The sequence below is a fragment of the Shewanella sp. BJSY2023SW007 genome (assembly GCF_047314525.1).
GTDB classification, from domain to species: Bacteria; Pseudomonadota; Gammaproteobacteria; order Enterobacterales; family Shewanellaceae; genus Shewanella; species Shewanella chilikensis.
The window spans coordinates 1-53,354 of sequence record NZ_JBKORL010000025.1 but is presented as its reverse complement, the minus strand read 5'-3'; the positions used below and the strand labels follow the sequence as shown (position 1 = coordinate 53,354).

Here is a 53,354-nt window from a genome sequence, read left to right as displayed (position 1 = left end):
GTCGCTCGCTAACGTGGTTTGAGAGAACACAACAGCTGAAACCAATGCCATTGCCACACTTATATTTTTCATATCAACTCCTTATGATTAACCAAAGTGCAATATCATGCTATCTATTGTGTGTTTTTTGTCCATGCCACTAAAGTCTTATCCCCGTAACACTTTGTATTAGCCTGCTGATGTTTAAGCCCTTTAGTGGATAGCTTCAGTGCCGAATTAAGGTGATATTCTGATTGGAATAGGTACAAAAAAGGAGTACAATCTTAGAAAATAAAGGTGCGTAACACTATGATTCAAAAGAGTTTATTTTTGGAGTGATGAATTGGCGGTTCAAATTGCTTTGGTCTTAACATCCTGAGCCCCTGTGCCACCTTAAATCCCCAGGGGGGCGCCGTTTCCGTGCCAGACTCAGTAAAGGGGGTAACTGGTTTTAGCTTTATCCGAAAGTGGCCAGTTTGGCTGGCAGTTGCTTAAATTACAGAGTGCTTAATCAGGGCTATTTTCGCAGGTTAACATGTTGCGGTATTTAATAAATTACGCGAGGTAGCTTAATTTAGCGAATGGTGCACTTCGGAGTTTAATTCGCGATAAATTTCAGTTGAAAATATTTTATTCAACAAAGCCTATTCGACATCGAGAACCGTTGGGATTGGTAATTGTTTAACGACTAAATAATAGCTCTCCAATCGTTTTACTTTCCTGTCCGCGCTAATCTGAGATTAACCTAAAAAACCGGATGACATGGGGTCATCCGGTTTTTAGTCTTTCGGTTAGCATGTTAAGTTATTTGTCTTAATTGATTGGCATTAGAAGACTATAGTTCTTTCTAAATTATCGAACTATCCAGATCAACTATTGCTTCATACTGACTAATATAAAATTTTCCTTTGAAGTGTTCAAAAAAGTCCGACTTTTGAATATCATCCATGACCGGGCCTTTAACTTCTGATAAGTGTAGTTGAATATTGGAGTTTTTCAGGCGGTCGTGAATTAACGTTAAGCTTTCCAGAGCACTAGTATCGACTGTGTTCACCCCGGATAACATCAATACCAGATGTTGGGTTTTAGGATACTGTTGCAAATGTTCCATTATCTGATCTTCTAGATAACGAGCATTGGCGAAATATAAGCTTTCGTCAATCCGCAGGCTGAGTACCGTTTTACTTTGGATGACATTAAAACGAAGAATGTTACGAAAATGCTGGCTTCCCTCAATTAAACCAACCACTGCAATATGTGGCCGACTGGTGCGCCATAGAAATAGCGCTAGAGATGTAGCCAGCCCCGTTAATACGCCAGTCTCAACATTAAATGCCAATACACCGATAATGGTAAGAAACATGGCGATAGCATCACTCTTTGCACTTTTCCAGGTATGGATAATGGCTCTCACATCAATCAGTGCCGATACAGCAACGATAATGGTTGCCGCTAACACCGCATGTGGCAAATAGGTAAACAGCGGGGTGAAATAAAGCACGGTAATGCCGATTCCAATTGCGGTAAATGTTCCCGCCATTGGCGTTTCAGCGCCAGCATCATAATTGACTACTGAGCGCGACAGACCACCTGTAACCGGGAATCCCCCATTAATAGCTGATGCGATGTTGGCACCACTTAAGGCAATCAGCTCCTGATTTGGCTCAATTCTCTGGCGACGTTTCGCCGCTAATGTTTGCCCAACTGAAGCTGACTCGACGAAACCGATAATACTCAGCAGAATCGAAGCCGGAAGCAGGTCTTCGATTAGTGCGAGATCGAGCGATGGCAGTGAAAAACTAGGCAAACCGCTTGGGATCTGGCCGACTACGCTGACGCCTTTTTTGTCCAGATCAAACAGGGCCACTAACACAATACTCAATATCATCACCATCACTGGAGCCAGTTTGATTGCATGACTTGCCAGTTCTGATGAAAGTCCTAGTTTGATCAAATTGGGTTTGAGGCTTTTGCGTGCATAGATAAGGGCAATCAAACTGAACGCCCCAATCATCAGGGTATAGAGATTAGTTTGGGGTAACGCAAGAATAAGATTGGTCAAGCGCTGCAGCACATTTTCCCCATGCAGTGACACGCCAAAAATATGTTTAAGCTGACCAATAGAGATAAGAATACCAGAAGCAGTCATAAAGCCAGAAAGCACCGGATGGCTTAAAAATGTGGTCAGAAATCCCAGTCTTAGTACCGACATTAGCAATAGCACTATACCGGAAAGAAATGCCAAGGTTGCAGCGGCGGTGATATAACCCTGGCTACCAGTTTCAAACAGCGGAGCAATGGCTTCTGCGGTCATTAGCGAGATCACCGCTACCGGGCCCACGGCCAGTGTTTTACTGGTGCCAAGCATTGTATAAATGATCAGCGGCAGGATACTGGCGTACAGACCAACAATGGGGGGCAGACCAGCAACCATCGCGTATGCAAGGCTTTGTGGGATAAGCATCAAAGTCACGATAATAGCAGCTAAGCTATCTTTTGTGGCGTCATGACGCGAATAATCAGGCAACCAAGATGATATCGGCAACCATTTCAACCAGGAATTTTTCATGCTTTGGCTATCCTAAGCAATGTGTGAATTCGGTTAATCGGGTTGCTTAACCCAACTAAGATCAAAACCCATTTCGGTAGCTTGGGCAATACGCCGATCAAATGAACCCAGTTCCGTGCAGCTCATCGACCAGAGTGCGCTGCAACGTGTTCCTGTGCGACAGAAAGCAAAAATAGGTTTAGGGGCGTGTACAAAGAACTGACTAAACTGCTTCCCCTGATCCTGAGTAATATTTCCGGAAATAACCGGTAAGTGAAAATAGGTCATACCATGTTCTTTAGCCAGTCGTTCAATTTCTCTATTCAAGGGCTGATTATTTTCTTCTCCGTCTGGACGGTTATTGATGATCGACTTAAACCCCATTGATGCCAGACGTGGTATGTCACTGGGAAAAATTTGTGGTGAAACGGTAATTGATTCCGTTAAATAGATTGGTGTCAGCATAACAGCAACTCCGTTTCAGACTTTATTCAATGGTATTTTCAGATAGTGCACACCATTATCTTCTTCCGGTGGTAACTCTCCGGCACGCATATTGACCTGAACCGAAGGTAAAATCAGGGTTGGCATATTCAGTGTGGAATCACGTGCTCTGCGCATCTCAACAAATTGCTGCTCAGAAATATTCTGTTTGACGTGAATATTGTATAGGCGCTCCTCACCAATCGTAGTTTCAAACAGATACTCTTCGCGATTTGGTGTTTTGTAGTCATGGCACATAAAGACACGCGTTTCATCAGGCAGAGCGAATAATTTCTGAATTGAGCGATAGAGGGTTGCTGCATCTCCTCCGGGGAAATCGCAACGGGCGGTGCCGTAATCGGGCATAAATAAGGTGTCGCCAACAAATACGCAGTTACCAATCACATAAGCCATACAGGCAGGAGTGTGGCCCGGAGTATGAATTGCGTGTGCTTCAATACTACCAAGAGTAAAAGTCTCTTGATCGGCAAACAAATGATCAAACTGACTGCCATCCATCGCGAAATCACTACCGGCATTAAATAGCTTGCCGAATGTATCTTGTACCACAGTGATTTTGTCACCAATACCCAGTTCGCCCCCAAGTTTCTGCTTGATATAGGGGGCTGCGCTGAGATGATCAGCATGAATATGAGTTTCAAGAATCCACTCAACCTTTAAGCCACTTTTCGTTACAAACTCAATCAGCTTATCTGCTGTTTCGTATGAAGTCCTGCCTGAAGCGGGGTCGTAGTCTAGTACCGAATCGATAACGGCACATTGCTGGCTGTTTGGATCTACGACTACATAGCTGTAGGTAAAGGTTTTCGGATCGAAAAATTCGTAAACGCCGGGAGTCATATTTCCTCCTTGATTCCATAAAAGATGATTAACGTCACGTGGGCCGGATAGCTCCTGTTTACATAGCAACAGGCATGGTTTGCGGATTACAGTTTTTTTACTGAAGTACCAGTCAACCTAGTTATAACCTTGAACTTTAAGTACTTCGGCTTCTTGAGCGGTTGCTGGTGGTGGAACAATCACTTCATTGCCTGGGAGCCAGCTTTCTGGAGTTGCACATACGTTTGCATCGCTAGTTTGTAGCGCTTCAACTAGACGTAGAATTTCTGCTACTGAACGGCCATTACTCATTGGGTAGTAAAGCATTGCGCGTAGCACGCCTTCAGGGGCGATAACAAAAGTGGCATGAACCGCAGAAGTATTACTCGCACCTGGCTGAACCATGCCGTAAGCACCAGCAATTTTCATATTTAGGTCAGCAATAATCGGGAAGTTAATTTCAACACCGAAGTTATCTTTAACGCTACGAGCCCATGCGATGTGCGCATGAACACCATCGATAGACAGCCCCATCAGTTCACAATTAAGCGCTGTAAAATCTGCACTTGCCTGAGCAAACGCCATAAATTCAGTGGTATATACCGGGGTAAAGTCTGCCGGATGAGAGAAAAGAACCAACCATTTACCTTTGTAGTCTTCCAGGCTAAGCGTACCCTGGGTGGTTTTTGCGGTGAAAGGCGGAGCTGCTTCATTTAGACCTGGCATCGCAGCTACAGTTGTCTGTTCAGTCATATAGCGTTTTTCCCACTTGCATCAGAATTTCATCAATAAGATTTTTCTAATGGATATACTATAATAGCATTCGCTACTAAGTACAAATAGAAATTCTCAATTAGTCCGAGAGGGTATAGCGATTAGGGAAGTGGGGATTCAGATAATAAACATCGGAACAAAAGTGCGTTAAACAGCTCGGCTTCAAACCAAGAACTATGGCTCCGGAGTTACCATAGGGAAGCATAAGAAGGATTATTTGCAGCCTAAAGCTGACTTGGCTAAAATTACTGTAATTTTATCCAGTAATACTGTCCAGTGACAGTCAAAGGACGCAGTGGATGATCCTCTATATCGCCGAAAAGCCCAGCCTTGGGCGCGCCATCGCCGAGGTGCTCCCTAAACCCCATCGCAAACATGAGGGCTATATCGAGCTTGGCAACGGTGATTGTGTTTCCTGGTGTATCGGTCATCTGCTGGAGCAAGCTGAGCCGGATGCTTACGATCCCGCCTACAAGTCCTGGCAGTTGGAACATCTGCCTATTGTCCCGTCCGATTGGCAGATTAAACCCAAAGCCAGCAGTCGCGGCCAACTCAGTGTCTTGCGTAAATTGGTCAAGCAGGCCAGTGAGTTGGTCAATGCCGGCGATCCGGACCGGGAAGGGCAGTTGTTGGTGGATGAAGTGATTGCCCATCTTGGGGTCAAGGGCGATAAGTTGGCGGCGGTCAAACGCTTGTTGATAAGCGATCTCAACCCGCAGGCGGTAAAGCGCGCCCTGGGGCAGATGCGCAGCAACCGCGAGTTTGTGCCATTGTCGACTTCGGCACTGGCGCGCAGTCGAGCCGATTGGCTCTACGGCATGAATATGACCCGTGCCTATACCCTGCAGGGGCGCAAGGTGGGCTATCAGGGGGTGCTGTCGGTCGGTCGGGTGCAAACCCCTGTGCTTGGTTTGGTTGTCCGGCGCGACCTGGAAATCGCTGCCTTTGTGCCCAAACCTTTTTATGAAGTACTGGCCCATCTTAGCACCCAAGAGGGGAGCTGTTTCAGCGCCCGCTGGCAGCCCAGTGAGGCTTGTCAACCTTGGATGGACGAAGAGGGGCGGGTGCTTTCGCGCGGTTTGGCGATGAATGTGGTCGGCAGGATCACCGGCCAACCCGGCCGGGTTGATGAGCTGGAGCGCAAGCAAAGACACCAGGCACCGCCTTTGCTCTATAGTCTGTCGGCGCTGCAGATTGATTGCGCCAAACGCTTCGGTATGAGCGCCAAAGAGGTGCTGGATACGGCGCAGTCTCTGTACGAACGGCATAAATTGATAACCTATCCGCGCTCCGATAGCCGTCACCTGCCCAAGGCGCAGTTCCAGCTGGCCCCGGCAGTCTTGAATGCCATTACCCAAGGGGCAGCGGAGCTGCTGCAAGGCTGTGAAGCGCCCAATCCCGCCCTTAAGTCCAAGGCCTGGAATGATGCCAAGGTGGACGCCCATCACGCGATAGTGCCTACGGAAAAGACGGCTAACCTTGGTGTTTTATCACAGCGTGAGCGTCAGGTGTATTTGCAGATCGCCCGTCAGTATTTGGCGCAGTTTTACCCTAATTATGAGTACCTTGAAACCCGCGTTGTGATCGACATTGTTGGAGGTTGTTTCGTGGCCAAGGCCAAACAGCCATTGAAACAGGGGTGGAAGCAATTGTTTGGCAAACAAAAAGCCGACGATGAAGCGGAAGATATTCAAACTGCTTTGCCTGAGCTGACTCAGGGGCAGATGCTGGATTGCCTCAAGGGGGAACTAGTGGAAAAGATGACCCAGGCCCCCAAGCATTTTACCGATGCCACACTGCTGGCGGCGATGACAGGTATAAGCCGCTATGTGAAAGACCCAGAGATCCGCAAAATTCTCAAGGAAACCGATGGTCTGGGCACAGAAGCGACCCGCGCCGGGATCATTGAACTCTTGTTTAAACGTGGCTTTTTGAAACGTCAGGGCAAGAGTATTTTGGCTACCGAGGCCGGTAGCGGGCTTATTCAAAGCCTGCCTGAAGTGGCCACCACGCCGGATATGACGGCGCTGTGGGAAAGTAGCCTAGATGCGATTTGTCGCCGTGAGCTTAAATATCAGGCCTTTATGCAGCCCTTGACGGCTAAACTGGGCGAGCTTATTGAGCAGGCCAAGGCACAACTGCCTACGGCCTTGAGTGGCGTGAAAAGTACAGGCTTCAAAGGACGTAAACGCCGCAGCGGCGCTTATGCCAGCTAAGGCTGGTGCCTCCAAGGGCACAAGCACCAAAAAGAGCACTGGCAACAAGACGGGCAGCGGCAAGCGCAACTATCGCTCAGCGACCAAGAGCAAAACCAAAGCCCTGTTCGCAACTTCTTGAGGACGGGCGGTTATTTCAAGCGTCGGTATTGGTTGGACAGGGCATGATACTCGTATCCCAGCGCACTGAGCTTATGCTCGAGCAGGGTAGGCGACAGGTCAAGCTCGTAATAAAGTGCATCTCTATCCGGGCAGCGGAGTCTTAGTTTCTCATTGACTATGCCCAGCAGTATTTCGGCGGGCAGATGTTGCAGGCTTTCCATATTCCCTCCAGGTGTCAGCGGTTGACTGCCCCATAATGCAATAGAGTTGGCTTGGGTTGCAAATCTTGGCTGAATATATTTAAAGTTTTACAAAATCAATATCTTAATAAAGTAATTTTATTTTCTGTTCAAGGCGGTTTTATTGATCATTTTTATCGGTTCCTGTTACATCAAGCATTCGCGATCACTTTAACCAATCTTAACTTAAGTGTTTAAAAATCAATCTGTTAATCTTTGTTGTCAAGGTGATTGATTCAGCCCTTGTCGATACGCATGCATCCCTTTTGCTGCAGAAACAGTTCGCTTGTTACAACGATATTTAATTCTTCCCACGGCATTTAACGCTTTCCAATCACGATATTTCACGGTTTGTCGATCCAGCGCAGGAAACCAGGGGCTGGAATTGGCTTTTTTACAGCTGGCACGCAAACTGCAGCCCTCGAGTAACACATAGAAATATGTCTAATAAATCAGCGTATTAAACGCGTTTTACTTATAAAAGGGTAATGAATATGAACAAGAAGATCCTGGCACTTGTGATCCCGGCTATGCTGGCGAGTGGCGCTTCTCAAGCTGTAGAACTGTATAAAGATCAGACCAATAGTGTAAACATGATAGGTTGGCTGGGTTTTGCCGCCTTTAATGATGGTCATGAAACATCTGTTATCGATAATTTCTCTCGCGTAGGTTTCCGTTTTGATCGCCAGGAACGCAACGGCTGGCGCGCCTTTGCCCACACTGAGTGGGGCATTAACATGGTGACCAGTGATGACGGCCTGATCTACACCCAAGGCCAGGGCGGTGGTCAGATGCGTGCCGAGAAGAACAGTGACTTCTTGTTCAACCGCTTGGGTTATGTGGGTATGGCTCACGACAAGTGGGGTACTCTGACTTTCGGTAAGCAGTGGGGGGCATACTATGATGTGGCTTATACCACAGATATCCTGGATGCCTTCACTGGCTGGTCTGTAGGTGCATACACCTTTGGTGACGGCGGCCTGACAGGTGCTGGTCGTGCAGATGCTGCCTTCCAGTATCGCAACACCTTCTTCGGCAAGCTGCATATCGCCCTTCAGTATGCTTCCAAGCAAAATGACGACGTTGCCCTGTTTGACGAAAACGGCGCGGCGCTAAATGATGGCTCTGAGCTGAGCTTTGACTCCAGCTATGGTGCCAGCGTGACTTACTATGTAACCGATAAGTTCAAGGTATTGGCCGGTTTCAACCGTGGTGACTTTGAAGGCAACCTGGCCGGTGTCGCCGTTGATGATACTAACCAGATCGTCGGTATCGGTGCCCAGTACGGCAGCTTCTACCAGTATGCTCCAGGCCGCGAAGCAGATGGTCTGTACGTTGGCTTCAACGCTCACAAGAGTAAGCAAAACGAACTGGTTGGTGGCAACTTGTACGATTCTACCGGTGGTGAATTCATCGTCGCTTACCAGTATGACAACGGCTTTGTTCCTTCATTCCTGCTGAGCTATCAGGATCTGGATACTGATGCCAACACCGCCATCCAAGGTGACTGGACCCGCCAATTTGCAGTTCTGGGTCTGCACTACCGTTACAGCCGTGACACTGTGATGTATGCCGAAGCCAAGATTGACTTCAGCAGCATGGATGACAAGTCCTGGGAAGATCTGCAGGACAACAACTATGCGGTAGGTATCCGTTACTTCTTCTAAGGGGCTCCCTGTATTTCCCTGCATAGGCCACCTTAGGGTGGCCTTTTTTTACTTTATTCAATAGCTTATCCATTGCATTGGACAAGGGAAACTAGATGCCATCAAGGACATGAGTCCAGGGTGTGAAGGAAACACTGATTGAACAAGGAAAAGATGAAACTCAATAGTAAAATAATCGGGTTGGCCGTTACTTTGCTTGGCGGTTTTGGCATGGCTGATGCCGGCGCATCGACTCAAATAGAAGCCGGTTATTTGGGGTTTACAAGCGCCACCCGTGACGATAATCCCGGGGCTTTCAACCAAAGCTTTGTGGCGCTCAGTCATTTCAGTCGTGACGAGCGCAATACTTTTTACCAGCTGCTCAAGGTGGAAAACCCCGGTAAATGGGTGGCGGATAAACGGGTCGCCTTCAAGTCATTGACGGTTTGGCATTATCGGCTCAACGAAGAGCGTACCGCACTGTGGCTGCAAAACTTTCTCGGCACCCATAAGCACCTGACCGAGGACAATTTTTATCTCGGCTTGAAGCAGCATTTTGATTGCGGTGCGCTGCGTTTCAACCTGGGGTTGGCGGGGCACTATACTGTGAGTCAGTCCAATCTGACCGATAAAGATTACTCAGGGTTATCCGGCGTAGTGTTCAATGGCAACAGTTATTACGATTTGCCCGTGTTCCCCAAAGGTTGGAAACTAAACTTGGATTACACCGCCGCTTTGGGGCGTGACCACGAGCATGCGGCTGTTTTTGGTTATGACGACGATTATGGTCATCAATTGTTTGCCGCTGTTTCCGGCCCATTGGCACAAGACTTGAGTCTCAAGCTGCAACTGACACACTACAAGAGTTGGGGCACTGCACCCAACGATGGCCTGGAGTACAGCTTCTCTCTTCGCTACGCTTTTTAACGCCACGGGTATATGCGGTTTTAAGCCTGTCGATGCAATAAGATGCAACAGCAAGACCCGGCAGCAAGGCGCAATAAAAAGGCCGAAAGTGATGACTGTCGGCCTTTTATGTTATTTTTCCCCGTCGGAATGAGCTTGCTCCTTTCCAGAGTCGTTTGCTATGTCCTGTTTCTAAACGATCCCCAGTTTTTTCATCTTGCTGCGTAGAGTATTGGGGTTAATATCCAACAGCTCGGCAGCACCGCCGGGGCCGTATAGCTTGCCGCCGGTCACTTTAAGGGCGTGCTCTATGTATTTACGGGTCATGGTTTCCAGCGGTACCAGTTGATTGCCCGCATGGCTGGGGTCGACCACTATGGTCTGGCCGCTGGCAGTGGCCACGGCTTCGGTTTGCGGCGCCAGGAAACTGAAGTCCAGTGGTCCGGCCGGGTTTTGAATGATGGCCCGCTCCAGCACATTAATCAGCTCCCTGACATTGCCGGGCCAATTGTACTGACTGAGAATGGCCAACTGCTCAGGGCGGATACAGGGTAGTTTGAGTAACTGGAATCGGGCGCTCAGCTGTTCAATAAAATGTTGCACCAACAGAGGGATATCTGTACGCCGCTGGCGTAAAGAGGGGATGTCTATCGGGAATACCGCCAGCCGATACCAGAGATCCTCACGAAAATCCCCCTGATGCACCATGGCTTGCAGGTGCCTGTGGGTTGCCGCTATCACTCTGATGTTCAGGTGTACCTGTTCATGGCCACCGACCCGGGTAATGGTGCTGTTTTGCAGTACCCGCAGCAGTCTCACCTGAGCCGAGAGTGGCAGTTCACCAATCTCATCTAAGAAGATGGTGCCGCCGTTGGCCTGTTCAAAATAACCGGCCTTGCGCGACTCTGCGCCGGTAAAGGCGCCTTTCTCATAACCGAACAGCTCTGAGTCGATAAGGGTCTCGGGAATGGCGCCGCAGTTGACTTTGACAAAGGGTTTGCCGGCCCTGGCCGAGAGTTCATGAATGGCGTTGGCGATCACCTCTTTACCGCAACCGGTTTCCCCCAGCATCAGTACTGTGGTGTTGAGATGGGCGATGGATTGCACTTGTTGCATCACCTGTTTCAGCCCCGAGTTGGCACCGACCACACCGTTTTGCACATCCAGCGTGCGTTTGAGGCTAACGTTTTGTTTGGCCAGCGCCTGATTTTCCAGCAGCAGATTACGACCTCTGAGGTTGAGGGCTGTGATCAGGGCAAAGGTACTCATCTGTGGCGCCAACATATCTGCGTGTCGGGGGCGGAAGGAGCCGGCACTCTTGGAATAAAAGCCTACTATGCCCAAATGGGTATCTTCCATCGACATACGTAAAATGATCAGTGAGCGGATCCCGGGGATCACCTTAGGGGCAACCTGGGATGTCACGGGATCATGATCAATGTCGTTAACAATCCTCACCCTGGGTCTATCGGGATCTTCCAGCGTTTTGGCCAGTCCCTCAGGGAGGGAAACCTGGACATCAAGCGTGCTTGCCTGCGTTTCGCTGGCCTGGGCGATAAATTGTATGTCGTTGAATTCTTTTCGATAAATGTTAATGAATAGGCCGTCGAGAGGCACTGAGTCACGTACATAGTCGAAGTAGTGTTTAAGCGAGGTTTCCAACTGCAGGCTACTGCAGAGCCGCCTGGTACACTCGTAATAAAAGTGTTTTTCCATTGATATTTCAAATAAACCGCGAAGTTTCGTGATTGTAGATCTTTATATTTCGTGATTCTGTGGCCGTAATCATAAATCTCCCCCTGAGCACCTCTTTTTGGTTAGTTGGCATGGCCAGTGCAACTGGTTGACTGAAGTTCTTTCCCTGCATGAAAGGAAAATAAGTACATGACAGAAAAACAGAAAATAGACAGTAGTCGTCGTCAGTTGCTCAAAGGCGGCGCCGCTCTGGCAGTGACCGGGGTGGGGATGGCTGTCAGCAATGGTGCCATGGCCCAGTGTCGCGAACAGGCGCCGGAATCCTTTGATGAACTGGTAGACGTATTGGTGGTCGGCAGTGGCTTTGCCGGTATGGCAGCGGCCCTGCAGGCCCGTGAAGCCGGCGTCAGCGTAATGGTTATCGATAAGATGCCGGTTTTTGGCGGCAACTCAACCATTAATGGTGGTGCTATGGCGGTTGCCGGTTCTCCGTTGCAAAAGCAGGCAGGTATTGAAGATTCAGTTGATGCCATGGTGGCCGACATGTTGCGCGCAGGTCGTGGCATGAATGATGTTGAGATGCTCAAGCTGGTATGTAACGGCACGGCGGAATCATGCCAGTGGCTGATTGACTACGGCGTCAAGTGGAAGCCTTTCGTACAGCATTTCGGTGGTCACAGTGTGCAGCGGGTACTGCAGACAGTTGAAAGCTCCGGTGCCGGTATCATACGTCCGCTGGTCAAGGCGGCCCGCGCCAAAGGCGTGATCATGAAAAATCAAACCAAGCTCGAATCTTTTATCCGAGATGACGAAGGCCGCGTGATCGGGGTCGAGGTTCGTGAAGGTTATTATTTCCCACGGGAGCGGACAGGTAAGATACGCACCATAGGTGCCCGCAAAGGGGTGATCATGGCGACCGGTGGCTTTGGCCGGGATATTGAATATCGCATGATGCAGCTGCCTGAGCTGAACAATGATCTGGACTCAACCAACCATCCGGGTGCGACATCTGAAGCACTGAAGCAGATGATGCTTCTGGGTGCCAACCCTATCCATCTGGATCAAATTCAACTGGGCCCATGGGCATCACCTGATGAGAAAGGTTTTGGAACTGCATCCCAGTTCAATACCATCGCCACTTATCCTCACGGCATAGTGGTGGATGTGCGCACCGGTGAGCGTTTCTTCAATGAGCTGGCCGATCGTAAGGCGCGTGCCGATGCCATCATGACCCGCAGAGATGAGCACAACAACCCTGTGTACCCCATTGGCTTTACCAATGCCGAAGGCGCCAAGAATGCCCAAACTCTGGATTGGGGCATCAAGTATAAGGTGATCACCAAGGCTGACACCCTGGATGAGCTGGCCAAGGCTTATGGTATGCCGGCCGACAAGCTCAAGGCGCAGGTGGCCCGTTGGAACGAAGCGGTCAAGAGCGGTGATGACAAAGAGTTTGGTCGTCCAATGCAGGAAGCCATAGTCCTGGACAAGGGCCCATGGTACGCAGTGCGTATGTGGCCAAAAGTTCACTACTGCATGGGTGGTGTCAAGGTTAATACCAATTCTGAAGTCCTGCATCTGGTCAGTAACCAGCCGATTGCAGGCTTGTATGCGGCCGGCGAATCCACCGGCGGTATTCACGGTGCCAGCCGCCTAGGTGCCTGTGCTGTGGCTGAAGGTATTGTTACCGGCCGTAACGCCGGCCGCAATTGTGCTGCTGCCAAGCCGGTTGCACTGAAACAAGCGTAACAAATTCAATAATAAGGAGTAAGATGATGAACAAATCTTTAATGCTGGCGTCGCTGACGCTGGGTCTGATGTCAGGCAGTGCTCTGGCAATGGAACAAGTGGTTCTGGATGGCAAGCATATGACTCAGGAACAAGCCTGGGCCATTGCCGATGGTGCCAAAGTCAAAGTAGCCTCTCAGGCCCGTACCAAACTGGTTAAGGCGCACGAGTTGTTGATGGAAGCTGCGCGTCTGGGTAAGCCGGTTTATGGTCTGACTGTAGGTGTGGGCCTGAACAAAGACCACAAGCTGTTTGATGCCAATGGTAAGCTGAGTGCTGCCGTTATGGATGCTTCCCGTAGCTTCAACTACAGCACGCTGCGCGCTCACAGCGCCGGTGTCGGTGAGCCTATGCCTGTGCGTCTGACCCGTGTTGCTCTGGCTGTGCGTCTCAATACCATTCTGGCCGGTCAAACCGGGGTTCAGCCTGTGGTTGCCGACCTTTACGAAGCCTACCTGAACAAGGGGATTACTCCTGTCATTCCTTCACAGGGTACTGTGGGTGAAGCCGACATCCTGCTGGCCTCTCATGTAGGTCTGGCGATGATTGGTGAGTGGGAAGTGTTCTACAAGGGCAAGCGTGTCAGCAGCCGTGAAGCCATGGCCGATGCCGGAGTTCCTTTGCTGGAGCCTATGGGTAAAGATGCTCTGTCCATCCTGTCCAACAACGCGGTGGCTGTAGCCTATGCGATGAAGGGCTATCAGGATGCCAAGCACTTGCTGGAAGTGTCCCCAACCGTATTCGGTCTGAGCCTTGAAGGTTTGAACGGTAACGTGGCACCTTTCCTGCCACAAACCAATGATATTCGTCCTTTCCCTTATATTCAGGCAACTACCAAGGATATTCTGGCGCAGCTGGATGGAAGCTATCTGTGGCAACTGAATGATGAGCGTCCGCTGCAGGATCCTCTTAGCTACCGTACCACAGCCTACACACTGGCCAGCGCCAAGAAAGCTCTGGTGGATCTGGGCGAAGTGATCGATATTCAGATCAACCACTCAGACGATAACCCTGCCGTGGTACTGGGTGCTTCCAAGGACTACAGCCAGTTCCCTCAAGTAGCCAAGTACATGGTTGAAGGCAAGGGCGGTGTGTTCCCAACCACCAACTTCGAGCCACTACCTGTTGCCCTGGCGGTACAGAACCTGAGCACTGCCCTGACTCACGTGTCTCACAACAGTGTAATGCGCACTATCCACCTGTCTGATGCCCACTTTACCCGTCTGAGCCGCTTCCTGGCCGGTCCGGAAAACAATGGTCATGCTTTCGGTGCTATCCAGAAAGCCTTCGTTGACATGCAGGTGCGTAACAAGCAACTGGCTAGCCCGGTTTCATTCGATGGTGTTCAGATTGCCGGTAATATCGAAGACACTTTCACCAACCTGAAACTGGCTTCTGACAATCTGGTCCAGATTGTTGACAACACCAACACCATCTATGGTCTGGAGCTGCTGCACTCTACTCAAGCTATCGATCTGCGCAAGATGCACGATAAGAGCTTGAAACAGGGTAAAGCCACAGGCGCTATGTATGAAGCTTATCGTCAAAAAGTGCCTTTCGTAAGCAAGGATCGCCCTTTCACTCCTGATATTCAGGCGTCACACGACTTTATTGCCAACTACTGATAGAAGAGCGGGGCAGGCAACTGCCCCGCAACAGGAAGCCCAAGATGTTGAAGATGATATCCACTGTTCTTGTAGCCTGCGCCTTGTTGCTGCCTGGAGCGGCCAACGCAATGAAGATCAAGGACTACCACAAAGAAATCATGACGACTGAAAATGGTCGTATTGATTGCGCCGCCTGCCATGGTGATGCCAAGCGCAAGACCATTCCCGATGCGACAGCCTGTGAAGCCTGCCACGGTACTCCTGAAGATGTTGCCAAGCAGACAGCACGTCCGGCCAACGCCGGTCATGATGTTGAACCCAACCCCCATGACAGTTTGCACTATGGCACGGACTTGCCATGTACTTACTGCCATCAGGAGCACAAAGAGAGCAAGGTTTATTGCAATCAGTGCCATGAGTTCACCTATCCAGCAATGAAGCGCTAAGTCGGCGGTTCGAGTCTCCCTGTATTTTTTGGATTGGACCCAGTCCGTTTTTTCCACCGCAGCTTAGGCTGCGGTTTTTTTTGGGGGATAAAAAAGGCCTGCCAAAAGGGCAGGCCGGGACGATACTAAAACAAGTGTTTAAGCAAAGCGTCAATGGATGTGGAACCAAGTTCAGTGTGCGCTTTTTAAATTAACCCAAGCTGAATTCATCTGAGTGCCTGGCCGCGATTGAGCGCAATCAGCTTATCGAGGATCCGCTCACCATCCATGCGTATGCCATTGTGCTCATACTCAGAGGTCAACCAATACTTGAGGTTGCCCACTTTGGTGGCGGTTTCCAGGCTGTAGGCTTGCTCGACATACATATCTTCGCTGTAGATGGCTGCGGCGACAGGTACACGGTTATTGGCGAGAATGTTCGAGTCATAGAGTGAAGGCCAATCGGCTTTGGCGGCCAGCAATTCGGCGCAGGCTTTCAGCGGCTTGAGGTTGGCAAACTGTTCGAACATCCAGGGGTAAATCATTTCACCGCTGAAGAGTAGCTCTTTGGCGTCCGGGGCAAAAGCCGGATATTCGGCCCGCACCCTATGGGCGGCCCAGTTTGCCGCTTGCTGTTGGCAGTAGATGGACTCGTGCATGATGGCAAACAGCGGGTTGGTATTGTAATCCAGCATTTGGCAGAACTGCCCCTCAAACAAGGGATTGAGCGCCTTGCCGCTTGGGGTATCTATTAAGGCTTGCTCCAGCAAATAGTAGACTGCCTCTGGCCCCTGCTCCATACCTAAGTTAACCCCCAAAAGTTGCAGCATTTCCTGGGTCAGCCGCTCTCCTGTAGCCAGGCGCGCATCATGGTTATTGATAAAGTCTCTGAGCTCGGCCAGCAAGGCTTTGGCATCCTTGAAACGGGCAAAGAAATCCTGGTTTTTGGCCAGCAGGCGTTGATAAGTTGCCCGGTAAACTTCGGCTGCGGGGCGCTCAAGGGAAGGGATACCGCCGGTAATAAAGGCTTCCTTGAGCCCTTGCGGTGCGGCGCTCAGGTATCTGAGTACGCAAAAGCCACCGAAACTCTGACCGAGAATGCTCCAGGGAGTATCAGGGCTCAGTTGTGCCCGAATCGCCTCGGCATCGCGGATGATATTGTCGGCGCGAAAATGGCTCAGGTGCTCAGCCTGCTCGTCAGGCGTCATGCCGTCCAGTGTCTTGAAGCTGAGCGGGCTTGAAAGACCTGTACCGCGCTGATCCAGTAAGAGTACCCTATACTCCTTGAGTGCTCTTTTAATCCAGCCGCCATTGGCAAGGGGGCGGGCGGCACCAAAGCCTGGGCCACCTTGAAAAAACACCAAGAGTGGCAAGGTCGCGGCGTTATCCTGGGTGCCGATAAGCTCCCGGGCAAAAATTTGCAGTTGTTCCCTGGTGGGATGCTGATAATCCAGTGGCAGAGAGAAGAAGTGTTTGCGGCTCAGGATGCCAGCAAGACGGCTGTCTGTTATCATGTAGGGCCTTGGGCTTGACGGTGGATGGCTCAAAATTGTATACAAAAATCCCTGCGCTGCAAACCGGCGCCAGAAAAGTTACCTATCTGGCGCTTTCCTGCCCGGGATCAATTTTTCTGTTGCCGGGTTGATGGATCATGCTCCGAGACGATCTATCGATCATGGAACGATAACAGCCTGCGAGTGTGTGTAATGAAATACCAGATCATCCCAGTGACCCCTTTCCAGCAGAACTGCAGCCTCATCTGGTGTGAGAAGAGTGGCAAAGCCGCTGTGATAGATCCAGGTGGTAACCATGAGCGCATCATGGATGCCCTGGCGCAGCACGGCCTGCAGTTGCAATATATTCTTTTGACTCACGGACACATAGATCATGTTGGTGCCGCCAAGGCTTTGGCCACCGAGTGTGACGTGCAGATTATTGGCCCGCATATCGACGATAAATTCTGGCTGGAGAACCTGCCACGCCAAAGCCAGAACTTTGGTTTCCCGGCCTGCGCCGCCTTCGAGGCTGACCGCTATCTCGAAGATGGTGCAGAGGTTATCCTGGGAGAGCAGGCATTGCAGGTTTTTCACTGTCCGGGGCATACCCCAGGGCATGTGATTTTCTTTGACCGCGAAGAGAACCTGGCCTGGGTGGGAGATGTCCTTTTCCGTGGCTCTATAGGCCGTACTGACTTTCCCGGCTCCAACTATCAGCAGCTGATTGACTCCATTCGTTACAAACTCTGGCCTTTGGGCGAGCAGGTCAATTTCATTCCCGGCCACGGCCCTATGTCGAGCTTTGGTGAAGAAAGGCGTAATAACCCCTTTGTTGCCGATCAGCTACTGGCCGATTGAGGCTATCCCTGTTGTAACTGACCCGGGCATGCCCGGGTTTTTATTTGGCTAAAATTCACTCCGTTATTGTTTTTTTACTACCAAATGTTTGCAAAGTGAGCCAGATCTCGGCATTAATAAGCCCTTTTTTGGTGTAGATCCGGTTTTTGTTATCAAAAGCGGGGTAATTTAACCAATGTTTACATTTTGGGGAGATACTCCTATGCAACAGCGTTGGCATGCAGCAATATCTGCCGGTCTCTTGGCCACTGTTTGGTGTGGGGTTGCCGACACCTTTGGGCTGATCACCTGGATAGGGTTTCTGGGGTGCAGTACTTTCTTTGCTCAAGGACGCAGTGGGTTCGCCGGTTTGCTTCAGGCCTGGTGCACCAATACATCGGGAGTATTCTGGGCCTGGCTTATCATCAGCGGCAGCAGCTTCTTTGTCTCGCCGGTATTTGGCTGGATCTTCACCGGTATAGCCACCAGTGCCATGTGCCTGCAGGCCTGCTTCGGTAAACTTAACTTTATTCCTGGTGCCTTTATTGGTTGTTGCATCACCTTTGCCATGTCGGCGGATATTGCGGCTATTATGCCGCCGCTGCTGATTGGCGCCGTATTCGGTTATGCCATGAGTCGTTTGACCGATCTCATGGGCTATTGCCAAACCAGCCGCAGTCGTGAAACTCAAACAAAACCTCTGCCGGTCGAAAGGGTGGTGGAGTAATAGATTATACTGCCAGGATCCTGTCCCGGCTTTTAGCTTCGCGCTGAGGAGCACTGATGAAGCAGATCCAGTTTAGAAAAGTTGATGCCATGCTGATTAAGTTCAGTCTCAACGGTAAATTCTGGCTTGTGTGTTCGCTGGTTACCGCAATAACTGCCGCTATCGCACTGGCCAACTGGTGGCAGTTGGATGCCAGTGTAACCCAGGGCGCTGAGGCGCGTTTACAAGCCAAAGCCGAGACCCTGCTCCAGCTGGCGCCCAAGCAGGGGCGCGATCTTTGGTTACAGCAGCAAGGTCTTAGCCGCAATGAACCGCGCGCCGAGGTAAAAGTTATGCTCAGTAGCCGAGATGGTAACTACTGGCTCGGTGACAGCTTAACACTGCAGGAGCAAGAGATGCTCAGTCGGGCAAACTGGTTGCTGCTGTGGGCTTTTGTCGGGCTGTTGCCACTGTTTCAACTCAGCTATTGGATCTCTACCTCTCTTGGCGGCGGACTATGGGATATGTATATGGCGATCAAACGCTTGGCTGACGGCGATTTGAGCTTCAGGCTCAATTTCTTTGGCACAGATGATTTTAGCCTGATAGCCCGCGAGATTGACCGCTGCGCCGATAACATGAGCGAAATGGTCACCGCCATCAGCAGCAATGCCGAAACCTTGTCGATGGCGGCTTCCGAATTTGCCGAGCAAGCCGCCGCCGGTGATGAGATGGGCAAAATTCAGTGGCAGTTTCTCGATACTGTGGCCACGGCGATGGAGCAGATGAGCAATGCCATTACCGAAGTGTCCCACAACGCCGCCGAAACCTCTTCCCAGACCCGGGACAACGCCTCTCAGATGGGCTTGGGCGCCAGACATATAGCAGAAACAGTTGCCAGTATAGGTGAGTTGTCGAGCCGGATTGCCGAGGCTTTTTCTTCGGTATCGCAACTGTCGCGGGATGCCACCGAGATTGGTGCCGTGGTGACCACTATTGATGGTATTTCCGAGCAGACCAATCTGCTGGCGCTCAATGCCGCCATCGAGGCCGCCAGAGCCGGTGAACAGGGGCGCGGCTTTGCCGTGGTTGCCGATGAGGTGCGGACCCTGGCGGGGCGAACCCAGGAAGCGACAGTGGAAATTCAACGTATGATAGAGGGGTTGCAGGCGGGCAGCCGTAATTTGTCTCAGTTGACCGAGGCGATAGTGTCGCAGGCCGACGAAAGCCGCCAGGCGATCATTCAGGTGGGGACGGATGTTGAGGGGATGCGTGGCTCAGTGGATGCGGTATTTGATCGCAGCAGCCAAATCGCTGCCTCGGCCGAAGAGCAAAGCGTGTCAGCCCGGGAGATCAGCTCGCAGCTTGGCGATATCCGCAGCCACTCGGAGCAGATGCGCCAGGCCAGCGAAAGGGCGATAGAGCTGAGCCAAAAACTGGCCCAGGCTTCTGCCTCTCTGACCCGGCTGTTGGCACAGTATAAAACCAGTTGAACGGCTCGCATAAAAAACGCCGGCATCATCAGATGTCGGCGTTTTGCGTTATAGCGGTTCCTGAGCTTTGTTTTTTGCTTCAGGCGTGCCGCTTGCTGTGGTAAGCGTCCTGAGCGTCATCAGCGCTCACAACAATGTCAGCGAAAACAGCTCCAGATAGGCGCGTGATCCGAGGGCTTGTCGATGCCGCGAAGCGCGTAATCCACATCGGCCTCACTCAAGCGGCTTGCCAGCGACTCGGTTGCCAGGATCACATCGATACGCAGGCCGCGGTTATCATCAAAGCCACGGCTACGATAATCAAACCAGGAGTAGCGTTCGCTGCGCTGCGGATGCAACTGGCGGAAGGTATCCACAAAGCCCCAATTCAGCAGGGTTTGCAACCATTCACGCTCTTCCGGCTGGAAGCTGCATTTACCCGTCTTCAGCCAACGTTTGGCATTGGCGTCGCCGATGCCGATATCCAGATCCAGCGGCGAGATATTGATATCCCCTATGATGGCAATATCCTGATCCGGGCTGAATGAGTTTTGCAGATACTGCATCAGGTCGGCGTAAAACTTACGCTTGGCCGGGTACTTGGTCTCGTGATTGATATTCTCCCCCTGGGGGAAGTAACCGTTGATCACTGTCAGCACCCGGCCGTTGTCCTGGATGAACTTTCCGGCGATAAGCCGGCGCTGGGCATCTTCATCGTCGGTGGGAAAGCCTTTTTGAACCTCAATGGGGGCTTGTTTGGATAACAGAGCCACACCATAGTGGGCCTTGCCACCGTGGAAATGTACCTGATAACCCATAGCTTCCACTTCGGCCAGAGGGAAGGCTTCGTCGTGCACCTTGGTTTCCTGCAGCCCTATGATGTCCGGTTGGTGGCTGTCTATCAACTGTTGCAGCTGATGCAGACGGGCTCTCAATCCGTTGATGTTGAAGGAAACGATTTTCATCAGGGCAGCACTCGTTTGAAGGGTTTAACGATAACACTCAGATAAACGCCGGCGGCAACATAAGGATCGGCATTGGCCCAGGCCTGGGCGGCTTCCAGCGATTCAAACTCGGCCACTACCAAAGAGCCGCTGAATCCGGCGTCCCCCGGGTTTTCACTGTCCACGGCGGGATGTGGACCGGCCAGCATCAATCGTCCTTCATCGGCCAGCAGTTGCAGGCGCTGTAGATGGGCCGGACGAGCGGCAAGACGTTTTTCCAGACTGTTTTCAACATCTTGGGATGAGATCATATACCACATTATTTGAGTTCCTTGCGTTGCTCTTCGGGGATGTGTTTAAAGAGATAAACCACGGTTGCTATGGTGTTCAGCAGCGTCACTGCAGTCAAGCCAAAGACCTTGAAGTTTACCCAGGTTTCCTGACTCAGACTGAAGGCGACATAGATATTGATAAGGCCGCAGACAATAAAGAAACTGACCCAGTACCAAGTGACTTGGGCCCATATCTTGTCGGCAACCTTGAGTTCCTGCCCCAGCATGCCCTTGAGCACAGGCTTATTCAGCAATTGGCTGACACCCAGACCCAAGGCGAACAAGGCATAGACTATGGTGACTTTCCATTTGATAAAGGTATCGTCGTGAAACACCAAGGTCAGGGTACCGAATACGGCCACCATGGCAAAGGTGATGAGATGCATTTTCTCAAGCTTGCGGTACAGCAGGTAGGTCACCACGAGTTGCAGCGCCGTTGCGGCTATCAGGGCGCCACTGGCGACGTAGATATCGTAAAACTTATAAACGGCAAAGAAGATGACCAGCGGCAGGAAATCCAGCAGTTGTTTCATAGTAATCAGGCTGAGTGAAAATTGCCTGTGAGTGTAGCACGGCGGGCTTTGAGGGATAAACCTCTTCGGCCCTTGCGTGGGTCAGTGCACAATTATTACAGGGAACCTGAGTTGATCTTGCCAATTTCCGGGAGAATTTCCACTATCACCCAGCCCCGACCCCGTTTATGCAGGCGAATGGTTCTGTCATCGACCCAGGGCCGACCACCTCTATGGCCGGTAAATTTGACCACTATGGTCACGTCATCGGTAAACTTGCGAAAGAAGTCGATATCTATCTCTTCAATCTCCAGGGTGACATCTGTCATCTGTAGATTGAGCATATGGCGCTGTACAGAGGCGGCGATATAGTAACTTTGCAGCACCTCCTTCATAGGGTCGTCGACATACAGGCTCGCCTTCTCGACATCTTTATCTATATAGATGGCCTGAAAGAATCCCAGGGCGACTTGCTCTGGCGTATCTATGGTGGCTTTATTCGGGTCATCATTGCAGCCAAATAGGCCTAGCAGACAAAGAAAAAGTAAATATCTCATAGTGTTGACCCTGGCGATTGGTGCCAAACAGTATCGGTTTTTTTAGTATTGATCGCAAGCCGCTGCCTCGGGCTTGACGGGATCGGCGATCCTGTGGCATATAAAGAGGATAGCGCACGGATTCTTATCCACAGAATCTGTGGACAAGTGTGTTGAAGACTCGATAGATACTTTCTAAGCGATTGATATCGTCGTTAAATTGTCGCTGGTTAATTTTTGACGCTTGGCACTTTCCCCTATCTGTTTCTCTCCTGATGACTCATTCCCGACTGAATCATAACTGGCGTAAAGGATCCTTTGCGTTGATTTTGTACAGCTTTTGCTGATAAAAGCCGCAGTCAGTCCATAATACCGTTTAAATAACAAAATCAAATTGCTGAAGCGAATGGGCTTTGGCTACCTGGATACCGAATACTTCTTGTTGAAAGTCAGAGCTGCATTCCCCGGAGATCCGCGATGAACCCAAAAAAAAAGCGCCTGCAGTAGCAGACGCTTTTGAGTTGGTTATAGTCCGTTAATCGTTCTGAGTAGCCTGAATGGCCGTCAGGGCGATGGTGTAAACAATATCATCCACCAGGGCGCCGCGGGACAGATCGTTCACCGGCTTACGCATACCTTGCAACATAGGGCCTATGCTGATCAGATCGGCGCTTCGTTGAACGGCCTTATAAGTGGTGTTACCCGTGTTGAGATCCGGGAACACAAACACGGTCGCCTTACCGGCAACCGGGCTATCCGGCGCCTTGGAGCGAGCCACGTTGGGCATGACAGCGGCGTCGTATTGCAGTGGGCCGTCAATCACCAGATCCGGACGCTTCTCTTTGGCAATCCGGGTGGCTTCACGAACCTTATCCACATCCGAGCCTGTACCTGAGTCACCGGTTGAGTAGCTGATCATCGCCACTCTGGGCTCAATGCCGAAGGCTTTGGCCGACTCGGCCGATTGGATGGCGATATCGGCCAACTGCTCGGCATTGGGATCCGGGTTGATGGCGCAGTCACCATATACCAGCACTTGATCCGGCATCAGCATAAAGAAGATGGAAGAGACCAGACTGGAGCCGGGTGCTGTTTTAATCAGCTGTAGTGGCGGACGAATGGTGTTGGCCGTGGTGTTGACCGCACCGGAAACGATACCGTCTACTTCATTCTGGGCCAGCATCATAGTGCCCAGCACCATGTTGTCTTCCAACTGCTCACGGGCAACTACTTCGGTCAGGCCCTTGTGACGGCGAAGATCCAGCATAGGTTCGACATAGCGCTCACGCACTTCATCGGGATCGATAATCTCGACATCCTCTCCCAGAATGACATCCTGCTGGGCTGCGATACGCAGGATTTCGTCGCGTTTGCCTAGCAGTACGCAGCGGGCAATACCGCGCTCGGCGCAGATGGCGGCGGCTTTGATGGTGCGCGGCTCATCGCCTTCAGGCAGTACCACAGTCTTACGGGCGGCGCGGGCCAGCTCGGTAAGCTTGTAGCGGAAAGCCGGTGGCGACAGGCGGTGCTCGCGAGGCGAGTTCTCTGTGACGCTTTCAATCCAGCTCTGATCTATATGACCGGCAACATATTCCTGTACCAGTTCAATACGTACTGCATCATCCACAGGTACTTCGTGGTCAAAGCGCTGAATATTGAGTGAGGTCTGCCAGGTATTGGTGTCGATAAGGAACACAGGCAGGCCGGTTTCAAAGGCCTGTTCACATAAAGCCATGATCTCGGGTTCAGGTTCATAACCGCCGCTCAGCAGCAAGGCACCAATCTTGACGCCGTTCATGGCTGCCAGACAGGCAGATACGATAACATCGGAGCGATCGCCAGAGGTGACCAGCAGCGAGTCGGTCTTGATGTGCTGCACCATGTTGGGAATAGAGCGGGCACAGAAGGTTACCTTGCGCAGACGGCGAGTGTTCATCTCACCGGCATTGATGATGCGGGCGCGCAGGTGCTTGGCCAAATCTGAGGCTCGAGGGGACACCAGATCCAGGTTATAAGGTACGCTGCCGAGGATCCTAAGTGGGCTCTTGCCCGGCAACTGGAACATACCGGCAGTATCGCTGCGCTGAACGCCTTGATGGTCGAATACCTCAGACAGATCCGGACGGGCACGGCCTTCGTCGTCTACCGGCGCGCCAATCTTGTTGATGATGGCACCGATAAGACGCTTGTTCTTGTTACCGCCCCAGGAGTTAAAGGCGATTTCGAGGCGGTTCATCAGCCCGGTCGGGCTGTCGTTGCCTGGGGTTGCGACAAAAATCACATCGGCGTCGAGCGCCTTGGCAATGGCATAATTGACATCATCGGCAAACGGGTGACTACGGGTGTGCACCAGGCCTTCGATGATCAGGGTTTCAGTGTTATCGGCAATTTCACTGGCGCGGGCGATAATTTGCTCCATCAGCACATCCGTCTGATCGGCACGGATCAGTGCTTCGGCGTGGATCATCTCAAACGGCTCAAGCGGGTTGACCGTTGGGGATTTGCTGAGGATGGTGGTTGAACGCTCAGGGCCGTGATCCTGCGGGCGCAACTGGGAAATGGGTTTAAAGAATTGCACTTTAACGCCGTGGCGTTCCAATGCGCGAACCATCCCCAGGCTGATAGACGTCAGGCCGACGCCTGTGCCTATGGGGATCAACATAATGTTACGGGACATAAAAACCTCTTCGGAGTCGATGGTTTTCCGGTGAATCTTGTAAAGTCAAAAAACATGAAAGCCGCCAGGCTAACCAGGCGGCTGATTGGTCATATTATTCTTCTATCAAACTAATAGCGTCTTCGGCGATGACCCACTCTTCATTGGTGGGAATGACCATGGCCAGAGTGCCTTCATCTTTAGTGATAATTCCGCCATTGCCGAAGCGGGCGGCCAGGTTGCGTTCATCATCGACCTGGAAGTTGAAGATGGACAGTAGTTCCAGCACTTTCTTGCGGATAATGTCGGAGTTTTCACCTATGCCGCCGGTAAACACCACGGCATCCAGACGGCCTAATGGCACAGTGTAGGAGGCGATGTATTTTGCCAGACGATAGCAGAAGATTTCCAGTGCCAGTGTCGCACCTTTGTGACCTTCGGCATATCCTTCCTCGATACCACGGCAATCATTGGTCAGTTCGCTGATCCCCAAAAGGCCGCTCTGCTTGTTCAGCAGGTTGTTGACCTCTTCCAGGGTGTAACCCAGTTGGTGCACCAGATGATAGATGATGGAGGGGTCGATATCGCCGCAGCGAGTTCCCATCACCAAGCCTTCCAGTGGTGTCAGACCCATGGAAGTATCCATGCTCTTGCCGCCTTTAACCGCCGTGACCGAAGCGCCGTTGCCCAGATGAGCACAGATTACATTGGTGTCGGCCAACTCTTTACCCAGCACCTTGGCAGCTTCACGGCTGACAAACAGATGGCTGGTGCCGTGCATACCGTAACGACGAATGCCGTGCTCACGGTAGAGCTTATAGGGCAGGGCATAGACAAAGGCGTGCTCAGGCATACTCTGGTGGAAGGCAGTGTCAAACACGGCAACCTGAGGCAAGCTTGGGAACGAGGCCATGGCGGCGCGAATGCCTATCAGGTGCGCCGGGTTGTGCAGCGGTGCCAGAGAGGCACAGTCTTCGATACCTTTGATCACCTGATCGTCAATGATTACCGAGTGGGTGAATTTTTCGCCGCCATGCACGATACGGTGACCCACTGCCAGGATTTGTGACGCCAGTTCAGGCAGGGGAGCCAAAATCTGGTTTACAATAAACTCCACGGCTTCACGGTGCGCGGTAAATGCGCCCAGTGCGGCTTCATGCTTTTCGCCATTGTGTTTCCATTTGATGCGGGAGTTTTCCAGACCAAAGCACTCGGCCAGACCTGAGATCTGATCATCGCCCGTGAGTGCATCCATGACTGCAAATTTCAAAGAAGAGCTGCCGCAATTTAGAACCAATACCAGTTTTTTAGACATGTTAAAAACCTTTCGCCGTTTTTAATTAATAAGTTACGGGTGAACTGGACTCGCCTGTAACCTGTTTCACTGCGTTCCTGCCGTCAAGCCGTTGTTGGGGCCGAATAGGGAACTGTGCTAAGGTAAAAGCAATATTATGCTTGTTTCAGGTGCCTTGATTGAGCCTTAACTTTCTCAAAACCGTGAGGGAAGGTCATCGTTATATGAAGACCTGGCCCATGGTCAGACAACTGGGTTTCTTTTTTCCTGAGTTTCGCGTTATTCGTGCCACTCAGTTGGCGTTGCAGTTGATGCCTGTGTTGGCCATGCTATCGGCTGCCGCGCCACTCTATTTCTATGGTTGGGACTATCTGCCCCAGGCCATTGCTATCTTTCTATTCTTTCTCAGCCTGCCTTTGCAGGGCTATCTGTGGCTGGGTTGGCGTGCTCGCCATCCCTTGCCGCTGTCCTTGCTAGATTGGGGAAATCAACTCAATGCCAAGCTTTCCGGGCTTGGTGTGAGCAGTCGCCCTTTAGGGGCCAAGGCCTGCTATATGGATATGGCGCAGATCCTCAAATTGGCTTTTGAACGTCTTGATGCCGGTTTTTGGGAAGAGCTCTGAATCAGTAACCGGCGTTGATCCCTTTCTGAATAAATATAGCCTTTATTCGCTCCATGGTTTCGCGATCCGGCGGCGATACGCCGTCGAGTTCATAGTGCTCACCCATGGCTTCCCACTTATGTTTGCCCAGTTCGTGGTAGGGCAGTAACTCCACTTTTTCCACATTGGTCATTGGCTTGATAAATTCAGCCAGTTTCTCGGCCGAGGCTTCATCGTCTGTATAGCCGCCGACAACCACGTAACGGATCCAGGTTTTCTGGCCTCGTTTTGCCAGATACTCCGCAAACTGCAATGTTCTCTGGTTGCTGACCTTGGTGAGATCTATATGCTTGGCATCATCCATCTGCTTGATGTCCAGTAGCACCAGATCCGTGTTATCCAGCAACTGGTCAATTACTTCTGTGTACTTACGAACAAAGCCGTTGGTATCCAGACAGGTGTGTATGCCTTCGGCCTTACAGGCCTTGAATAGCTCGGCAACGAATTCTGCCTGCAACACGGCTTCACCACCGCTGGCGGTCACGCCACCACCGCTGGCTTCCAAAAAAGGTCGGTAGCTGACTATCTGTTCCATCAGCTCCGCGACCGTCACTTCCTTGCCGCCATCCAGATCCCAGGTGTCGCGATTGTGACAGTATTTACAGCGCATCAGGCAACCCTGCATAAAGGCGATAAAGCGAATGCCGGGACCATCTACTGTGCCAAAGGATTCCACCGAGTGGATCCGTCCTTTTACTGTCATGTGCTCTCCTTGGAATGGCTGCAGCGGCGGCCGCTGCAGCCTGGTTTCAAACGTGAATTACAGTGCTTTGGTGAAAGTACGGGTAATCACGTCTTGCTGCTGCTCAGGGGTCAGTGAGTTGAAGCGCACTGCGTAGCCTGAAACGCGTATGGTCAGCTGTGGATACTTGTCAGGGTTGACGACAGCATCTTCCAGCATTTCACGGTTCATCACGTTGACGTTCAGGTGCTGACCACCTTCATGGCCTGGCTTGTGGGCGAAGTATCCGTCCATCAGCGCGGCCAGGTTGGTGCGGCGGGCATCTTCATCTTTACCCAGTGCGTTAGGCACAATGGAGAAGGTGTAAGAGATACCGTCCTGAGCGTGAGCGAAGGGCAGCTTGGCCACTGAGGTCAGTGAAGCGATAGCGCCTTTTTCGTCACGGCCGTGCATTGGGTTGGCTCCCGGGGCAAATGGTGCACCAGCACGGCGACCATCTGGAGTGTTACCTGTCTTCTTACCATACACCACGTTGGAAGTAATGGTCAGGATTGACTGGGTTGGGATGGCGTTGCGGTACATCTTTTTGTCACGAATTTTGGCCATAAAGCCTTCGACCAGCATGCAGGCGATGTCATCAACACGGGCGTCGTTGTTACCGAACTTGGGATAATCACCCTCGATTTCGAAGTCTACGGCAATACCGTTTTCATCGCGAACCGGTTTCACCTTGGCATACTTGATGGCAGACAGGGAGTCGGCAGCAATAGACAGACCGGCGATACCACAGGCCATGGTGCGACGTACGTCTCTGTCATGCAGCGCCATCAGCGCGGCTTCGTAGGAGTACTTGTCGTGCATGTAGTGGATGGTGTTCAGCGCAGTGACATACTGAGTTGCCAACCAGTCCATCAGGCCATCGAGACGGCTCATGACGTCATCATAGTTGAGCACTTCGTCTGTGATAGGATCTGCCTTGGGAGCGACCTGAATTTTCAGCTTTTCATCCACACCGCCGTTGATGGCGTACAACATGGTCTTGGCCAGGTTGGCACGGGCACCAAAGAACTGCATGTGTTTGCCGACAACCATGGGGCTCACGCAGCAGGCGATGGCGTAGTCATCAGACTCGAAGTCAGGACGCATCAGGTCATCGTTTTCATACTGGATGGAGCTGGTGTCGATAGACACTTTGGCACAGTATTTTTTGAATGGCTGAGGCAGCTGCTCGGACCAAAGCACAGTGATGTTTGGCTCTGGGCTTGGGCCCATGTTGTACAGGGTGTGAAGGAAGCGGAAGCTGGTCTTGCTCACCAGTGGACGACCGTCCAGACCCATACCACCGATAGATTCGGTAGCCCAGATTGGGTCGCCGGAGAACAGCTCATCGTATTCAGGAGTACGCAGGAAGCGCACCATACGCAGTTTCATCACGAAATGGTCGATCATCTCCTGAGCCTGCTCTTCGGTGAGCACGCCATTTTTCAGATCGCGTTCGATATAAACGTCGATGAAGGTTGAAGTACGGCCCAGAGACATGGCCGCGCCGTTTTGGCTCTTCACCGCGGCCAGATAGCCGAAGTAGGTCCACTGGATGGCTTCTTTGGCATTCTTGGCAGGGCCGGAGATGTCATAACCGTATTTGGCTGCCATCTTCTTCATCTTGCCCAGCGCTCTGTGCTGCTCGGCAATCTCTTCACGCAACTGGATAACGTTGCTCAGATCTTCACCGGCTTCCATCTGAGCCTGCAGTGAAGTGAACTGGGCAACCTTGTCCTTCATCAGGTAGTCGATACCGTAGAGGGCTACGCGACGGTAGTCACCAATGATACGGCCACGACCGTAGGCATCGGGCAAACCTGTCAGTACACCTGACTTGCGGCAAGCGAGAATTTCCGGAGTGTAAACATCGAACACACCCTGGTTATGGGTCTTACGCAGTTCGGAGTAGACATATTTGATTTCAGGATCCAGCTCGCGATCATAGGCGGCGCAGGAGCCTTCAACCATGCGGATACCACCGTTGGGCAGCATGGCGCGTTTGAGTGGCGCATCAGTCTGCAAACCAACGATGGTTTCCAGTTCCTGATTGATGTAGCCGGCATCATGGGAATCTATGGTAGAGACTTTGTCTGTATCAAAGTCGACCGGAGCGTGGGTGCGGTTTTCCTGCTTGATGCCTTCCATGACTTTGTCCCACAGGGCTGTGGTCGCAGTGGTGGGGCCAGCCAGGAAAGACTCATCACCTTCATAGGGGGTGTAGTTCTTCTGGATAAAGTCACGTACATTGACTTCGGTCTTCCAATCGCCGGGAACAAAGCCTTCCCATGCGCTTGCAAACAGCTCAGTTTTCTCGGTCATAGTACTCATACCTTCTAGTTGAGATAAAGTTACTTGCTGGTCTCGCTGCCTTGCTTGGCCAGCAAGGGACGGCGATACACAAACCAGTAAGTCAACCCTACAAATAAAGCTCCCCCCACGATATTACCCAGAGTGACGGGAACCAGATTATGGAACACGAATTGGCTCCATGTGAGATCGGCAAACTGCTCGGGGCTGACCCCGGCGCTTGTCCAGAATTCAGTGCCGGCCATATTTTTGCTGATAATGGCCATAGGAATAAGGAACATGTTGGCGATGCAGTGCTCAAAGCCTGCGGCGACAAACATGGCAACCGGTAGCACCACGGCCAGCAATTTGTCTGTGACTGAGCGACCGGCATAGGCCATCCATACCGCCAGACACACCATGATGTTACACATGATCCCGAGAGCGATGGCCTGGAAAAAGTCATGGTGCAGTTTGGCCTGGGCGGTCTTCATGTAGCCAAGCCCTATCAAACCGTGGCCGGCATCATAGTGTTTGGCGGTGATCATCAGGCCTACCAGTAGCATGGCGCCGATAAAGTTGCCCAGATAGACCAGCCCCCAGTTGCGCAGTAAGGCCTTGGTGGTGACCCGTTTGCTGGCTCTGGCAGTAATGGTTAATACAGTAGAGGTGAAGAGTTCGCCGCCCAGTACCACCACCAACATCAGGCCTAGGCTGAAGCACAGGCCGCCGATGAGTTTGTTGAGACCGTAGGGAAGGGCGCTGCCACCGGCAGTGGCGACAACATAGAAGATAAACGCGAGGCCAATAAACACCCCCGCAGTCATGGCCAGCAACAGGGTCGACTGGGTATCGCGGCCGATTTTGACGACGGCCGCATCCTCGACCTTCTGCGCAGTATTGGCAGGGGTTGATGCATCAAATGGGCTAGGACTGTTGTTCATAGCTGCCTTCTTTCGCTCATTTGGTGGCTGGCCACCGGTTTAGGTTATGAAATTCATTTATCGCTTGTTCTGTGTGATGACCCTTGAGCCATCGAATTCGTTAACTATAAGCAAGATGTAATTAAATTACGTGATTCAGATCAATTTAATCGCCTTATAATCTGAATTATGAAATTAAACTACCTTTTGCCATCCCTTTTTTGCCTGAAAAACCGTCTTGAAATAATTCACCGCAATCTTAATTATCTTGCAGTGTTATCTACCGCAGCCTGTGCTTTCTATTTGGTGTTTAACCCAAGCCTAAGCTTGTAACACGTTGTAAAAGTCCAATCTGTGCTGTTGCTCGCGATGAATGGCTGCAAACTGGAAATGTTTACATCTCCCATGTTGCCGCAATCTCCATCTTCTTTACTTACAGAGCCCAGGTTGAGGTTTTAGCTACCCCGAGAAAGTCTGTTCAAAGAATCGCTCGCTATGCATCGAACCTTAAAATTGGTCTTACCAATTTACCACAAAAATATTAACACAGAGCCGCGCTGTCGGCATCTGATATCGGCCTTTACCCACAGGGAAAAGCTAAATTTTGCGAGCAGGTTAACAATTGTATGCCATAGCGCCGACACTGGGGGATCCGCCGACAGTCTATTTAAGTAAATCCTTATTCCTACTGCTTCACAAATCGGTGTCAAAGTTTGAGCCGGGCCTTGAATTTTGGGCCGTTGTGACCTGTTCGGGAGCAGGCTCAGGGCTGTGAGTCCTGTCATGGTTAATTCGGCATGCAGTCAAAAAGTTAACGGAATATCATCAGGTAACCGGGTGATAACTTTATCCCACAACCAAAGCGTAACTTGAGTCATGCCTTGGCACTCGGGGGAAGAGTTGATTAGAATCAACGCTTTCTTTTTGCTGTCACGCTCCAACCCCAGGAGCAATCCAAGGAGGCCGTTATGCCATCCATGGCACGTCTGGCCATCATACTTACCCTGATTTACGCCCTATTGTGGGCTCTGGGGCCCCTGTTGACCGATATGGGTGTCTGGGACTCAAAACCTGACTATTACGGCCTGCCTTTATGGTTTTGGCTGTCCTGTATCCTGACCCCCTTATGTTTCATTCTGGGGCTCTTCTACCTGTTTGGCCGAGGAGGGCATAAAGAGTGACCACCCTTATCCCGGTATTAGTTTATCTGTTGCTCAGCCTGGTGTTGACCCGCTTTATTGCCGCCAGACAAGACAAGGCCAGCCTCTATCAGGATAAGGCGGCGCGCTTTTTTATCGGTGGCCGTTTTCTCAATGGCCCCATGTTGGCCTTGACGCTAGTGGCAACCTATACCAGTGCCAGCTCTTTTATCGGTGGCCCGGGCGCCGCCTACAAGATAGGTTTGGGCTGGGTGTGGCTAGCCTTGATCCAGGTGCCGGTCGCCATGCTGACCCTGGGGGTGCTGGGGCCGAAGATCCTCGCGGCCAAGGCGCCTTACGCCACCTTGATTGAGTGGTTGGATGCTCGCTTCGAGCATAAAGGGGTCAGCATGTTGGCGCTGGGCTCCTTGGTGCTTGGATTTATCGCCATGATAACGGTGCAGTTTATCGGTGGCGCCAGGTTGTTTGCCGGGGTCAGCGGTATCGACTACAGCCTGGGGCTGGCTCTGTTTGTGGTGACTGTGTTGGCTTACACCTTGAGCGGTGGTTTTCGGGCGGTAACCATCACAGATGCCTTTCAGGGAATAGTAATGCTGCTGGGGCTTTTGCTGCTGTTTTTCACCCTGCTTGGCCATGGGGGGATGACAGAGTTGATGTCCAAGGTGGCCAGTGAAGATCCGGCCTTGTTGCAGCCCCATGGCAATGAAGGGCAACTGGGCTGGCCCATGATGCTGTCGTTTTGGGTGCTTATCTGTTTCGGCACCTTGGGGCTGCCACATACTGTGGTGCGTTTATTGGCGGTTAAAAATACCCAGGCGCTCAAGAAAGGGATTATTTGGGGCACTCTTATCAGTGTCTTGATGACCTTGTTGCCGCATCTCATCGGATTGATGGGCCGGGCGCTTTATCCTGATTTGCAGGTACCGGATGAAATCATGCCGACCTTGATCTCCGGACTGTTTTCGCCGCTTTTGGCCGGAGTGCTGCTGGCGGCGCCCATTGCTGCCGTGATGTCCTCGGTGGACTCCATGTTGCTGCAGGCAGCGGTCAGTCTGGTGCGGGATGCCTGGGTCAAGGTCAGGCCACAAACCTCGGCGCAAAGCCAGCTGCGTTTGAGCCGCATCGCCATGTTGATGATTGCTGCGCTCGCCTGCTACTGGGCGCTGGAGCCGCCGGCCATGATCGTCTGGCTCAATTTGGCGGCTTTCGGTGCACTGCAGGCGGTGTTTCTCTGGCCGATATTGGCGGCGGTATTCTGGCCTTCATTGACTGGCAACTCGGTGTTTGCCGCGATGATTTCCGGATTGCTGAGTTATGGAATGCTGCAATGGCTGGCCTTGCCTTTGCCGCTTCATATTCACCCTGTGGTCCCGGCCTTGCTGGTTTCACTCATGGCCATGTTGGGCTGTCAGGTATGGTTGACGGCGCGGGAAGTTTTGGCGGTAGCGCCGGATAAGGCAGAGTAAAGAAGCAGGCTTGATTGTTTAGTAGCGGATGAAATAAAAAAGCGCAGTCATTGACTGCGCTTTTGGCTATTAAAGCGCTTATCAGAAGCGGATCTGATAACCCGCGTAGACTACGCGGCCGATAATGTTGTGGGTATCGGCGTCATAACCTGGGTAGGACAGCTCATAGTTAACCGTAGGCATGGCATCGAACAGGTTACGGGCACCGACTGTGACTTTACCGAACTGGTCAAAGTCATAGTTCATGGCCAGATCCCAAGTGGTGAAGGAACCGAAGTCCTGCTTGTCGATGTTGGCAGCTTGCTGCTGCGGCGTTTCACCGGCATAGGAGTCGATGTACTTGGCGATCAGCGAGGCGCTGAAGGCATCGTACTCATAGCTGAAGGTGGAGTTGAAACGCAGCTCGGGATATCCCTTGGTACCCAGCACGTCGTAACGTGGGTCGACCGGACTGGCTTGCTCTGTGTACTCCAGTGCATAGGTGCCGTCCAGGGCAAACTTCAGACTGCCGTAGTTACCCAGCTCGAAGCGCGAGCTGAAAGAGACGTCCAGACCCGAGGTTTGCACCCCGTCCATGTTGATGTAACCGGCGCCAATCTCTTCAATCTTGCCTTCGGTATCACGCTTCACATAGACATATTTAGGATCGTAGGCACCGAGACCTGTAGTGGCTTCCAGATCCAGGATAGTCTGGGCACCGACATAGCTGACCTGGTTGCTGATCTCAATGTTGTAGTAGTCCACAACCAGAGAGATATCATCTGTGATGTTCCACACAGCACCGAAGGCGTACTGATCAGACTCTTCAGGTTTCAGCTCAGGGTTACCAGAGCTCTTGCGCAGATACTGAGTGGACTCACACACATCGGCGCCTTCGCGTTGGTCAGGCGGCAGCATTTGACAGCCTTTGGTGTCGATCACTCGGTCATAACTGGTAGCAGCTTCGCCCAGCAGATCATCCAGTGACGGAGCGCGGAAGCCCTGGCCGTAAGAGGCGCGCAGGACCAGGTTATCCAATAACTGATAACGCAGGTTGATAGAGCTGGACAGCTGGCCTTCATCCGGCAGGCTGTATTGGTCATAACGGCTGGCCAGTTTAACATTCAGATCGTCGGTGACCGGCAGTTCCAACTCAACGAAGGCAGCCTTGTAGTTACGTTCACCGGCGGAGTCGCCACCGTAAGTACCCAGTACTTTGCCGGCAGCTTGCTGCGCATCGCGGCGATCGCTGAATTCCATCTTTTGGTACTCGGCGCCTACGGCATAACCTATGTCACCGCCTGGCAGTGCAATAGGAGCCAGCGCAGCCCAGGAAATGGCAGTTGCTGTGGTCTTGGAATCGGCCTGACGGGTGGCTGTGTGCAGGAAGCTGTCCAGGGTTGCCTGAGTGGCATTACCGCCCAGAACAAATGGATTGTACAGCCCGGCATCAACGGCTTGCTGCAGGTTGTCTTCAAACACATAGGAGTCTGTGCTTATATCCACCTGCTGATCTGAGTACTGTACGTACCAGTTCAGTGAACCGGCATCCAGCTCCAGGTTCAGCCCTGTCACCACGTCAACAACATCAGACTTGAACGTCGTGCTGCGATCGGCCACGCCTGTCAGACGGTGGTAAGCCTGCACTTCGCTGGCGTTAGCCGTGCCATAAGTTGGGTTCAGCGGGTTGTCGGCTGCTATGTACAGGTTGGGGGTCCACAACGCGGTAGAGGAAGTGGTGGACTTGTCACGCATCACAATCGCCTGACCGAACCACTCCAGGTTATCAGTGATCTTGTAAGTCAGGTTGCTGAACAAGGAGTCTTTGGTCTGATCCGGCAGGTAATCGGTACCATCAAACATGCTGTAGCCACAACGTGGACCATCTTTACTCTGAACGATTTGATCGGCCGGGCAGTCTTTACCTGGAACATAATCACCAGTGTAGCTTGGCGTCTCAAAGGTTCCATCTTCTTTTTTGCCTGGGCGGGCAGCTACTGGGCGCCAGGTGCCTTCCGGTGCATACAGAGAGCTGCGACCATAAGCTTTATCCCAGTTGGCAGTGAGATGTTCACGCTGGCCGCCTTTGAGAGGATCAAACTTCTTGTGCTCTATGATAACCAGACTGCTGCTCTTGTCGCTGGTGTTACCAAAGGTCATCGATGCCGACATTTCATCGCGGCCACCCTGAGTTGGGTTGGCGAATTTCAGATCAAATCCGAGGCCATCATAATTCTTCTTCAGAATGATGTTGATTACACCGCCAATGGCATCGGAACCATAAATGGCTGATGCACCGTCACGAAGAATTTCAATACGCTCGATGGCGTCCATGGGGATCAGGTTTAGGTTGGTTGCATCGGCACCGAAGGTGGCTGATGGTGCAATCCGGCGACCATTGATCAGGGTCAGGGTACGGTTTGAACCCAGGCCACGCATGCCTGAGCTGGCGTGGTTACTGGCAGAGCTACCTGCGTCACTGATAAAGCTGCCCGCGGTATTGTATGGCATTTGTGCCAGTACCGCAGAAACATCTGTCAGACCGGTTTTGGCTATGTCTTCAGAACTCATTACCGTCACCGGCAGTGCCGATTCCATGTCGGTACGCTTAATGCGCGAGCCGGTAACTTCGATGCGTTCCAGTTGTTGTTCGTTTTCGTTGGCTTGAACAGCGGGTAAGCTAAGAGAGGCTGCTGCAGCGCCGCCAAACAAGGCGAAGCGCACAGCTTTGCTGACACTGAGATTCATCATTTATATCCTTTTATGATATTTATTTTGTCTTTTTGTATTTATTGGGGCCGACATAAAACAATTCGGCGACAAAATGTAACCATTAAGATACAAATAATACAAGTGGTTAAATGCTTATTGACTGTTTTTTTGTTGTAATAAAGATGTAACCAAGTGTTTTTAAATATTATCAAAACAAAGTTTGTTTAAATGAAAAACATAATTTAAACATTGTGGCAACATTTTGGTGGAGAGATTAAGGTGAGCAAATAATAAGCGGCGCGAATGCGCCGCTTATTTACGGGATTAAGTTCTGTTTAATCCGTTTAGAAGGAATAGTTCAAACTAGTGTAGTAGAAGCGGCCGATGTTATCGTACGCAGCTGATCCTGCACTGGTTCCGGTTGAACCATAAGGCAAGTCCTTATCGAATAAGTTATCGATACCAAACTTGAGGGTTATGCCGGAATCAAACTGATAACCCAAAGCAACATCACTGATGAAGTAATCGTCGTATTGCATGTTGGAACTTGGGTTGGCATTAAGGGCCAGATCCTTATCTGTGTACAAGCTGACATCATTGACGAAACGGGTACGCCAGTAGCTGAGCCAGTTTTCATACTTGTAGTTCAGAGTCAGGTTAGCCTGCCAATCGGCATATCCCAAAGTACCTGCCAACTCTTCATAATCACTGGGATCATCTTGGAAGGAGAAGTTACGACGTTTTATCAGGTGGGTCGCGATCAGGTTAGCACTGAAATCACCGCCGAGAATATCAGCCTTATAGGCCAGATCCAGATCCACCCCGGCTGCTTCCAGTGATGCCACGTTCAGCGCATGGCTTTGGATCAAGGTTATTTGGTGCGATGAAGGATCGCGGGTGATCAAGTCACAGTACTGATTATTTATACCACTGGCCGAATCCAGGCAGCGGTCAACTATGGTCTGTGCTCCGATGGAGCTGATGGCATCGTCGATCTTGATGTTCCAGTAATCGAGTGTCAAAGATAGACCTTCGATAAACTCAGGCTGGTAGATAAGCCCAACAGTGTAGCTGGTGGACTCTTCTGGCTTCAGTTCCCGGTTACCACTGCTCTTGCCTTCTATCCTTTTGGCATCGTACTCATCATTGAAATCGGCAGGTACACCCATTGCAGCACAGTTCTTACGGCGGGTGGCTGAATCAGCCAATGTATTGAGGTTATCGATACGGCAACTGTCTTTAACACTGAAGTATGTTTGGCTCGGTGCACCGAACAGTTCGCTGATATTCGGAGCTCTAATGGCTTCTGCATAGGTACTGCGCATTCTCAGCTCATCGTTGATTTCCCAGCTTAGACCGGCTTTCCAGGTGGTCGCATTGCCTATGGTGCTGTAATCGGCGAACCGGACCGCCAGATCCATATCCAACTGGCGGATCAGCGGTAAGTCGGCCAGCAGAGGTATTGATACCTCGGCAAATACTTCCTTAACATCGAAATCACCTTTGTCTTCGCCCAAGGCATTGAAGAATGTCCCTCCGGCATTTTTAGGCTCTTTAGTCTCACTTTCTTCTTTGCGGTACTCAACCCCGGTAGACAGGCCTACATAGCCCGCTGGTAATTCAAATAGCCCGGAATTGGTGATGGTGCCACCCAAAACAGTTTGCTTAATCACTGCATTGCCAACAGAAGTGGTATTGATATAGTCAATGGCTTCCTGGCTTGGATTACCGGCACCAAAAATGTTGACCGGTACACAACCTTCAGCGCGGGCGGTTTCGCTGCGACAAACTATGTTACCGTCGAGCATGACGGCATCGAGGGCATTTTGGTAGTTGGCATAGATCAGGTTGTTTTTGTTCACCCGCTCCAGATCTGTCTGACCATAGGTGGCGTACAGATCATAGTCCCAATCGTCGGCCAAGACGCCTTCAAGGCCCAACACATAGCGCTGGGTTTCACGGGTGTCGTCTTCTATGCGTTGGCCCAGGTCAGCCATGAAACGGTTGATGACGATTGAATCCAGTGGTTGAGGGTTACCGTCGGTATCCTTGTTGTTCTTCATCAGAGCAACCAGGTTAGGATCCAGATAAGGGTTGTCAATCTTCACTGAGTTAAGCTTATTGCCAAAGAAGAAGGCAGGTTGGCTATAATTACTGGCCTGGCTGTTGACATATTTTGCCTCAAAGTAGAGGTTCATATCGTCATTCAACTGATAATTACTTTTCAGGTTGAGGTTATAGCGTTTGAACTCGGGCTGCAGATCTTCAAACTGTCTCAAGTTGGTAAAGTCGCAGTCGACACAGTAGTTACCGTCGACTTTTGGGCCTATGTAGACATCACCTATGGTCCCGTCTGGATTGAAGGTTTTCCAGCCATCCAAAAAGAAGGTACCGGCGTTGCTGATCCTGTAATGCCCGCCGTTTGGCAGGAAATACTTGTCCGGATCAGACGGATTGTTGGAGTCAATATAATTACCGTTAGCATCCTTGGGTCTATCGGTATTTTTCAGACTGGTAAATGAGGTTCTGGTCTGATCACGATCGAAAGCTCTGAGTCTATCCTGAGCGCTGTATTCCGCAGCGAAGGCGATATTACCGCGACCATCATTAATATCTGTGCCGTAAGAAAGCGAAATTCTGTCTTTACCAAAGTTACTGTCATCAGCCCGACCTTTAATTGCTGAGATATCCAAGCCGACAATATCTTTTTTCAGAATAAAGTTAACTACCCCAGTGACCGCATCTGCACCATAAATGGCCGATGCTCCGCCGGTAATGACTTCTACTTTTTCGACCCAGACACTTGGAATCGTGTTTACGTCAACCGAAGAGCTTCCCGCTGAGCTGGCAACATGACGTTTGCCGTTTACCAACACCAAGGTTCTGTCGGTACCCATGGTACGCAGATCCAACAGGTTGGCACCGGCAGTGCCAATGTAACGGCCAGAGTTGGCAAGGGAATAAGTGTTACCTAGAGCAGGCAACTGGTTGAGGGCTTCACCTATGTTGGTCACACCGGTAGACAGGAGTTCTTCACCTGAGATTACAGTCACTGGCGTTGGCGCTACGGCACCTTCACGAATGATACGTGAGCCTGTGATAGAGATTCGCTCAACGGCTGAATTTGCCGTTTGTTGTTCTTGTTCTGCCGACAATGCTGGTGCGGAATAGGCTGCAGTTGCAACACCACCAATTAACGCAAAGCGCACCGCTTTGGCTAATTTAGAATTAACTTGCATTATATCTCCCTGATACTTATGTATGATTTTTTATTGTCACACCCGAATTAAGTAATAAATGTTTACGGATGTATCAGGAATATAACCTTGCAGAAATAAAAAGTGCAACATAGATGAAACAGATATAAATTGTTTGAATTAATAACAATTAAAATTATGTTGGCAACAAAGATATAACGTACGGTGTTTATTTTTTTAATTGGATGGCAATGTCGTGTTGTGTTTTATTGTTGTTTTTTGTGGGTTTGTTTTTTGATTGTTTTTTGTTTTTTCTTTGTTATTTTTGTGTTCTTTTGTTTTTTTGTTTAAGAGATATTTTTATTTGTCTAGATACTTGAGTGAATATTTGTTGGCCGTTGAAGATCTGTTAATTTGCCAAAAGCGTGACATGTATCACGCTTTTGGTGTTAATGTAACTCGGTTTTATCATACAGATGACCAGGGGCGGTAGTGTCTGAGGTAACTGATAGCGACGAAGCCAACGATAGCACTGGCTATCACAAGCTCAATATTTCCAAGTAGCGCCAGTGGCCGATGCAGCGATTGCAGCATGGGGTGGCTGTTGCACCAGGCGGCTGTTTTCAGTAGAGCAGTGGCTCCTATCACCATGGGGAAGGTGTAGGCAGCAAACCCTGGGCTGAATGGCAGTCGCAGTAAGTGCAGGAAGGCCAGATAGATGACCAGGGTCATCAGCAGGGCCAGACTCAGCAGCAGGGCGACCAACCAAAGCTCAGGCTCGGGAGTCAGGGTCAAATAGCCGGCCAGAGACAGGCTGGCCGGTGCTGCCAGAATCGCTATGGTCGGCTTGGCTGCATCCGCGACCGGATTACAGAAGATCAAGCGATAGAGCATCACAGGCAGCATCACCAAGTAACTCACCAAGCCGAACATCAGAATGATGTGAGCGATTTGGGCGCCTACTTCGCCGGCTTCGGCGCCGGGAAAGGTCACGGCTGCCACCACCATGCCGATAGGGGGCACGAACCAACTGGGCACCATATGCTCCAGGTTGAAGTCCATTGCTCTATGCAGTACAAAGGCCGCCAGTAAACAGCAGTGAATGGCGATAGCCGTCAACCAGATCAGGAAGCCACACAAAGGAAGATGGATCCCTACGGCTTTGGAGATCACCATCAGTGCCATGGCAAAGGTGGGCAGCACACTGCCGACTACAGGGTGGCGCAGTTCTTCATTCAGTAATTCAGGATGCAGAATGAATTTGACTGTCAGCAGAGACAGTAATATGCCGGCAACCGCCGCGCCCAATACCAGGCCGGGAAATTCTGCTGATACGCTTTCCCAGGCCCAACCCAGGCTGGCGATAGCCAGCGCCAATCCGGCCAGAGGGCTTGGCAGTCGCTTGAAAGCGGCTTTACTAAACTTGGACTCGCGAGTGCTGAGTTCTTCAGTGGTAGTGGCAACGAGTTTCATACTGTGACCTCTAGATTCCAATTTGATGGTCCTAGTCTAAAATCGGTCTTTGATTAATAAAATTGAAATTAAGTTATTCATTGATTCAAATTTATTTAAGCTTGCAGCGCAGCAGAGTATGCCCAAGCCCTATGTCATCGATATCTTCATCGACATAGAAACCCGCCTGTTGCAGTAGTTTCAGCAGTACCTTGGAGTGATACATACGACTGTTGCCATTGGCCATGGCGGTGAAGTAGAGCGAGGTGGCATTGACACAGTAGGCGGAGGCGGCATTGGGCTGCCTGTCCCAAAAGGTTTCCAGAATGCAGAGCTCGGCTGTCTCCGGCATGGCTTTGGCACAAGCCTGCAGGATGGCCAGGATTTGTGCCTCGCTGAAACAGTCGAGGAATTGGCTCATCCAATAAAGATCGCCGTCGGTCACAAAGGGGCCGTCAGGGGCCAGCAGATCGCACGCCAGACCGGATATCCGCTCGTTCAAACCCGCGGCTTTTGCTGCCTCGGCGGCCAGCTTAAGCTGGGGAGCAAGATCCATTATGGTTACCCGGCACTGGGTGTTGTAGCCGGCACATTTCAAGGCCCATTTGCCGGTATTGCCGCCGATATCCACCAAATGAGTCGGCCCTTTGGCAAATATGCGCGGCATCAGGCTGTCAAAGGCATGATCTGAATAATAGTGGTCGAAGGCGAACCAGCTGTGTTTGGCCTCTGTCGGTAACTGGCTCAGGGCTGGATAAATAGTGGGCCAATCGCCGAATACTTTCAGTCCCTCGGGAGAGCCTTGCTCCAGCGCCTGTTGCAGATGAAACAGGCCTTGGTAGCAAATGTCGTGGATAAAATTGAGATTGGTGGCGGCCATATCATCATGCAGCAGAAACCAGCCTGTCTTGTCGAGGATGTAATTGTCTCCCTTGTGCCAAAGCAGCCCCATGGAAAGTGCCATATCAAGCAAAACGCCCAGGGCATATTCAGTTAGCCCGGTTTTTTCTTTGAGTATCTCAAGGCTAATGCCTTCATCGCCGGCGGCATCTATATGTTTGAGGATGTCGAACTGCAGCAGGCAGCGGGTCACCTGAAAACTGACTGGAGCGAAGGCGATTTTTTGTGCTTCAAATTTGGCCTCGAAGGCACTGAGTTTGGCGGGTTCACTAAAAAAGGGCATTGTCTTAGCCGTGGGAAAGGTTCAAAAAGAGTCTTTATGGCGCAAAGCACAAGCCAAGTACAGGCCAGTTGCATAAAACTTTGATCAAGAGGGCAAATATGTGGTTATTACCCCTTTTGATTTCAGGACGAGACGTTGGCATAAAAAAGCCCTCGTCATTAGACAGGGCTTTCAAGTTGCGGTTTATGCTTATTTACTGCACGTTTTCCTGATCGCCGAATTGGCCGACAAACAGGGCTGAGGACAGATAACGCTCAGCGGCCGATGGTAGGATCACTACAATATTCTTGTCTGCAAATTCAGGTAGAGCGGCGATGCGGTTGGCGGCAACGACGGCGGCACCGGAGGAGATACCCACTAAAATGCCTTCTTCTTTCATCAGCCTGTGAGCCATCTCTATCGCTTCGTCATTGGTGACCAGTTCGACCTTGTCAATCAGTTCCAGATCCAGGTTGCCCGGAATAAAGCCGGCGCCTATACCCTGGATCTTGTGCGGACCAGGCTGCACAGGTTGGCCCGCCAGAGTCTGGCTGATTACAGGTGAGTCGGCTGGTTCAACGGCCACAGCAGTGATTGCCTTGCCTTGGGTATTCTTGATATAACGGCTCACCCCTGTGATGGTGCCGCCGGTACCAACACCGGCAACAAATACATCGATTTGACCATCGGTATCGTTCCAGATCTCAGGGCCTGTGGTTTTTTCGTGGATCTCAGGGTTGGCCGGGTTGTCAAACTGCTGCAGCAGTAGATATTTTTCCGGCGCCGATTGACGAATTTCCTCGGCCTTTTCGATGGCTCCTTTCATACCCTTGGCACCATCAGTCAGTACCAGATTGGCGCCCAGAGCCTTGAGCAGCTTGCGGCGCTCGAGACTCATGGTGTTGGGCATGGTCAGAGTCAACTTGTAACCTCTGGCCGCGGCAACATAGGCCAGCGCAATACCCGTATTTCCCGAGGTGGGTTCAATCAGCTCTGTGTCTTTGGTCAACAGGCCTTTTTTCTCGGCGTCCCAAATCATATTGGCACCAATACGGCATTTGACACTGAAGCTTGGGTTGCGGGCTTCTACCTTGGCCAGCACCTTGCCGTTGCTGACGCGGTTAAGACGAACCAGTGGAGTGTTACCAATGGTGTAGGAATTGTCTTCGAAAATTTTGCTCATGGCTTGCTGGCCTCCTTTGATTGCATCCCTAAAGCATAATCCTCATGAGATCAAAGAGAAGTGAATCTTTGTTCTTCTTTATTCTTTTTAGTTATTACATGAATCTCTGTTATTCGTAACTTCGGAGTAAGCCTGTTTCGCTTTATGTTAATCTCAATGCCAAATCCACGTTAACCAAAAAATAACATTCTATTTTAAATAGGAGAATAGCCTTGGATCACACGGGTAATGCCGAGGAGGCAAAGATGAATAGAGCCGGGGAACTGGACGGCTTTAAGCGGTATCCGGGCAAAGATCCCCGCAACATAGTGACGCCGGCCGCATTCAGTGTGGCGCCGGAGCTGCTCTACACCCCCTTGGCAAAACCTTGGAAAAGGGCACTGGCTATCACGATAGACGGTTTGTTGATAGCAGTACTGGCCGAACAGGCCGGCCCGCTGTTTGTGCTTTTGGTGTGCCTGCTGGCTTACTATATACACAATCACGCCAACAGGATCTCCACTTGGGCCAAGGGGCTTTTGTACCTGTTTATGGCGGTGGTTTTGCTTTGGTCTGCGGTGCCGCAGATGATAAAAGTCAACGGCCTGCAAGAGCGTCGCGATAATGAAATTCAGGGGCAGACACTGCTGACCTTGACGCCGCAGCTACTGCGTTTAAGTTTGTGTGAGTACAAGGCCTGCGCTCAACATGAAGCGGGTTTGCTGGTCAATGCCGCGGCTGAGGCAGGGCTGTCACGCACCCAGGTCGAGACCATGCTGCAAGGTGCATTGGATGACCTGCCGCTTGCTGCAGCCGATATTGCGGCGATAAATGCAGACTTGCTGCCGCAGTTGGCTTCAATGAAAACCGAGTCTGTAGCGACGCTCAATGCACAAACCAACGTACAAGCCAATGCAAAGACCGATGCACAAGCCAAGCCGGCACCTACCGAGGATGATTCAAGACTGGAAGCAGAAGAGGACGAGCAGGAGGAAGAGGCACAATACAGTTTGCTCGCTTGGGCCAAGGGGATGCTCAATGATCTCGGGCTTGGATTTGGCTGGGCGGCATTCTATTTTACCTTGTTCACTGCCTGGTTCGATGGTCAGACTTTGGGCAAAAAAATCATGCGGGTGCGGGTGATCGCCCTAGGAGGTGGTAAGCTTTCCCTATGGGACGCCTTTGGCCGTTACGGGGGATACGGCGCAGGCTTTGCCACTGGACTGCTGGGTTTCTTGCAGATTTTTTGGGATGCCAACAGGCAAGCCATCCAGGATAAGATCTCAGCAACAGTTGTCATTGACCTGAGTAAGCCACGCGTGAGTCCGACTGAGACGATGCTGCAGGCGGATCCGGTCACAAAACAATAAGAAGGTAGTTTATGAAGGATGCGATTGTCATTTCCGGTACCGGGCTGTTTACCCCTCCGGAAGGAATAACCAATCAAGAACTGGTGGACAGCTTCAATCAGTATGTTGACCTGTTCAATACCGAGAACAGCGCCCAGATAGATCTTGGCCATGTGGCGGCGCTGAATTATTCATCGAGTGAGTTTATTGAGAAGGCTTCAGGCATTAAACACAGATTTGTGATGGTCAAAGAGGGAATTTTGGATCCTGAAGTCATGATGCCCTTAATCCCAGAGCGTGCCAGCGACAGCCTGTCACTGCAGGCAGAAATGGGCTTGTATGCGGCCAAGCAAGCCCTTGATAACGCTGGCCTCAAGGCGGATGACATTGATTTGGTGATAGTCGCCTGTGCCTACACTCAGCGTGCTTATCCGGCGATGGCGATTGAAATTCAGCAAACCCTCGGTACCCGGGGTTATGGCTTTGATATGCAGGTTGCCTGTTCTTCGGCGACTTTTGCGCTGGTGACAGCGGCCAATGCCATTCGTAGTGGTAGCGCCAGACGTGTGTTGGTCATCAATCCTGAGATATGTTCGGCTCAGGTCAATTATCGTGACCGCGATAGCCACTTTATTTTTGGCGATGTGGCTACAGCCTTGGTATTGGAGCCGGCTGCGACTTGCCGCGCCCAGCAAGCCTTTGAGATTCTGTCGAGCCGCTGCTTTACCCATTATTCGAACAATATCCGCAGTAACTTTGGTTTCCTTAACCGTTGTGATCCGGCTACTTCCGGCGAAGCCGATAAGCTGTTTCATCAACAGGGGCGCAAGGTCTTTAAGGAGCTGTTGCCCATGATATACCAGCATTTGGATGCACAGCTCGAAGAAGCTGGTATCACGCCGGAGCAGTTCAAGCGCCTTTGGCTGCATCAGGCCAATATCAATATGAATCAGTTTGTGGTGAAAAAGCTCCTGGGTGAAACGCCTGAGCCTTTGAAGGCGCCTGTGGTGCTGGATCAATACGCCAATACCGCATCGGCCGGTTCGGTAATCGCTTTCCATAAATATCACCAGGACTTCAAACCGGGGGACTTGGGCCTGTTGAGCTCCTTCGGCGCAGGTTACTCCATCGGCAGTTTAATTCTGCGTGCCTGTTAAGGCAGGGCTTTCCGCTGCAATAAAAATGCCTGCAACTGCAGGCATTTTTGTATCTCAATCGGCCTTACGGCGCTTAATCTGGCGCTATGGCCGGATTGCGATAGGCTTCGCGATACTTATCGACCCACATGGAGGTAGCACCGCAAATGGCAACCGGCATCACGATAAAGTTGACTATAGGGATCATGGAAAATAGGGTGACGGCGGCGCCGAAGCTCATACTGCTGCCCTTGGTATTTTTCAGGGCAAACTTCATCTCTTTGAATGCCACCTTGTGGTTATCGAAAGGGTAGTCACAGTATTGGATGCTCATCATCCAGGCACTGAAGATAAACCAGACCACAGGGAAAACGGTTTGACCAATCACCGGGATAAAAAACAGCAGCAGGATCAGTATGGCCCGCGGCAGGTAATACACCAGTTTTTGCCATTCACGGCCGAGGATCCGCGGCAGATCCTTGATTAAATCCAGGGTGCCGCCGGTATTGAGCGGCTTGCCGGTCAACAGTTGCTCTACCTTTTCGGCCAGCAGGCCGTTAAATGGCGCTGCCAGCCAGTTCATCACAGAGCTGAAGATAAACGACAGCAGCACCAGCAGGGTGATAATCGCCAGTGGCCAGAGGATCACATTAAGCCAGCTGAGATAGTCCGGCAGTTGCCCTTCGAGCCAGGCAAACACATTCCCCAGTTGGCCTATGGCAAAATAGATGACCCCGGCAAACAACAGCAGGTTGATCATCAGCGGAATAAACACAAAGCTGCGCAAGCCCGGTTGTTTGATCAGGCTAAAGCCTTGGAGAAAATAGTTGACGCCGCTCTTGGCGGGTCTTGAAGATGCGGACATGTACCACTTACTCTCAATACAAAGAATACTTAGGCCGATTTTGAGCAACCAAGGCCACGAAAACAAGGGAAAAACGCAGCCAAGGGAATAAAAAACGTTACAAAATGCGGCCCGCTTTGCTAAAGTGACAGCGCTTATACAGCTTCTTGGGCCAGGACGGCGGCGTTTCAATCAGGCTATTGAATTTCTTTCAGGATTGGCCCGCAAAACAAAAACAATCGGCACTGACATCCAACGGCAAATATGAGACTCAAACAGATAAAACTCGCTGGCTTCAAGTCATTTGTCGATGCTACCAAAATCCCTTTTCTCAATCCGCTGACGGCCATAATCGGCCCCAATGGCTGTGGTAAATCCAATGTGATTGATGCCGTGCGCTGGGTGCTGGGTGAAAGCTCGGCCAAACACCTGCGCGGTGACTCCATGGCCGATGTTATCTTTAACGGCTCCAGTGCCCGTAAGCCTGTTTCTGTCGCCGGCGTTGAGCTGGTATTCGACAACGCCCTTGGGCGTATCGGCGGCCAGTATGCCAACTACGGTGAAATTTCCGTTAAGCGCCAGGTCTCCCGCGATGGCGAAGCCCTTTATTTTCTCAACGGTCAAAAATGCCGCCGCAAGGATATTACGGATATCTTTATGGGCACCGGCCTTGGACCACGCAGCTACGCCATCATAGGCCAGGGCACCATCTCCCGCTTGATAGAATGTAAACCGCAGGAACTCAGGGTCTTTATTGAAGAGGCCGCAGGTATCTCCCGTTACAAAGAGCGGCGTAAGGACACGGAAAACCGGATTCGCCATACCCGTGAAAACCTTGAGCGCCTGGGGGATATTCGCTCTGAACTTGGCAAACAGCTGGATAAGTTGACGATTCAGGCCCAGGCCGCCAAACGTTATCGGGAATACAAGCAAAGTGAGCGGCGCTTGCATGCCGAACTCTTGGTGATGCGTTTCTTGGAGCTCAATGAGCAGGCCGAGGCGCAAAATAGCGAGATAGAAAGGCTGGAGACTGAGCTGGCCCAGCAGCAGGCGCAGAAGCAAGAGTTGGAGTTGAGCCTGACTCAGCAAAAGCTGGCTCAGGATGAACTCAGTGAAAAGGAGCAGCGCCAGGTTGCCGATTTTTATCACAACAACACTGAAATTGCCCGTATCGAGCAGCAGCTCAAGTATCTCAAAGAGCGGGATAAACAGCAGGCATCTGAATTGGGTGCGCTGCAACAGCAAATCGCCATATTGAATGAACAGTTGGCTCAGGCCAAACAACAGGAGCAAACCCTGGATGACAGTTTGCAGCAACATTTGCCGCGCCAGGAAGAGCTGGAAGAGCAGCAGTTTGAACTGAGTCAGCAGTATGAAGCGGCACTCTCACAAAGTGAAAGCCTTGCCGGCGAGTTGCAACAGGCGGCGACTGCGGTCAGAGATATCAAGCATCAACAGGAGCTGGCCGCCACCCGGGAGCAGCATCTTAAGCAGCAACATGCCCAGCGCACGGAGCAGCTTGAGAAGCTCAGTGCAAGATTGCCGCAACCTGAGGCCGATAACAGGGCAAACCCGGCTGAGCTTCAGCAGCAGGTCAGCTTGTGTGAGTCACAATTGGCGGCAGCTAAAGCCGATGTCGAACGGCATGGCGCAGAGTTGACCAAGGCCCAGGAGGCGTGGGAGCAGGCAAGACAAGCCGAGCAGCAGTTGGTGCAGCGCCGCTCGGGTCTAACTGGTCGCCTGGAGCTGATAAGTCAGTGGCTCGAAGGCGCCGCTCAAGCAACGCAAGCAACACAAACTGCCTTGACTCAGCTTTGGCAGGACATTCAGGTTGAGGCCGGTTGGGAGCAAGTGGTTGAGGCCTGGCTTGGCCCCTTGATGCGCGCCGCTGTCTATCCTGACTCCAAACCATTTGATGGCCAAGGTTTTGCTCAGACTTATCGCCAGAGTTGGGGGCCGGTCAGCGCTGGCGTCAACTTAAGTCCCTGGCTTAACAGAGTGCGTTGGGCCCAGTCGGCGCAGCAGGCATCCAACATGCTCGAGCAGGGGCTGGCAGAGGGTGAGCTGATCCTCTGCCGCGATGGCAACCTTTTTGCACATGATGTAAAGCTGACGCTCGCCGAGGATGGCCAGTCACTGGTGAAGCTGACCGCCGAGCAGGGCGACATTCAGGCCGATCTCGATAAGCTTGCAAGCGAAAACCGGCAGGCGCAGCAGCAAACCACCGCGGCTCAGGATAGATTTAACGAATTAAGGCGGGCTCAGCAGCTCAAGTCCGAGGCGCTGCAGCAACAGCAACTGGCGTTGACCCGCGCGGTGATGGCTTATGAGGCGGCCACCGAGCAGGCGGCGCGTGAGTTCAAACAAAGGCAGCAGACAGAAGCGGAAATCGCTGAGCTGAAAGAGCGCCTCGAGCAGGAGCAGTTTGAGCTGGAGACGCTGATTGAGAGTCAGTTTGCTGCCGATGATACTCTCTATGAGCGCCAGCGGCAGGAGCGATTGCTGAGTGAGCGCCACAACGAGGCCAATCAGCAAAAAAACAGCCTTAAAGTCAGCTTGAGCGAACTCGAGCGCCAGTTAAAAAGCTTGAATGGGACTGTCGTAGAGCAGAAAACCGCCTTGGCGTTGGCAGCGCAGCGGCGTAAACAGTTGACCGAGCAGTTGCAGCAGGCCGAGCACAAGCGCAGGGAATTGCTGGATAAACCGCAGCAAGATGCAGATAGTGCCGAGCTGCAACCGCTGGAGCAACGCCTGGAAGGATTGCTGGCGCAGCAACACAGAATGCAGGCGGAGCTTGAGCATACCCGGGCCAAACTTGCCGAGCGGCAACAGCAGTTGGATCGTACAGCTTTAAAGCAAAAACAACAGCTTGGACAACTGGAGCACTTGACTCAGACAATCAGCACGTTAAAGTTACGTCGCGAGGGATTGAAAGGTCAGGCCGACAGCCAATTGGCGCAGCTCAGTGAGCAGCAGATCAAGCTGCATGAAGTGGCGGCGAACCTGCCGGATGAAGCAAAAATAGCGCCCTGGCAGGACCAGCTGGAATCGGTTAGGCGCAAGATAAGTCGCCTCGGCGCCATTAACCTGGCGGCCATTGAAGAGTATGAGCAGCAAAAAGAGCGTAAGGCTTATCTCGATGCCCAGGATGAAGATCTCAACAAGGCGCTGGCCAGTCTTGAAGAGGCTATCCGTAAGATAGACAAGGAGACCCGCAGTCGCTTTAAGTCGACTTTTGAGCAGGTCAATGCCGGACTGGGAGAGTTGTTTCCCAAGGTATTTGGTGGCGGCAGTGCCTATCTGGCGCTGACAGATGATGATTTACTCGATACCGGAGTGACCATCATGGCCCGGCCACCGGGCAAGAAGAACAGCACAATTCATCTACTTTCGGGTGGAGAAAAGGCGCTGACGGCTTTATCATTGGTGTTTGCGATTTTCAGACTCAACCCGGCGCCTTTTTGTATGCTGGATGAGGTCGATGCACCTTTGGATGACGCCAATGTCGACAGATTCTGCCGTCTTTTGCAGGAGATGTCGGGCAGCGTACAGTTTATCTATATCAGCCACAATAAACTCACCATGGAGATGGCTGATCAACTGATAGGTGTCACTATGCATGAGCCGGGTGTCTCTCGCATAGTCGCAGTCGATATTGAAGAAGCGGTGGCTATGGCCGACGCCGGATAACCATAGGAAAACAGGTAACCAATGGAAGATTTGCAACTGGTATTGTCTGTGTTGGGCGCGATTGCCATTATTGCCGTGCTGGTTCACGGTTTCTGGTCTATCCGCAAACAACAGCCCAAGTCGCTTAAAGAAAATCCGCTGACAGGTTTCTATAAGGACCAGGCTCGGCGTGACAGTGAAGGTTTCGATGCCGATGGAATTGGAGAGGTGAGGGTACGTAAAGTCTCACCGGATGAGAAGCCGCCCAAGCTTAAGAGCAGTAAGTTGCGTAAACCCGGTTTTCAGTCACCTCAAGCAGATGAGAGCGAAAGTGAACAGGCGTTTTCCCTATCCGGGGCCAAACCTGAGCCCAGAGTAAACAGCAAACCACAACGGCAGGAGCCTGTGTTGCATCTCGATGATGACCAAGATACGGCCGAAATGCAGATGGAGTTGGGGCTGGGGGCCGATGCACAGACAGGCAACGCCCATTCCACAGTCGAAGCCGAACATCAGGAAAACTGCCAGCCAGAGCCACAACTTGCCACTGAACAACAGACCCGCGAGCAGGCCAAGGAAGAGTCGCGCCACGATGAGTTGCCTGAACCCACAGATGTTTTGGTACTGCATGTGGTTGCCAAAGAGGGCGAGAGCCTCAGCGGCGCTGAGCTGCTGCCTTGCCTGTTGGCGCTGAACTTCAAGTTTGGTGACATGAACATTTTCCATCGCCATGAAGACAACGCCGGCACAGGTCGGGTGCTGTTTTCCCTGGCCAACATGGTTAAGCCCGGGGTGTTTGACCCGGACAACATGGAGCAGTTCAGCACTCAAGGGATAGTTCTGTTTATGACCTTGCCTTGTCATGGCGATCCGCTGATGAACTTTTCCATCATGCTCAACTCCGCCCATCAATTGGCGGATGACCTAGGTGCCGAGCTGCTGGATGGCCAGCGTCAGCCATGGCATCAGGACACCAAGCAAGCCTACCTGGGCCGTATTCGGGCTCAGGGCTGATATTCATCAGGGAGCCAGTGTGAGTCTCTCTATCCAAGGCCGCCTCTGCGGCCTTTGTTTTGTGCGGAATTTTTATGCAAGCCATTGAAAACGAAATTGATCAGCTGATAAGCACCATTAACGAGCACAACATTCGCTACTATGTGGATGACAACCCCAGCATTCCCGATGCCGAATATGACCGCCTGATGCAGCGGCTCAGAATGCTGGAGGCCGAGCACCCTGAGCTGCAACGCAGCGACTCGCCAAGCCTCAGAGTCGGTGGGCTGGCGCTGGCCAAGTTTGAACAGGTGACTCACCTTAAACCTATGCTCAGTCTGGACAACGCCTTCAGTGAAGAAGACTTTGCCGCCTTCCATAAACGGGTGACTGACAGAGTAGGCGAGTTCAGCTATTGCTGCGAGCCCAAGCTCGATGGGCTGGCGGTCAGTATCCTCTATCGCGATGGCGTGCTGGAGCGTGCTGCCACCCGTGGCGATGGCGCGGTCGGTGAAGATATTACCGAAAACGTTCGTACCATTCGGGCGGTGCCGCTGAAACTCAGGGGCGATGATTATCCGCCGCTGTTGGAAGTGCGCGGTGAAGTATTCATGCCCAAGGCGGCCTTCGAAGCGCTCAACGAGCGTAACCGGGTCAAGGGAGACAAGCTGTTTGTCAATCCGCGTAATGCCGCTGCCGGCAGTTTGCGGCAGCTGGACTCCAAGATCACTGCCTCTCGGGCACTGGCGTTTTACGCTTATGCATTGGGCGTGGTTGAGCCGGAATCCTTCCCGCTGGCGGACACCCATCTTGGGCAGTTGCAGCAGCTTAAAACCTGGGGATTGCCGGTCAGCAGTGAGATCCGCCTTGCCAAGGACCTCAGCGAAGTGGATGACTACTACCGGGATATTATGGCGCGCCGCAGTGCTTTGGCCTATGAAATCGATGGTGTGGTATTCAAGGTCAACAGCATAGAAGCGCAGCAGACACTGGGATTTGTCTCCCGTGCACCGCGCTGGGCCATCGCTTATAAGTTTCCGGCCCAGGAAGAGATGACTCTGCTCGAAGGGGTCGACTTTCAGGTAGGCCGCACCGGCGCCGTGACACCGGTCGCCAGGCTCAAGCCTGTGTTTGTCGGTGGGGTGACAGTTTCCAACGCCACTTTGCACAACGCCGACGAAATCGCCCGCCTCGGGGTTAAAATTGGCGATACTGTGATCATTCGCCGTGCCGGTGATGTTATCCCGCAAGTGGTTGCTGTGGTGCCGGAAAAAAGACCTGAGGATGCCAACGAGATCCGTTTCCCGGCGCAATGCCCGGTTTGTGGCTCTCAGGTGGAACGCCTCGAGGGGGAAGCCGTGGCCCGCTGCACCGGTGGCCTGTTCTGCGAAGCGCAGCGCAAGGAAGCCATCAAGCACTTTGCTTCTCGCAAGGCGCTGGATATAGATGGCATGGGCGACAAGATAGTCGAGCAGCTGATCGATAAGGAGCTGGTGGAGAGCCCGGCGGATCTGTTCTCTCTCACGGCTTCGGCACTGACCATGCTGGAGCGGATGGGACTCAAGTCGGCCACCAATCTGGTGCAGGCCATAGAAGCGGCCAAGCAAACAACCCTGGCCAAGTTTCTCTACGCCTTGGGGATCCGTGAGGTAGGTGAGTCTACCGCCGCCAACCTGGCGCGGCACTTCAAAGAGCTGGATGCCCTGAGGCAAGCGAGTGTCGAACAGCTTATCGAAGTGGAAGATGTCGGTGCCATAGTGGCTCAGCATGTGGCGCACTTCTTTGCTCAGCCCCACAACCTTGAGGTGATAGATAAACTGCTGGCCGCCGGGGTGACCTGGCCGGCCATCGAAGCGCCGTCTGAAGATGAACAACCGCTCAAGGGCCAGACTTGGGTATTGACCGGCACCCTGAGCCAGATGAGCCGCACTGACGCCAAGGCGCAGCTTGAGGCGCTCGGCGCAAAAGTGTCCGGCAGTGTCTCCAAGAAGACAGACTGCGTGGTGGCCGGCGAGGCCGCTGGCTCCAAATTGACCAAGGCCAATGAGCTTGGGGTTAAGGTGTTGGATGAAGCAGGTTTGCTGGCGCTGCTACAGCCCTGAGCCGAATTTCTCTACAGCAATCCTGAGCTTAATCCTTCTGCTTAAGCACCGCCAAGCCGCGCAACGTAGATCAGATAAGGATCGGTTGATCGATCCTCCTGATGAGAGACAATCGGAAACCTGTTTGTAGGTTTCCGTTTTTTTATGTCTATGCAAAACTGCTTTGCCGACTTTCTTGGTTATAACTTGGTGAGACGAGAAGCGAGCCAAGCGGCAGTAGAGCATGGTCGAATGCCCAATGAAATCAGGCTTTAAGTACGCTTGTCAGTTCATCGCAAGTCAGCTCAAAGTCATGAGCAAAGCGGTGTCACCAGGTAATACGCCGAAGCGTCTAAACAGTCTG

The 53,354-nt window shown here is 51.7% G+C and carries 39 protein-coding genes and 1 pseudogene; 18 read left to right on the top strand and 22 right to left on the bottom strand.

The window, feature by feature from the left end; genetic code table 11:
- Window positions 1-826: 826 nt before the first annotated feature.
- From ACMHXE_RS04915 to ACMHXE_RS04900, 4 genes are all read right to left on the bottom strand, one after another.
- Window positions 827-2,548, bottom strand: a complete 1,722-nt coding sequence (locus tag ACMHXE_RS04915) for a SulP family inorganic anion transporter (protein WP_413731554.1) — start codon at window positions 2,546-2,548, stop codon at window positions 827-829.
- 33 nt (window positions 2,549-2,581) lie between these two features.
- Window positions 2,582-2,992, bottom strand: a complete 411-nt coding sequence (locus ACMHXE_RS04910) for a TIGR01244 family sulfur transferase (protein WP_101056160.1) — start codon at window positions 2,990-2,992, stop codon at window positions 2,582-2,584.
- 15 nt (window positions 2,993-3,007) lie between these two features.
- Complete coding sequence (locus tag ACMHXE_RS04905; RefSeq protein WP_101056158.1) at window positions 3,008-3,871, bottom strand: MBL fold metallo-hydrolase; 864 nt, start codon at window positions 3,869-3,871, stop codon at window positions 3,008-3,010.
- A 117-nt stretch (window positions 3,872-3,988) separates the two neighbouring features.
- A complete protein-coding gene (locus ACMHXE_RS04900; RefSeq protein WP_413731551.1) occupies window positions 3,989-4,603 on the bottom strand; it encodes a peroxiredoxin in 615 nt (204 codons plus the stop codon).
- Window positions 4,604-4,923: 320 nt separating this feature from the next.
- Here ACMHXE_RS04900 and ACMHXE_RS04895 point away from each other — a divergent pair, with 320 nt between their 5' ends.
- Entirely contained in the window at window positions 4,924-6,840 is a 1,917-nt protein-coding gene (locus tag ACMHXE_RS04895; protein WP_413731549.1) for a DNA topoisomerase III, read from the top strand.
- Between the two features lie 131 nt (window positions 6,841-6,971).
- On the opposite strand, the gene ACMHXE_RS04890 is transcribed toward ACMHXE_RS04895, so the two are convergent.
- On the bottom strand, window positions 6,972-7,163 hold the full coding sequence (locus tag ACMHXE_RS04890; protein ID WP_165565254.1) for a DUF4250 domain-containing protein: 192 nt from the start codon (window positions 7,161-7,163) through the stop codon (window positions 6,972-6,974).
- Between the two features lie 512 nt (window positions 7,164-7,675).
- Here ACMHXE_RS04890 and ACMHXE_RS04885 point away from each other — a divergent pair.
- The gene (locus ACMHXE_RS04885; protein WP_071475950.1) at window positions 7,676-8,848 is read left to right on the top strand and encodes a porin; all 1,173 of its coding nucleotides are present in this window, start codon (window positions 7,676-7,678) and stop codon (window positions 8,846-8,848) included.
- Window positions 8,849-9,001: 153 nt separating this feature from the next.
- Window positions 9,002-9,754, top strand: coding sequence for an outer membrane protein OmpK (locus ACMHXE_RS04880; RefSeq protein WP_413731546.1), 753 nt, complete (start codon window positions 9,002-9,004; stop codon window positions 9,752-9,754).
- Window positions 9,755-9,925: 171 nt separating this feature from the next.
- Here the strand turns inward: ACMHXE_RS04880 and ACMHXE_RS04875 are convergent, their stop codons facing one another.
- Window positions 9,926-11,449 (bottom strand): sigma 54-interacting transcriptional regulator, encoded by a 1,524-nt coding sequence (locus tag ACMHXE_RS04875; protein WP_413731544.1) that lies wholly within the window; start codon window positions 11,447-11,449, stop codon window positions 9,926-9,928.
- A gap of 168 nt (window positions 11,450-11,617) precedes the next feature.
- On the opposite strand from ACMHXE_RS04875, the gene ACMHXE_RS04870 reads away from it, so the two are divergent.
- From ACMHXE_RS04870 to ACMHXE_RS04860, 3 genes are read left to right on the top strand one after another with little or no spacing between them, the layout of a single operon-like run.
- A complete protein-coding gene (locus ACMHXE_RS04870) occupies window positions 11,618-13,177 on the top strand; it encodes a flavocytochrome c (protein WP_039032793.1) in 1,560 nt (519 codons plus the stop codon).
- A 26-nt stretch (window positions 13,178-13,203) separates the two neighbouring features.
- Window positions 13,204-14,841, top strand: coding sequence for an HAL/PAL/TAL family ammonia-lyase (locus ACMHXE_RS04865; protein ID WP_101056146.1), 1,638 nt, complete (start codon window positions 13,204-13,206; stop codon window positions 14,839-14,841).
- Window positions 14,842-14,885: 44 nt separating this feature from the next.
- Complete coding sequence (locus tag ACMHXE_RS04860) at window positions 14,886-15,269, top strand: cytochrome c3 family protein (protein ID WP_101056144.1); 384 nt, start codon at window positions 14,886-14,888, stop codon at window positions 15,267-15,269.
- Window positions 15,270-15,475: 206 nt separating this feature from the next.
- Here the strand turns inward: ACMHXE_RS04860 and ACMHXE_RS04855 are convergent, their stop codons facing one another.
- Window positions 15,476-16,762: an alpha/beta fold hydrolase gene (locus ACMHXE_RS04855; protein WP_226565738.1), complete on the bottom strand. Its 1,287-nt coding sequence runs from the start codon at window positions 16,760-16,762 to the stop codon at window positions 15,476-15,478.
- A 192-nt stretch (window positions 16,763-16,954) separates the two neighbouring features.
- Here ACMHXE_RS04855 and ACMHXE_RS04850 point away from each other — a divergent pair, with 192 nt between their 5' ends.
- The 3 genes from ACMHXE_RS04850 (at window position 16,955) to ACMHXE_RS04840 (ending at window position 19,780) form a co-directional block, all read left to right on the top strand.
- Window positions 16,955-17,602, top strand: a complete 648-nt coding sequence (locus ACMHXE_RS04850; RefSeq protein WP_165565249.1) for an MBL fold metallo-hydrolase — start codon at window positions 16,955-16,957, stop codon at window positions 17,600-17,602.
- Window positions 17,603-17,804: 202 nt separating this feature from the next.
- Window positions 17,805-18,308, top strand: coding sequence for a DUF1097 domain-containing protein (locus tag ACMHXE_RS04845; RefSeq protein WP_101056139.1), 504 nt, complete (start codon window positions 17,805-17,807; stop codon window positions 18,306-18,308).
- Between the two features lie 56 nt (window positions 18,309-18,364).
- Window positions 18,365-19,780 (top strand): methyl-accepting chemotaxis protein, encoded by a 1,416-nt coding sequence (locus ACMHXE_RS04840; protein WP_101056137.1) that lies wholly within the window; start codon window positions 18,365-18,367, stop codon window positions 19,778-19,780.
- Window positions 19,781-19,917: 137 nt separating this feature from the next.
- Here ACMHXE_RS04840 and xthA read toward each other — a convergent pair whose 3' ends face one another.
- From xthA to ackA, 6 genes are all read right to left on the bottom strand, one after another.
- Window positions 19,918-20,724 carry an exodeoxyribonuclease III gene (gene xthA, locus ACMHXE_RS04835; protein WP_101056135.1) on the bottom strand — a complete coding sequence of 269 codons (807 nt, stop codon included), beginning with the start codon at window positions 20,722-20,724 and terminating at the stop codon, window positions 19,918-19,920.
- Entirely contained in the window at window positions 20,724-21,023 is a 300-nt protein-coding gene (locus ACMHXE_RS04830) for a YciI family protein (protein ID WP_025011774.1), read from the bottom strand. Before ACMHXE_RS04830 ends, xthA begins: the two co-directional genes overlap by 1 nt.
- Window positions 21,023-21,568: a septation protein A gene (locus tag ACMHXE_RS04825; RefSeq protein ID WP_101056134.1), complete on the bottom strand. Its 546-nt coding sequence runs from the start codon at window positions 21,566-21,568 to the stop codon at window positions 21,023-21,025. The genes ACMHXE_RS04830 and ACMHXE_RS04825 overlap by 1 nt, the downstream gene beginning before the upstream one ends.
- A 95-nt stretch (window positions 21,569-21,663) precedes the next feature.
- Complete coding sequence (locus tag ACMHXE_RS04820; protein WP_101056132.1) at window positions 21,664-22,104, bottom strand: hypothetical protein; 441 nt, start codon at window positions 22,102-22,104, stop codon at window positions 21,664-21,666.
- Window positions 22,105-22,618: 514 nt separating this feature from the next.
- Window positions 22,619-24,760 carry a phosphate acetyltransferase gene (pta, locus tag ACMHXE_RS04815; protein WP_101056130.1) on the bottom strand — a complete coding sequence of 714 codons (2,142 nt, stop codon included), beginning with the start codon at window positions 24,758-24,760 and terminating at the stop codon, window positions 22,619-22,621.
- A 94-nt stretch (window positions 24,761-24,854) separates the two neighbouring features.
- The gene (gene ackA, locus ACMHXE_RS04810) at window positions 24,855-26,054 is read right to left on the bottom strand and encodes an acetate kinase (protein WP_224868212.1); all 1,200 of its coding nucleotides are present in this window, start codon (window positions 26,052-26,054) and stop codon (window positions 24,855-24,857) included.
- Window positions 26,055-26,212: 158 nt separating this feature from the next.
- Between ackA and yfbV the strand changes: the two genes are divergently transcribed.
- Complete coding sequence (gene yfbV / locus ACMHXE_RS04805) at window positions 26,213-26,656, top strand: terminus macrodomain insulation protein YfbV (RefSeq protein ID WP_028779375.1); 444 nt, start codon at window positions 26,213-26,215, stop codon at window positions 26,654-26,656.
- Window position 26,657: 1 nt separating this feature from the next.
- Here yfbV and pflA read toward each other — a convergent pair whose 3' ends face one another.
- From pflA to focA, 3 genes are read right to left on the bottom strand one after another with little or no spacing between them, the layout of a single operon-like run.
- The gene (gene pflA, locus ACMHXE_RS04800) at window positions 26,658-27,398 is read right to left on the bottom strand and encodes a pyruvate formate lyase 1-activating protein (RefSeq protein WP_101056129.1); all 741 of its coding nucleotides are present in this window, start codon (window positions 27,396-27,398) and stop codon (window positions 26,658-26,660) included.
- Between the two features lie 57 nt (window positions 27,399-27,455).
- The gene (pflB, locus tag ACMHXE_RS04795; RefSeq protein WP_039032803.1) at window positions 27,456-29,738 is read right to left on the bottom strand and encodes a formate C-acetyltransferase; all 2,283 of its coding nucleotides are present in this window, start codon (window positions 29,736-29,738) and stop codon (window positions 27,456-27,458) included.
- A 29-nt stretch (window positions 29,739-29,767) separates the two neighbouring features.
- Window positions 29,768-30,649, bottom strand: a complete 882-nt coding sequence (gene focA, locus ACMHXE_RS04790) for a formate transporter FocA (protein ID WP_144225659.1) — start codon at window positions 30,647-30,649, stop codon at window positions 29,768-29,770.
- Window positions 30,650-31,596: 947 nt separating this feature from the next.
- On the opposite strand from focA, the gene ACMHXE_RS04785 reads away from it, so the two are divergent.
- Together ACMHXE_RS04785 and panF are read left to right on the top strand one after the other, a co-directional pair.
- Window positions 31,597-31,809 (top strand): DUF997 family protein, encoded by a 213-nt coding sequence (locus ACMHXE_RS04785; protein WP_413731539.1) that lies wholly within the window; start codon window positions 31,597-31,599, stop codon window positions 31,807-31,809.
- Entirely contained in the window at window positions 31,806-33,254 is a 1,449-nt protein-coding gene (gene panF, locus ACMHXE_RS04780) for a sodium/pantothenate symporter (protein ID WP_101056125.1), read from the top strand. Before ACMHXE_RS04785 ends, panF begins: the two co-directional genes overlap by 4 nt.
- Before the next feature lie 81 nt (window positions 33,255-33,335).
- Here panF and ACMHXE_RS04775 read toward each other — a convergent pair whose 3' ends face one another.
- The 5 genes from ACMHXE_RS04775 to cysK form a co-directional block, all read right to left on the bottom strand.
- The gene (locus tag ACMHXE_RS04775; protein WP_234555561.1) at window positions 33,336-35,984 is read right to left on the bottom strand and encodes a TonB-dependent receptor plug domain-containing protein; all 2,649 of its coding nucleotides are present in this window, start codon (window positions 35,982-35,984) and stop codon (window positions 33,336-33,338) included.
- A 305-nt stretch (window positions 35,985-36,289) separates the two neighbouring features.
- Entirely contained in the window at window positions 36,290-39,184 is a 2,895-nt protein-coding gene (locus tag ACMHXE_RS04770) for a TonB-dependent receptor domain-containing protein (RefSeq protein ID WP_413731536.1), read from the bottom strand.
- Between the two features lie 426 nt (window positions 39,185-39,610).
- Complete coding sequence (locus tag ACMHXE_RS04765; RefSeq protein WP_101056121.1) at window positions 39,611-40,615, bottom strand: TDT family transporter; 1,005 nt, start codon at window positions 40,613-40,615, stop codon at window positions 39,611-39,613.
- 91 nt (window positions 40,616-40,706) lie between these two features.
- The gene (locus ACMHXE_RS04760) at window positions 40,707-41,777 is read right to left on the bottom strand and encodes a methyltransferase (RefSeq protein ID WP_101056119.1); all 1,071 of its coding nucleotides are present in this window, start codon (window positions 41,775-41,777) and stop codon (window positions 40,707-40,709) included.
- Window positions 41,778-41,970: 193 nt separating this feature from the next.
- Window positions 41,971-42,939, bottom strand: coding sequence for a cysteine synthase A (cysK, locus tag ACMHXE_RS04755; protein WP_101056117.1), 969 nt, complete (start codon window positions 42,937-42,939; stop codon window positions 41,971-41,973).
- 245 nt (window positions 42,940-43,184) lie between these two features.
- Between cysK and ACMHXE_RS04750 the strand changes: the two genes are divergently transcribed.
- Together ACMHXE_RS04750 and ACMHXE_RS04745 are read left to right on the top strand one after the other, a co-directional pair.
- A complete protein-coding gene (locus ACMHXE_RS04750) occupies window positions 43,185-44,288 on the top strand; it encodes an RDD family protein (RefSeq protein WP_101056115.1) in 1,104 nt (367 codons plus the stop codon).
- An 11-nt stretch (window positions 44,289-44,299) separates the two neighbouring features.
- Entirely contained in the window at window positions 44,300-45,424 is a 1,125-nt protein-coding gene (locus tag ACMHXE_RS04745; RefSeq protein WP_101056113.1) for a beta-ketoacyl-ACP synthase III, read from the top strand.
- Between the two features lie 73 nt (window positions 45,425-45,497).
- On the opposite strand, the gene cysZ is transcribed toward ACMHXE_RS04745, so the two are convergent.
- Window positions 45,498-46,268: a sulfate transporter CysZ gene (gene cysZ / locus ACMHXE_RS04740; protein WP_071475941.1), complete on the bottom strand. Its 771-nt coding sequence runs from the start codon at window positions 46,266-46,268 to the stop codon at window positions 45,498-45,500.
- A 243-nt stretch (window positions 46,269-46,511) separates the two neighbouring features.
- On the opposite strand from cysZ, the gene ACMHXE_RS04735 reads away from it, so the two are divergent.
- The 4 genes and pseudogenes from ACMHXE_RS04735 to ACMHXE_RS04720 all read left to right on the top strand — a co-directional run.
- Window positions 46,512-49,937, top strand: a complete 3,426-nt coding sequence (locus ACMHXE_RS04735) for a chromosome segregation protein SMC (protein ID WP_413731533.1) — start codon at window positions 46,512-46,514, stop codon at window positions 49,935-49,937.
- A gap of 21 nt (window positions 49,938-49,958) precedes the next feature.
- A complete protein-coding gene (gene zipA, locus ACMHXE_RS04730; RefSeq protein WP_101056107.1) occupies window positions 49,959-50,930 on the top strand; it encodes a cell division protein ZipA in 972 nt (323 codons plus the stop codon).
- 74 nt (window positions 50,931-51,004) lie between these two features.
- On the top strand, window positions 51,005-53,011 hold the full coding sequence (ligA, locus tag ACMHXE_RS04725) for an NAD-dependent DNA ligase LigA (protein ID WP_101056106.1): 2,007 nt from the start codon (window positions 51,005-51,007) through the stop codon (window positions 53,009-53,011).
- A 171-nt stretch (window positions 53,012-53,182) separates the two neighbouring features.
- Window positions 53,183-53,354 (top strand): annotated as a pseudogene (locus ACMHXE_RS04720) (IS4 family transposase); the annotation flags it as partial.

Excerpts from the sequence above, each read along its gene's own strand:
- ackA (WP_224868212.1), bottom strand. The coding sequence starts at position 26,054 with ATGTCTAAAAAACTGGTATTGGTTCTAAATTGCGGCAGCTCTTCTTTG.
- ACMHXE_RS04880 (WP_413731546.1), top strand. The coding sequence starts at position 9,002 with ATGAAACTCAATAGTAAAATAATCGGGTTGGCCGTTACTTTGCTTGGC.
- ACMHXE_RS04825 (WP_101056134.1), bottom strand. The coding sequence starts at position 21,568 with ATGAAACAACTGCTGGATTTCCTGCCGCTGGTCATCTTCTTTGCCGTT.
- ACMHXE_RS04840 (WP_101056137.1), top strand. The coding sequence starts at position 18,365 with ATGAAGCAGATCCAGTTTAGAAAAGTTGATGCCATGCTGATTAAGTTC.
- ACMHXE_RS04735 (WP_413731533.1), top strand. The coding sequence starts at position 46,512 with ATGAGACTCAAACAGATAAAACTCGCTGGCTTCAAGTCATTTGTCGAT.
- ACMHXE_RS04785 (WP_413731539.1), top strand. The coding sequence starts at position 31,597 with ATGCCATCCATGGCACGTCTGGCCATCATACTTACCCTGATTTACGCC.
- focA (WP_144225659.1), bottom strand. The coding sequence starts at position 30,649 with ATGAACAACAGTCCTAGCCCATTTGATGCATCAACCCCTGCCAATACT.
- ACMHXE_RS04765 (WP_101056121.1), bottom strand. The coding sequence starts at position 40,615 with ATGAAACTCGTTGCCACTACCACTGAAGAACTCAGCACTCGCGAGTCC.
- ACMHXE_RS04770 (WP_413731536.1), bottom strand. The coding sequence starts at position 39,184 with ATGCAAGTTAATTCTAAATTAGCCAAAGCGGTGCGCTTTGCGTTAATT.
- zipA (WP_101056107.1), top strand. The coding sequence starts at position 49,959 with ATGGAAGATTTGCAACTGGTATTGTCTGTGTTGGGCGCGATTGCCATT.
- pflB (WP_039032803.1), bottom strand. The coding sequence starts at position 29,738 with ATGACCGAGAAAACTGAGCTGTTTGCAAGCGCATGGGAAGGCTTTGTT.
- ACMHXE_RS04895 (WP_413731549.1), top strand. The coding sequence starts at position 4,924 with ATGATCCTCTATATCGCCGAAAAGCCCAGCCTTGGGCGCGCCATCGCC.
- pta (WP_101056130.1), bottom strand. The coding sequence starts at position 24,760 with ATGTCCCGTAACATTATGTTGATCCCCATAGGCACAGGCGTCGGCCTG.
- ligA (WP_101056106.1), top strand. The coding sequence starts at position 51,005 with ATGCAAGCCATTGAAAACGAAATTGATCAGCTGATAAGCACCATTAAC.
- ACMHXE_RS04885 (WP_071475950.1), top strand. The coding sequence starts at position 7,676 with ATGAACAAGAAGATCCTGGCACTTGTGATCCCGGCTATGCTGGCGAGT.
- ACMHXE_RS04890 (WP_165565254.1), bottom strand. The coding sequence starts at position 7,163 with ATGGAAAGCCTGCAACATCTGCCCGCCGAAATACTGCTGGGCATAGTC.
- ACMHXE_RS04745 (WP_101056113.1), top strand. The coding sequence starts at position 44,300 with ATGAAGGATGCGATTGTCATTTCCGGTACCGGGCTGTTTACCCCTCCG.
- pflA (WP_101056129.1), bottom strand. The coding sequence starts at position 27,398 with ATGACAGTAAAAGGACGGATCCACTCGGTGGAATCCTTTGGCACAGTA.
- ACMHXE_RS04845 (WP_101056139.1), top strand. The coding sequence starts at position 17,805 with ATGCAACAGCGTTGGCATGCAGCAATATCTGCCGGTCTCTTGGCCACT.
- ACMHXE_RS04915 (WP_413731554.1), bottom strand. The coding sequence starts at position 2,548 with ATGAAAAATTCCTGGTTGAAATGGTTGCCGATATCATCTTGGTTGCCT.
- ACMHXE_RS04865 (WP_101056146.1), top strand. The coding sequence starts at position 13,204 with ATGAACAAATCTTTAATGCTGGCGTCGCTGACGCTGGGTCTGATGTCA.
- ACMHXE_RS04870 (WP_039032793.1), top strand. The coding sequence starts at position 11,618 with ATGACAGAAAAACAGAAAATAGACAGTAGTCGTCGTCAGTTGCTCAAA.
- ACMHXE_RS04750 (WP_101056115.1), top strand. The coding sequence starts at position 43,185 with ATGAATAGAGCCGGGGAACTGGACGGCTTTAAGCGGTATCCGGGCAAA.
- ACMHXE_RS04775 (WP_234555561.1), bottom strand. The coding sequence starts at position 35,984 with ATGATGAATCTCAGTGTCAGCAAAGCTGTGCGCTTCGCCTTGTTTGGC.
- ACMHXE_RS04900 (WP_413731551.1), bottom strand. The coding sequence starts at position 4,603 with ATGACTGAACAGACAACTGTAGCTGCGATGCCAGGTCTAAATGAAGCA.
- ACMHXE_RS04850 (WP_165565249.1), top strand. The coding sequence starts at position 16,955 with ATGAAATACCAGATCATCCCAGTGACCCCTTTCCAGCAGAACTGCAGC.
- cysZ (WP_071475941.1), bottom strand. The coding sequence starts at position 46,268 with ATGTCCGCATCTTCAAGACCCGCCAAGAGCGGCGTCAACTATTTTCTC.
- ACMHXE_RS04875 (WP_413731544.1), bottom strand. The coding sequence starts at position 11,449 with ATGGAAAAACACTTTTATTACGAGTGTACCAGGCGGCTCTGCAGTAGC.
- ACMHXE_RS04830 (WP_025011774.1), bottom strand. The coding sequence starts at position 21,023 with ATGTGGTATATGATCTCATCCCAAGATGTTGAAAACAGTCTGGAAAAA.
- ACMHXE_RS04855 (WP_226565738.1), bottom strand. The coding sequence starts at position 16,762 with ATGATAACAGACAGCCGTCTTGCTGGCATCCTGAGCCGCAAACACTTC.
- ACMHXE_RS04860 (WP_101056144.1), top strand. The coding sequence starts at position 14,886 with ATGTTGAAGATGATATCCACTGTTCTTGTAGCCTGCGCCTTGTTGCTG.
- ACMHXE_RS04910 (WP_101056160.1), bottom strand. The coding sequence starts at position 2,992 with ATGCTGACACCAATCTATTTAACGGAATCAATTACCGTTTCACCACAA.
- xthA (WP_101056135.1), bottom strand. The coding sequence starts at position 20,724 with ATGAAAATCGTTTCCTTCAACATCAACGGATTGAGAGCCCGTCTGCAT.
- ACMHXE_RS04820 (WP_101056132.1), bottom strand. The coding sequence starts at position 22,104 with ATGAGATATTTACTTTTTCTTTGTCTGCTAGGCCTATTTGGCTGCAAT.
- ACMHXE_RS04905 (WP_101056158.1), bottom strand. The coding sequence starts at position 3,871 with ATGACTCCCGGCGTTTACGAATTTTTCGATCCGAAAACCTTTACCTAC.
- cysK (WP_101056117.1), bottom strand. The coding sequence starts at position 42,939 with ATGAGCAAAATTTTCGAAGACAATTCCTACACCATTGGTAACACTCCA.
- ACMHXE_RS04760 (WP_101056119.1), bottom strand. The coding sequence starts at position 41,777 with ATGCCCTTTTTTAGTGAACCCGCCAAACTCAGTGCCTTCGAGGCCAAA.